General features: G+C 48.9%; 44 protein-coding genes and 1 tRNA gene (2 of these 45 running past the window's edge). 28 read left to right on the top strand and 17 right to left on the bottom strand.

Features of this window, described 5'->3' with window-relative positions:
* The 3 genes from VNQ80_RS12165 to VNQ80_RS12175 form a co-directional block, all read left to right on the top strand.
* Positions 1 to 1,979: the 3' end of a gliding motility-associated C-terminal domain-containing protein gene (locus tag VNQ80_RS12165; protein ID WP_325638930.1), read on the top strand. 7,876 nt of this gene lie to the left of the window's left edge; 1,979 of the gene's 9,855 nt are visible here — the last part of the coding sequence; its start codon lies beyond the left edge, outside the window; its stop codon occupies positions 1,977 to 1,979.
* A gap of 88 nt (positions 1,980 to 2,067) precedes the next feature.
* The gene (locus tag VNQ80_RS12170; RefSeq protein WP_325638932.1) at positions 2,068 to 3,030 is read left to right on the top strand and encodes a PorP/SprF family type IX secretion system membrane protein; all 963 of its coding nucleotides are present in this window, start codon (positions 2,068 to 2,070) and stop codon (positions 3,028 to 3,030) included.
* Positions 3,031 to 3,080: 50 nt separating this feature from the next.
* Positions 3,081 to 5,018, top strand: coding sequence for an OmpA family protein (locus VNQ80_RS12175; RefSeq protein ID WP_325638934.1), 1,938 nt, complete (start codon positions 3,081 to 3,083; stop codon positions 5,016 to 5,018).
* A 191-nt stretch (positions 5,019 to 5,209) separates the two neighbouring features.
* On the opposite strand, the gene VNQ80_RS12180 is transcribed toward VNQ80_RS12175, so the two are convergent.
* Positions 5,210 to 6,691 (bottom strand): hypothetical protein, encoded by a 1,482-nt coding sequence (locus tag VNQ80_RS12180; protein WP_325638937.1) that lies wholly within the window; start codon positions 6,689 to 6,691, stop codon positions 5,210 to 5,212.
* Positions 6,692 to 6,971: 280 nt separating this feature from the next.
* Between VNQ80_RS12180 and rbsK the strand changes: the two genes are divergently transcribed.
* From rbsK to VNQ80_RS12210, 6 genes are all read left to right on the top strand, one after another.
* Positions 6,972 to 7,889 (top strand): ribokinase, encoded by a 918-nt coding sequence (gene rbsK, locus VNQ80_RS12185; protein WP_325638939.1) that lies wholly within the window; start codon positions 6,972 to 6,974, stop codon positions 7,887 to 7,889.
* A 35-nt stretch (positions 7,890 to 7,924) separates the two neighbouring features.
* Positions 7,925 to 8,929: a GRP family sugar transporter gene (locus VNQ80_RS12190; RefSeq protein ID WP_325638941.1), complete on the top strand. Its 1,005-nt coding sequence runs from the start codon at positions 7,925 to 7,927 to the stop codon at positions 8,927 to 8,929.
* Positions 8,930 to 8,961: 32 nt separating this feature from the next.
* Positions 8,962 to 12,018, top strand: coding sequence for a TonB-dependent receptor (locus tag VNQ80_RS12195; protein ID WP_325638943.1), 3,057 nt, complete (start codon positions 8,962 to 8,964; stop codon positions 12,016 to 12,018).
* A gap of 23 nt (positions 12,019 to 12,041) precedes the next feature.
* Positions 12,042 to 13,778 (top strand): RagB/SusD family nutrient uptake outer membrane protein, encoded by a 1,737-nt coding sequence (locus tag VNQ80_RS12200; protein ID WP_325638945.1) that lies wholly within the window; start codon positions 12,042 to 12,044, stop codon positions 13,776 to 13,778.
* Between the two features lie 32 nt (positions 13,779 to 13,810).
* Positions 13,811 to 16,939: a nucleoside hydrolase gene (locus VNQ80_RS12205; RefSeq protein WP_325638947.1), complete on the top strand. Its 3,129-nt coding sequence runs from the start codon at positions 13,811 to 13,813 to the stop codon at positions 16,937 to 16,939.
* 188 nt (positions 16,940 to 17,127) lie between these two features.
* Complete coding sequence (locus VNQ80_RS12210) at positions 17,128 to 18,135, top strand: nucleoside hydrolase (protein ID WP_325638949.1); 1,008 nt, start codon at positions 17,128 to 17,130, stop codon at positions 18,133 to 18,135.
* A 36-nt stretch (positions 18,136 to 18,171) separates the two neighbouring features.
* Here VNQ80_RS12210 and VNQ80_RS12215 read toward each other — a convergent pair whose 3' ends face one another.
* Positions 18,172 to 19,020 (bottom strand): MBL fold metallo-hydrolase, encoded by an 849-nt coding sequence (locus tag VNQ80_RS12215; RefSeq protein ID WP_325638951.1) that lies wholly within the window; start codon positions 19,018 to 19,020, stop codon positions 18,172 to 18,174.
* 285 nt (positions 19,021 to 19,305) lie between these two features.
* Between VNQ80_RS12215 and pckA the strand changes: the two genes are divergently transcribed.
* From pckA to VNQ80_RS12260, 9 genes are all read left to right on the top strand, one after another.
* Positions 19,306 to 20,922: a phosphoenolpyruvate carboxykinase (ATP) gene (gene pckA / locus VNQ80_RS12220; RefSeq protein ID WP_325638953.1), complete on the top strand. Its 1,617-nt coding sequence runs from the start codon at positions 19,306 to 19,308 to the stop codon at positions 20,920 to 20,922.
* Positions 20,923 to 21,112: 190 nt separating this feature from the next.
* Positions 21,113 to 22,234 carry an aminoglycoside phosphotransferase family protein gene (locus VNQ80_RS12225; RefSeq protein ID WP_325638955.1) on the top strand — a complete coding sequence of 374 codons (1,122 nt, stop codon included), beginning with the start codon at positions 21,113 to 21,115 and terminating at the stop codon, positions 22,232 to 22,234.
* Positions 22,235 to 22,263: 29 nt separating this feature from the next.
* Positions 22,264 to 22,914, top strand: coding sequence for a carbohydrate-binding family 9-like protein (locus tag VNQ80_RS12230; RefSeq protein ID WP_325638957.1), 651 nt, complete (start codon positions 22,264 to 22,266; stop codon positions 22,912 to 22,914).
* A 102-nt stretch (positions 22,915 to 23,016) separates the two neighbouring features.
* Entirely contained in the window at positions 23,017 to 23,265 is a 249-nt protein-coding gene (locus tag VNQ80_RS12235; protein ID WP_325638959.1) for a type B 50S ribosomal protein L31, read from the top strand.
* 78 nt (positions 23,266 to 23,343) lie between these two features.
* Positions 23,344 to 24,534, top strand: coding sequence for a putative sugar nucleotidyl transferase (locus tag VNQ80_RS12240; RefSeq protein ID WP_325638961.1), 1,191 nt, complete (start codon positions 23,344 to 23,346; stop codon positions 24,532 to 24,534).
* 46 nt (positions 24,535 to 24,580) lie between these two features.
* Positions 24,581 to 25,348 carry a triose-phosphate isomerase gene (gene tpiA / locus VNQ80_RS12245; RefSeq protein WP_325639583.1) on the top strand — a complete coding sequence of 256 codons (768 nt, stop codon included), beginning with the start codon at positions 24,581 to 24,583 and terminating at the stop codon, positions 25,346 to 25,348.
* Between the two features lie 9 nt (positions 25,349 to 25,357).
* Entirely contained in the window at positions 25,358 to 26,200 is an 843-nt protein-coding gene (gene prmA / locus VNQ80_RS12250) for a 50S ribosomal protein L11 methyltransferase (RefSeq protein WP_325638963.1), read from the top strand.
* A gap of 5 nt (positions 26,201 to 26,205) precedes the next feature.
* A complete protein-coding gene (locus VNQ80_RS12255; protein ID WP_325638964.1) occupies positions 26,206 to 27,564 on the top strand; it encodes a UDP-N-acetylmuramate--L-alanine ligase in 1,359 nt (452 codons plus the stop codon).
* A gap of 80 nt (positions 27,565 to 27,644) precedes the next feature.
* Positions 27,645 to 27,983 carry a helix-turn-helix transcriptional regulator gene (locus tag VNQ80_RS12260; protein ID WP_325638966.1) on the top strand — a complete coding sequence of 113 codons (339 nt, stop codon included), beginning with the start codon at positions 27,645 to 27,647 and terminating at the stop codon, positions 27,981 to 27,983.
* A 140-nt stretch (positions 27,984 to 28,123) separates the two neighbouring features.
* Here VNQ80_RS12260 and VNQ80_RS12265 read toward each other — a convergent pair whose 3' ends face one another.
* From VNQ80_RS12265 to VNQ80_RS12280, 4 genes are all read right to left on the bottom strand, one after another.
* A complete protein-coding gene (locus VNQ80_RS12265) occupies positions 28,124 to 28,312 on the bottom strand; it encodes a hypothetical protein (protein WP_325638968.1) in 189 nt (62 codons plus the stop codon).
* A gap of 92 nt (positions 28,313 to 28,404) precedes the next feature.
* Positions 28,405 to 28,980 carry an SMC-Scp complex subunit ScpB gene (gene scpB / locus VNQ80_RS12270; RefSeq protein ID WP_325638971.1) on the bottom strand — a complete coding sequence of 192 codons (576 nt, stop codon included), beginning with the start codon at positions 28,978 to 28,980 and terminating at the stop codon, positions 28,405 to 28,407.
* Complete coding sequence (mqnC, locus tag VNQ80_RS12275) at positions 28,981 to 30,105, bottom strand: cyclic dehypoxanthinyl futalosine synthase (RefSeq protein WP_325638973.1); 1,125 nt, start codon at positions 30,103 to 30,105, stop codon at positions 28,981 to 28,983. It abuts the gene before it with no gap.
* Between the two features lie 161 nt (positions 30,106 to 30,266).
* Positions 30,267 to 31,424, bottom strand: coding sequence for a PQQ-dependent sugar dehydrogenase (locus tag VNQ80_RS12280; RefSeq protein WP_325638975.1), 1,158 nt, complete (start codon positions 31,422 to 31,424; stop codon positions 30,267 to 30,269).
* A gap of 173 nt (positions 31,425 to 31,597) precedes the next feature.
* On the opposite strand from VNQ80_RS12280, the gene VNQ80_RS12285 reads away from it, so the two are divergent.
* From VNQ80_RS12285 to VNQ80_RS12330, 10 genes are all read left to right on the top strand, one after another.
* Positions 31,598 to 32,164 (top strand): RNA polymerase sigma-70 factor, encoded by a 567-nt coding sequence (locus VNQ80_RS12285; RefSeq protein WP_325638977.1) that lies wholly within the window; start codon positions 31,598 to 31,600, stop codon positions 32,162 to 32,164.
* Positions 32,165 to 32,233: 69 nt separating this feature from the next.
* Positions 32,234 to 33,286, top strand: coding sequence for a FecR family protein (locus VNQ80_RS12290; RefSeq protein ID WP_325638979.1), 1,053 nt, complete (start codon positions 32,234 to 32,236; stop codon positions 33,284 to 33,286).
* A gap of 324 nt (positions 33,287 to 33,610) precedes the next feature.
* Positions 33,611 to 37,162 carry a TonB-dependent receptor gene (locus VNQ80_RS12295; protein WP_325638981.1) on the top strand — a complete coding sequence of 1,184 codons (3,552 nt, stop codon included), beginning with the start codon at positions 33,611 to 33,613 and terminating at the stop codon, positions 37,160 to 37,162.
* A 42-nt stretch (positions 37,163 to 37,204) separates the two neighbouring features.
* Positions 37,205 to 38,917 carry a RagB/SusD family nutrient uptake outer membrane protein gene (locus tag VNQ80_RS12300; protein ID WP_325638983.1) on the top strand — a complete coding sequence of 571 codons (1,713 nt, stop codon included), beginning with the start codon at positions 37,205 to 37,207 and terminating at the stop codon, positions 38,915 to 38,917.
* Between the two features lie 24 nt (positions 38,918 to 38,941).
* Positions 38,942 to 39,940, top strand: coding sequence for a sugar phosphate isomerase/epimerase family protein (locus tag VNQ80_RS12305; protein ID WP_325638985.1), 999 nt, complete (start codon positions 38,942 to 38,944; stop codon positions 39,938 to 39,940).
* Positions 39,941 to 40,151: 211 nt separating this feature from the next.
* Positions 40,152 to 41,456: an MFS transporter gene (locus tag VNQ80_RS12310; protein WP_325638987.1), complete on the top strand. Its 1,305-nt coding sequence runs from the start codon at positions 40,152 to 40,154 to the stop codon at positions 41,454 to 41,456.
* Positions 41,453 to 42,181, top strand: coding sequence for a (Fe-S)-binding protein (locus VNQ80_RS12315; RefSeq protein WP_325638989.1), 729 nt, complete (start codon positions 41,453 to 41,455; stop codon positions 42,179 to 42,181). The genes VNQ80_RS12310 and VNQ80_RS12315 overlap by 4 nt, the downstream gene beginning before the upstream one ends.
* Positions 42,182 to 42,207: 26 nt before the next feature.
* Complete coding sequence (locus VNQ80_RS12320; protein ID WP_325638991.1) at positions 42,208 to 43,110, top strand: sugar phosphate isomerase/epimerase family protein; 903 nt, start codon at positions 42,208 to 42,210, stop codon at positions 43,108 to 43,110.
* Positions 43,111 to 43,179: 69 nt separating this feature from the next.
* Positions 43,180 to 43,264: transfer RNA gene (locus VNQ80_RS12325), tRNA-Leu, on the top strand.
* Between the two features lie 142 nt (positions 43,265 to 43,406).
* Positions 43,407 to 44,654, top strand: a complete 1,248-nt coding sequence (locus VNQ80_RS12330; protein WP_325638993.1) for a site-specific integrase — start codon at positions 43,407 to 43,409, stop codon at positions 44,652 to 44,654.
* Positions 44,655 to 44,657: 3 nt separating this feature from the next.
* On the opposite strand, the gene VNQ80_RS12335 is transcribed toward VNQ80_RS12330, so the two are convergent.
* From VNQ80_RS12335 to VNQ80_RS12385, 11 genes are all read right to left on the bottom strand, one after another.
* Positions 44,658 to 47,144 carry a serine hydrolase gene (locus tag VNQ80_RS12335; RefSeq protein WP_325638995.1) on the bottom strand — a complete coding sequence of 829 codons (2,487 nt, stop codon included), beginning with the start codon at positions 47,142 to 47,144 and terminating at the stop codon, positions 44,658 to 44,660.
* 10 nt (positions 47,145 to 47,154) lie between these two features.
* Positions 47,155 to 48,204, bottom strand: a complete 1,050-nt coding sequence (locus VNQ80_RS12340) for a hypothetical protein (protein ID WP_325638997.1) — start codon at positions 48,202 to 48,204, stop codon at positions 47,155 to 47,157.
* Between the two features lie 12 nt (positions 48,205 to 48,216).
* Positions 48,217 to 48,903 carry a hypothetical protein gene (locus VNQ80_RS12345; protein ID WP_325638999.1) on the bottom strand — a complete coding sequence of 229 codons (687 nt, stop codon included), beginning with the start codon at positions 48,901 to 48,903 and terminating at the stop codon, positions 48,217 to 48,219.
* Positions 48,900 to 49,208: a hypothetical protein gene (locus tag VNQ80_RS12350; protein ID WP_325639001.1), complete on the bottom strand. Its 309-nt coding sequence runs from the start codon at positions 49,206 to 49,208 to the stop codon at positions 48,900 to 48,902. Before VNQ80_RS12350 ends, VNQ80_RS12345 begins: the two co-directional genes overlap by 4 nt.
* Positions 49,209 to 49,269: 61 nt before the next feature.
* Positions 49,270 to 51,186 carry a hypothetical protein gene (locus VNQ80_RS12355; RefSeq protein ID WP_325639003.1) on the bottom strand — a complete coding sequence of 639 codons (1,917 nt, stop codon included), beginning with the start codon at positions 51,184 to 51,186 and terminating at the stop codon, positions 49,270 to 49,272.
* 2 nt (positions 51,187 to 51,188) lie between these two features.
* Positions 51,189 to 55,439: a phage tail tape measure protein gene (locus VNQ80_RS12360; protein WP_325639005.1), complete on the bottom strand. Its 4,251-nt coding sequence runs from the start codon at positions 55,437 to 55,439 to the stop codon at positions 51,189 to 51,191.
* Positions 55,432 to 55,830 (bottom strand): hypothetical protein, encoded by a 399-nt coding sequence (locus tag VNQ80_RS12365; protein WP_325639007.1) that lies wholly within the window; start codon positions 55,828 to 55,830, stop codon positions 55,432 to 55,434. The genes VNQ80_RS12360 and VNQ80_RS12365 overlap by 8 nt, the downstream gene beginning before the upstream one ends.
* A gap of 363 nt (positions 55,831 to 56,193) precedes the next feature.
* On the bottom strand, positions 56,194 to 56,505 hold the full coding sequence (locus tag VNQ80_RS12370) for a hypothetical protein (RefSeq protein WP_325639009.1): 312 nt from the start codon (positions 56,503 to 56,505) through the stop codon (positions 56,194 to 56,196).
* Positions 56,505 to 57,209 carry a hypothetical protein gene (locus VNQ80_RS12375; protein ID WP_325639011.1) on the bottom strand — a complete coding sequence of 235 codons (705 nt, stop codon included), beginning with the start codon at positions 57,207 to 57,209 and terminating at the stop codon, positions 56,505 to 56,507. Before VNQ80_RS12375 ends, VNQ80_RS12370 begins: the two co-directional genes overlap by 1 nt.
* A gap of 16 nt (positions 57,210 to 57,225) precedes the next feature.
* Positions 57,226 to 57,624 carry a hypothetical protein gene (locus tag VNQ80_RS12380; RefSeq protein ID WP_325639013.1) on the bottom strand — a complete coding sequence of 133 codons (399 nt, stop codon included), beginning with the start codon at positions 57,622 to 57,624 and terminating at the stop codon, positions 57,226 to 57,228.
* A gap of 35 nt (positions 57,625 to 57,659) precedes the next feature.
* Positions 57,660 to 57,671: the end of a hypothetical protein gene (locus VNQ80_RS12385; RefSeq protein WP_325639015.1), read on the bottom strand. The gene runs 912 nt beyond the window's last position; 12 of the gene's 924 nt are visible here — the last part of the coding sequence; its start codon lies beyond the right edge, outside the window; the stop codon is at positions 57,660 to 57,662.

Here is a 57,671-nt window from a genome sequence, read left to right on the forward strand (position 1 = left end):
CGGATGCAGGCGAGACCATCACCAACGGTATCGACGTGTGGGGTCCGGATAAAGATCCGGAAACCGATCCCAAGGACGACGACGACGATACGCCGCCGATCCCGGTGGATCGCGAGTCTAACCTGAGCATCACGAAGGTGGCTGACCAAGCCCGCGTGAAGGCAGGCGAAAGCACCAGCTTCACGCTGACCATCACCAACGATGGGCCATCGGTCATCGAGGTAGGTAAGGATATTAACCTTACGGAACGTCCGGGCGAAGGGGTAACCATCACCGGCTACGAGGTCGCCAGCGGTGCGGCTACCGTGACGGGCAACAACAATACGGCGACGCTCACGACAACAGGGAAAATCGCCCTGGGTGGTACCATTGTGGTGAAAGTAACGGCTGACGTCGCGGCGAATGCGGGGGAGACCATCACCAATGGCATTACGGTTTGGGGACCGGATAAAGATCCGGAGACCGATCCGGAAGACGATGAAGACGATACACCTCCGATACCGGTAGATCATGACGCTACGTTGAGCATTACAAAAGTGGCTGACGAGGCACGCGTACGGGCAGGTGAGAGCACGAGCTTCACGCTGACCATCACCAACAACGGGCCGGCAGTGGTCGCCAGTGGTGAGGTCATCAGCCTCACCGAGCGTCCGGGCGCAGGTGTAACCATCACCGGGTACGAAGTAACCAGTGGCAACGGTACGGCAGAAGGCAGTGGCAACACGGCTACCGTAACCACCAGCGAAGCCGTCGCAGTAGGCGGCACCATCGTGGTGAAAGTAACGGCCGACGTGGCGGCGAATGCGGGTGAGACCATTACCAACGGCATCGACGTATGGGGTCCGGATAAAGATCCGGAAACCGATCCGAAGGATGACGAGGACGATACGCCACCGATTCCGGTGGATCATGTATCGGTGTTGAGTATCACGAAGGTGGCCGACGATGAACGCGTAATTGCGGGTGGTACCACCTCATTTACGGTGACGGTAACCAATAACGGGCCGGCAACCATTGCGGCGGGTGAAACCATCGCCGTGGAAGAACGTCCGAGCGACGGCCTAACCGTTACAGGCTACGAAGTAACGTCTGGCAATGCGACGGTGGGCGGAACCGGCAACAGTCCGCGGCTCACCACAACGGCAGCCATCAACGTAGGTGGTACGATTACGTTCACCGTCTCAGCCGATGTGACGGCACCGGCTGGGTCGACAATCGCTAACGGCATTGCCGTATGGGGTCCGGATAAAGACCCAGGTACCGACGATGAAGACGATGAGGCCGAAACCCCGGAAATCCCGGTTGACCGGCCGTACACCCTCAGTATTGAGAAGTTAGCGGACCAGTCGCTCGTAACGGCAGGTGAAGCTACGACGTTTACCATTACCGTGACTAATAATGGTCCGATGGATATTGAAGCTGGCGAAGCCATCGCCCTGCTTGAGCGCCCCGGAACAGGCGTTACCGTCACCGGATATGAGATTATTTCGGGCGCAGCAACCGTGAGCGGCTCGGGCAACGAAGCAACGCTGACGACGACAGGCGTGGTTGGCGTAGGGGCAACGATTTCCGTTCGCATCTCCGCGGATGTGTCGGTAACCGCTACGGGAACCATTACAAACGGTATCACCGTTTGGGGTCCCGACCGGAATCCTGATACTGACGATCCGGACGATGAGGACGACACCAATCCGATCCCGGTTGACGTGACGTTGCATATCCCGAACGTGTTCACCCCGAATGGTGATGGTTTGAACGACCGATTTGTTATCAAAAACCTATTGCAATACCAAGGCCGGGAGCTGACGGTGGTCAATAGGTGGGGTAACCAGGTGTACAAGAGCGACAATTATAACAACGATTGGGACGGTGGAAGTCTGGCCGAGGGAACCTACTACTACATCCTGCGCTACCGCAATGGAGGTGAGTGGAAAACGGCTAAGGGTCCTGTAGCAATTATCCGCGTAACCAACCGATGAACGGATAAGCCTGCCGGAGCGGCGTGCCCCGGCAGGCATTACCATTAGGAAGCAGAAATGATTACCCCCTCAATAAAGGAAAATTAAAATGAAAAAGATATTCTTTATCGTGCTGACTACCATATTCGCCGCACCAGCCGCAGGTCAACAGGTGGCACAGTACAGCCAGTACATGTTCAATGCGTTATACATCAACCCTGCCTATGCGGGGTACCGTGGGCCCATTAACCTACATACGTATTACCGTTCGCAGTGGACAGGAATGCCCGATGGTCCGCGTACGTTGGCATTATCGGCCGATATGCGTACGGCAAGTGATAACGTTGGGCTTGGATTTAACCTGATGAGTGACCGCGTGGGATTGGAAAAACGCATTTATGCATATGCAAACTACGCTTACCGCTTGCGGGTAGGATGGGATCCGGAAGATCGGCTGGCATTCGGAATTGGGATTGGTGTCATCCACTCGGCCTTCGACAACGCCGCGTGGAACCCAACTGATGCGGAGCCGATTAACCTCGAAAATTCGTTCCTGCCGGATGCGCGGTTCGGTATCCATTATTCAAACAATACTTTTTTTGCCGGTGTCGGGGTGGATAACCTTATTTCACAGTTCTTCTTCAACGAAGATGCCAGTTCGGCGAAGATGCCGCCAATAACTCAATATTACCTCAATGTAGGCGGAATCGTTCCGATGACCACAGATATGCTGTTTAAACCTTCGGTATTGGTGAAGAATGCCAATCATGCAGGAAATAGAGGATGGACGACCGACCTGAATGCAGCGGTCATCTTTGCCGAGCAATTCACATTCGGCGTATCATATCGTACAGCCCTGTCGAGTGGAAAGAAGTTGGCCAGCGACCTGTCCCGGCCCAATTCCGTTATTGCCTTAGCGGAATTTGTCGCTGGAGGGCAGTTCAGGATTGGCTATTCATTTGACTATGCATTGAGCAAGCTGCATAACCAAGTAGGAAGTACGCATGAGATATCACTAGGGTATACCATCAACAAAGGAACTCAGCGGGTGCGTACGCCGCGATACTTCTAATAGGGGAATTCATTTATTCTATGCTGATACGTACAAAACCATACCGACCCATGAAATTATTCTTCAACGATAAAGTTAACTTGATCCTGACGCTCTGCCTGCTAGCTGTGCTGCCATTACAGGCACAGTACTCGCTGCTTAAGTCGGCTGACCGTGAATTCGATGCATTTAATTTTATTAACGCCATCGAGCTATACCAGCGCGCTTATGAAGTGAAACCCGATATCCGTACGGCCACACGGCTAGCGGAATCCTATTACCACATCCGCAACTACCGAGAGGCGGAGACATGGTATGCCCGCTTGGCGAACCAAGATGAGGCGAAGATAGATCACATCCTCCAGTATGGTCACATCCTGCGTAATAACTCGAAATTCCGCGAAGCCAAAGCGCAGTACCAACGGGTGGCGTTGAAGGCCGAAGGCATTATCACCCGAGAGGAACTTGACGTATTGTATGCGTCATGCGACTCGGCTGTGGTGTGGCTGGAGAACCCGATAAAGGCAGTGGAAATCAAGAACCAAAAGAAATGGAATTCTGAGCAGGCTGAATTTGGTGCGACCAAAGGACCTGGGGGGGTGTACTTTGCATCCGATAGATCTGATGGCGCATCGCGCCCCGACGTGATTTATGGCTGGACCGGTAATCCTTACCTAGCTATGTATGTAGCCAATAACGAATCCGTTAGCAAGGTAGACGCGAAATGGAGCGACGGGGCCAATCACTTCGGGCCAGCAACGTTTTCGGCGGCAACGAATGAAGTTTATTTCGCAGTGACGCGTAACCTGACCCGCGACGAGAAACGCAAAGCCGGAAAGGATGTAACTGTAAATATCGAGATTTTCTCCAATTCCTTGGATGCGTCAAACTGGGGTGAGAATGCGATACCTTTCCGCTACAACAACATTACGCAATGGTCGGTCGGCGACCCGTTTTTGAGTGTTACCGGCGATACGTTGTATTTTACATCGGATATGGACGGCGGACTCGGTGGCACAGACATCTATTATGTGGTACGCCAGTCTGATGGTAGCTGGGGCGATGCCATCACCATGGGGCCTAACGTGAACACATCGGGTGATGAGCGTTTCCCCGGCATTGATGAACAGGGCGATTTCTATTTTTCTTCCAACGGTCACTTGGGTATGGGCGGATTGGATGTGTACAGGTTGGAACGGAAGGGCGGCACTGCCAAAGCGGTGAATCTGGGCTTTCCATTCAATTCGCCATATGATGATTTTTCCGTCCGTTTTGATAAGGAATTGGAAGGTTACGTGGCTTCCAACAGAAGCGGCGGCGCCGGTGCGGATGATATTTATTGGTTTAACCTGAATAAGATTATACAGATTGACCTGGAAGGTGGGGTGTATAACGCCAAGACCAAACTGCCGGTAACCGGTGCCAAAGTAACACTTTCACCTGCCGGCGACGAGGCTAATGCAGTGGTTGTAAGTTCGGGTACAGATGGTAAATTCAAGTTTAACCTGGCTGAGGATATGGATTATACCCTCACGGCGGAACAGACCGGTTTCCGGCCATTCACACCGTTGGCTTTCACGACATCGGGCATTGATTCAAGCACCACCCTGACGAAGGATATTTTCCTTGATCCGGTGGAGGAGAAAGAAGTGGTGGTGCTACGCAATATCTATTTTGATTTTGATAGAGCAGATATCCGGCCGGATGCGGCATTGGAGCTCGATAAGATTGCTGCATTCTTGAACAGCGATCCCAGTGTGCGGATTGAGTTGAGTGCACATGCTGATTCGCGGGGTACACATGCATACAACATGAAGCTCACACAACGCCGGGCGGACTCGTCCGTTGCGTACTTGGTGAGTAAGGGAATTGCTGCCGATCGGTTGGTGGCTAAGGGGTATGGATTTACGAAGCTCGCCAACCATTGTGCTAAAGGAGTGGAATGTACCGAAGAAGAGCATCAATGGAACCGGCGGGTGGAGTTTTTCGTAATTGGAAGTGGCGATTGATTTTCTTCTACGTATTTTTTTCGCCCATTCTTTTCCTTTTGTTCTGCCTTTGTTCTGCCGTAATGCATGCCGGACGCATGCTGTATGCGGGCTGTATGTTGCTTTTTCACGCATACGGCCCGTATCCACGCCGCATACCGCATGGGAGATGGAAGGAGAGAGGGGGGAGTTAGCAGGTAGCCAAACTGGGGTTAACGGTATCTATCAACGACCCAACTGCCAAAATCGAAGTATTTCAATAGTTGCATTTCGCGTTTTTCCGCTTTTACCGCGAGTAGTTTTCCCACAATCTTTTTTTTGGTCGTTTCTTTCCATACATTGCCCCGGCGTTTGGGATCTGATGCGATGGTGTTGAATACCAATTTCTCCGTTTTGTAGGACTTCCCGAATTTACCGAAGGCCCGTTTATAAGAACGTATTTCGTAGTCAAGGTATTCCAACTCATCCTGCTCATAGCTAATCAGAATGTGCAATAGTCGGGCTGCTCGGAATACTGGAAGCTGCGTATGCTGCTTTTCTACGGTGAAAATCTGATTGATACATTTGTTGGCCTTGTTCCATTGCCGGGCATGAAAATAACTAAGCCCCTTGAAATAATCATATTCCAATTGTTTTTCATGCCCTTCAATTGCCGGTGCAGTCTGCTGTTCACCACGATGCCCATCCAACAACTGTAAAGCCTCCGGGATGTCTGCTGTGCCGAGGAGCATGTTCAAGCGATATACCTTCGCGGTGAGCATCGCCAGATTACTGAAATGATCGGGGTATGAGCGGTTGGCAAGGGATGCTGCCTTATCGATAAATGAGGCCATCTCCCGGTAATAGCCAATACTCCGCAGGCTGTCTAGAATGCCGTCCAATGCCGACAGGTAATCGTAAGGAGGGTAGTCCCACATGAGTTCGTTGGATTCGATGAGTTTGTTGAGCTCGTTGAAAATCCGTAACGCCGCTCGATACTCACCCGTGTGGATGAAGAAGAACGATTGAAATAACAGATGGAGTTTTTGTGGTTCGAATTGATGCTGGCTACCTCGCGTGGTCAAGCTAAGTTCGCTCAAGATGAGGTCGTTGATTTTCTTGTCGCTCTTTCCATTAATGGCCAGTGCCCCTTTCGTCAGGCGGTGGCTTAGCAATTCGTACAGCGAATAATGTTCATGCAACTGCCGAAGCGATTGCAACGTATGTTTGGCTTTCATCTGCTTATCTACCAACTGCTGTTCATTGGTCATCGGAAAGCCTACATCCGCCAGTGCGGTGAGTTCCATCCGCGAAACTTGGTAGGCAACTGCATGGTTTTGGCTTGCGGAAGCCAACTTGAACGCCTTCTTGAGGGCTTTCTGCGCCCTGTTGGGCATGGAGCGCTCAAAGCACAATCGTGCCTTCATTAAATAGTGGTGCTGTGCATACCAAGTATCCTGATCAATGCGTATTTGTACGAGTACATCGGTGAGCACTTTATACAAATAGTTCGCAGTATTGTCAAAAGACTTGGAAGGGTAAGCGTCGCGAAATTGCTGCTCCCAGGATTTTCCGTTACCATTGTGGGCGACAGCCAGCTCATATAACAATAGGTAGTCTTTTGGGCCTTTGAGCTTCGTGCAATGCAGCTGGAAATGTTTTTTTTCGGCAGCGGAAAGCGACAAGATGAGTTTCTCTAATTCGAATATGAGCATGTTTTTGCGTTGTTCGGTATTCGATGCTTGATGACCGGAGTCCTGTCAAGTCCATCATTATGTGAGCCACTCGGGACCGTTAGAATGATTTTACAAGCAATTGTTATTGATATAATTTTTGATTATAATATGTTGATTATCAAATATAATATTAATTTTTCGAATTAATATAACATATTTATAATTCATAAAATTATAAAAAAATGGTTAATTTCTAAAAGATTTCACTAATACTTTTGTTATCGTAATAGGCCAGTTAATAGTTTTTGTAACCAGTTATATGAGTAAAAAAATCATCGTAGTAGGAAGTATGAACATGGATATGGTGGTGAAGACCAGCCATATTCCCCAACCGGGCGAGACGGTATTGGGTGGGTCATTTTTTATGAACCCCGGAGGGAAAGGGGCCAACCAAGCCGTCGCGGTGGCGCGGCTAGGAGGGGACGTCGCATTTGTGGGAAAGATAGGCGACGATATTTTTGGAAAACAATCGGCTCAGCTCTTCGATGAAGAGGGAGTAGACACGAACGGTATATTATCCGACCACGATAGTCCATCGGGCATTGCGCTTATTACGGTCGATGAGCAAGGCGAAAACAGCATTGTGGTAGCGCCGGGAGCCAATGCGCACCTCGAACCCGCAGACGTGGAACGCGTGTTGGAAAAATATCCGGACAGTAAGCTATTATTGATGCAACTGGAAGTCCCGATGCGCACCGTGGAATTTGCTGCACAGCACGCCCGCAAGAAAGGTATGCAGGTCATCTTAAACCCAGCTCCGGCAAATGCACTTGTACCCAGTGTATTCCATTTAGTGGATATCCTGACGCCAAACGTGAACGAAGCCGAAATGTTATCGGGCGTACGCATTACAGACATTCCGAGTGCCCGTCAAGCGGCCGAAAGCATACGTGAACGAGGAGTGAAGCATGTGATTGTGACGTTGGGTAAAGATGGCGCCGCATTGTTGGAGGGAGGTGTGTTTTATCATATTCCGGCCCCCGTAGTGGAAACGGTGGATACCACGGCGGCCGGTGACGTATTCAATGGCGCATTGGCGGTAGCGTTGGCTGAAGGCAAAGGGTTGACGGATGCGACATCCTTTGCGTGCCGCGCGGCATCGATCGCAGTTACCAAAATGGGCGCACAGTCATCGATACCATTTCGTAATGAGGTGTTATTGAGTAGTATGAAATAATAGTTAGTTAGAACCGATTTTAAGACTATTGAATTATGTTTATTGTAGAAAGCTATGGGTTAGCAATCCTGTTTTGCATCATTACGATGCTGTGCTGGGGCTCGTGGGCCAACACCCAGAAATTGGTGCAGCGTGAATGGCGTTTTGAGCTGTTTTACTGGGATTACGTATGGGGAATCTTTTTCTTGGCACTTGTCGGGGCATTTACTTTGGGCAGTATGGGCGACTCAGGTCGGTCATTTCTGGTCGACATCAGCCAAGCTGATGGAGGGAATATACGCAGTGCTTTGATTGGCGGCGTGGTGTTCAATTTAGCGAACATCCTGTTGACGGCTGCCATTGCAGGTGCCGGCATGGCAGTGGCCTTCCCTGTTGGCATTGGATTGGCGTTGGTCATCGGCGTGCTGATCAACTACCTCATGCTCAGTAAAGGCGACCCCGTCTTGCTTTTCCTGGGCGTGGCACTAGTTACACTGGCCATCATCCTCAATGCTATAGCATATGGAAAACAGGCAGGCAGCACAGGCAAAAAGGGCGTTGGTAAATGGATCGCAGTGTCTGTCATAGCCGGTATCCTGATGTCTACCTTCTACCCCTTTATTGCAGCCGGTATGGATCTTGAAAACTTCGTAAACCCCGCAGCCGGCAAAATGACACCTTACACTGCATTTGTGGTGTTTGCCGCGGGTATTGTGGTGAGTAATCTGGTGTTCAATACCGTTTTAATGCGTAGGCCACTTGAAGGAGCGCCCATCAACTACCGCGAATACTTCCGTGGTCGGTTCACTATCCATCTGGTAGGTATCCTCGGTGGAGGCGTTTGGGGCTTGGGTAATCTGTTCAACCTCATTGCCGCCGGCAAGGCTGGTCCTGCCATTTCGTATGGGCTGGGACAAGGTGCTACCTTGGTTGCCGCACTGTGGGGCGTATTGATCTGGAAAGAATTTAAAGGGGGGACGAAATCCGTAAATGCACTTGTGGCTGCCATGTTCGTGCTATTTGTAGTAGGACTGGGGTTGGTAATTGCGGCGGGAGAATAAACTAAATGTATAAGAATCTTAAGTGGATATTTATGAGCAAACAGCTAATATTAAAAAGCTTTTGGATGATCTGTTTAGCGGCAACTAATTTGCTAGCTTTTTCACAAACTACCATAAGCATACAGGGTAGAGTTGCGGCGAGCGGTTCGGAGCTACCGCTGGAGGGAGCTACGGTGAGTGTTCAAGGCGGGGGCGGCAGTGTTACAACGGACGAAGATGGCGAGTTTACTATATCAGTTGATAATCGAGGGGTTACGTTAGTGGCGACCTACGTTGGCTATCAACGGCAGGAGGTTGTCCTGAATGGCCAAACATATATCAACTTTCTGTTGCAGCCGGATGATTCCTCACTTGAAGAGGTGGTGGTTGTGGCTTACGGAACTCAGAAAAAAGAGACCGTGACAGGTGCAATTGCGTCTATTCAAACAAAGGAAATAAAACAGAGCCCAGCGGCTAATTTGGCGGTAAGTCTTGCTGGGCGGCTACCGGGATTGACGGCCATTCAACGAAGTGGGCAGCCTGGTCGGGATATTACCCAGCTATTTATCAGGGGTCAAGGAACCGTGAATGCGCAGAGCCCTATCGTACTCGTAGATGGTATAGAGCGGGACTTAACCTACATTGACCCCAATGAGGTGGAGTCTGTGACGATTTTAAAAGATGCGTCGTCTACGGCAATATTTGGTGTTCGGGGGGCAAACGGAGTAATATTGGTGACTACAAAGAGAGGTACTTCGGAAACGCCGGAAATTAATTTTACCACCGAAGTAGGGGCCCAAGACTTTCCGCGGTTTATTACACCTGTAAACGCGTATGATTATGCAATGTTGAGAAATCTTGCATTATCAAATGATGGGTTGCCCGAGGAATACTCGGCTGAGGCGCTTGAATTATATAAAAGTCAGGAAGATCCGCTCCGTTATGCAAATACAGATTGGAGGGATATTCTTATAAAGGACTTCTCTACGCAGCAACGCTACAACCTTAACGTATCTGGCGTCGGAAAGACATTTAAGTATTTTGTAAATGCCGGTTACCTTAACCAAGGTGGGCAGTTTAATACCGAACAGGATTTGAATTATGATCCAAGCTTCAAACTTGATCGATATAATTTCAGATCGAATATCGATATTAAGCTTAATAAGAACTTAAATGCATTTCTGAATGTAGCCGGTTATCTCGAACAGCGAAATAGCCCATACGCGTTGGGAGGGGATAATCCAACGGATTGGATCATCTACTTCATGAATCGGATGCCCGCAGCGGTGCCTGGGCCACTAACACCTGAAGGTGAAGTGATTACATTTGGAGATATCGATCACCCCGCATACGGTTTAGTGAATCGATCTGGCTATACGCAGCAAAAGAGAAGTAATGTGCTTGCGACTTACGGGATGGAGCAAAAGCTTGATTTCATAACCGAAGGGCTATCGGCAAGGGCGGTGGTCTCTTTTGATGCACGAACGGTCAACAATTTGGAGGCGGTACGTGACTATGAGAAATATATTCAGATTATCAATCCGAATCTGCAAGGAAGTGACGGCAAAGATAGCGTATACTACAGGCCGTATAACAACGACCAGAACACACCGCTTGCTATCGGCGGAGGCCGGGGGTTTACAACCTTATCAAATGTTCAGGGGTTCTTAAACTATGCGAGGCGCTTCGACAAGCATAATGTCACCGGCATGATGCTGTATCAACAACAAAGTAATGTGATCGACAATCAACTGCCATTTAAGCTTATGGGGGTGGCTTCACGGTTAACCTACGGCTATGATTCACGGTACTTCATGGAATTTAACGCCGGTTATAACGGTTCCGAGCAGTTTGCCGAGGGGCATAGGTTCGGTTTTTTTCCGGCGGTATCCGCGAGTTGGCTGATATCAAATGAGCGTTTCCTTAACGGAGTGAACGCTATTAACCTGCTGAAGCTACGGGGTTCGTATGGCGAGGTAGGTAATGATAGGATTGGTAGTCGGAGGTTTTTATATATTGATGACATTCAGGTTGTTGGTGGGGGGCTTTCCGGGAGTTTAGGGAACGGGCAAACCATCAATTATAATCTTTTGAAGAATATCGATTTACAATGGGAAGTGGCAAAAAAGTATAATGTGGGTTTCGAGGTAGGATTATTCAACGAGTTCAACTTGAGTGCAGATGTGTTTTTCGAAAAGCGCGACAACATTCTGCGTAACAGGGGAGTCATTCCCGAGTTAAATGGTTTGCCATCAGGTGTGTTGCCGCCGGTTAATATCGGCGTGGTAGAAAATAAAGGATACGAAATAGAACTGGATTATCGCAAATCCTTTACTTCCGACCTTTCGATTTTGGCACGTGTAAACCTGAATTACGCAACAAATAGACAAGTCTATGCCGATGAACCGGTCCTTCCGGCCGACTACGCATATAGGTATCGGGAAACCAACCAGCGAATAGGCCAACATTTCGGCTACATCGTTGACGGATATTTCCGGGACCAGGAAGAAATCAACAATTCACCAGAGCAGCATGTAGGCGGGCATGAATCACGGCCCGGAGATTTCAAGTATCGAGATTTAAATGGAGACGACATCATCAATGAACGGGATATTGCTCCTATCGGTTATTCCACGATTCCGGAGTATCAATTTGGGTTGGCTTTCAATATCACGTACAAGGGTGTTGATTTCAGCGCGCTTTTTCAAGGCATTTCCAACGTGTCAAATTATTACAGTGACCAAGGGGTTTTTGCCACTCAAAATTTCATAACGAGACACAAGCAGAGTTGGACGGAGGATCGCGCTGCGAATGGTGCACAAATTAGGTATCCGAGGATTTCGACACAGGCAGACCCCAACGAAAGGCCCAATACGTTTTTCATTTTGGATGCAAGTTACATTCGTCTGAAAAATATGGAAATCGGTTATTCCCTTCCTTCGAATTGGTCGGATCGAATTGGCGCCAAACGCCTAAGGATATATGCGAATGGGCTCAATCTTATCACTTGGGACAGGCTCCCGACCAAAGAATTCGACCCTGAGCTTACCAACAGCAGGGATTATCCGATTACTAGGCTTTATAATTTCGGCGTAAACTTCACATTTTAAATATGTTATAAACAAGGATGGTGATGAAAAAGTTTATTATTAAATACATTGCATTGGCCGTATTGATTTTTTCGGGGTGTGCCAAGAATTACCTCGATATTACACCGGACGGCCGAACCACATTGGAAGATATATTCCAAGACGAGAAGCGAACAGAAGCTTATTTGAATAGAGTTTATGGATATATACCGAGCTATTTTTGGAAATACGGTTTCTTTGACTTTCTAGCCCCGTTTTCTGACGAAGCTTATGCTTATTCGGGTGCTGTAATGTCTTGGTCTTCAGGGAGCTTGAATCCTGGTGGAAGTGCGCTGCATACTACGCAAGAGCGGGGGAAAGGCGTCTATCATTATGGAACCTTTTGGGCGGGTATCCGAGACGCTAATGTGTTTTTAAGCCAGGTTCAAACCGCAAATATTCCTAGTGCTACAAACCGCGTGCGATTCCGAGGTGAGGCCCAGCTTTTACGCGCATTCTATTTTTGGGAATTGATCAAAGAGTATGGGGCAATGCCAGTTGTAACGGCCCCATTTACGAATGATTTTGATTACACGACACTTACGCGCCCGACTTTCCAAGCGTGTATCGATTTTATTGTGAAGGAGTGTGATGAAGTCATTGCAAATGATGCTATGCCTATGCGGATTACCACCGAAGCTGAACGTGGGCGTGTAACCAAAGCAATGGCTTACGCGGTGAAGTCGCAAGCACTATTATTTAACGCAAGCCCGCTTTGGAACCCGGGAAACGACCGGGCAAAATGGGAAGCTGCTAGTTTAGCTAGTCAGCATGCTATTGAAATCCTCACCACACAAGGATATGCGCTGGCAGAAAATTACGGGGATTATTTCTTGAGTAAAACGGATATTAGTTCTTCACCACGAGATAGGGAGACTATTTATGAAGTGCATGAGGGTCAGATCGACCCCGTTTTCAGCATCATTAATAGTATACCCAGTAAACCGGGAATGTTCAAGGTAGGGGCTACCCCGACGCAAGAATTGGTAGACAGCTACGACATGCAGGGTACCGGTGAACCAGCGATTTTAGGATATACGGATGAAAACCATACACAGCCCATTATCAATACAGATTCAGGGTATGATCCTGCAAACCCCTATGCCGGCAGAGACCCGCGCTTCTACGCTACGGTATGGCATAACGGGGCCGCCTACGATAATATTGGAGGAGAAATCCATATCATGGAAACCTATGTGGGGGGTGCGGACCAATTATTGAAAGCACCCATCGGCTGGGCCTTTACTAGAACAGGGTACTACCTCAGAAAATTCATTGACCCGCGGTTACAGTCGGGTCAACCGGAAGATACTCGGTGGAAAAAGTATCGACTGGCTGAACTATACCTCAATCTTGCGGAAGCGGAGAATGAAGCAAATGGGCCAACTGAAATAGCTAGGCAGGCTATCAATACTGTTCGAGGCCGAGTGAATATGCCTGAATTACCTACAAATCTTACCAAAGAAGAATTCAGAGAAAGGGTACGAAGGGAAAGGCGGGTCGAACTGGCATTTGAAGAACATCGTTTTTGGGACGTACGGAGATGGAAAATACTTGACCAAACCGATAAACTTGTCACGGGGATGGAAATAACGAAACACGCTGATGATTCGTTCACGTACTCGAGGTTCGTTACCGAACAAAGAAATGCATGGAGTGAGAAATTCCTCATTATGCCGATTCCAATCAAGGAAACTTCTATCATACCGGATTTCGATCTCAATCAGAACCCGGGGTGGTAATAAAAATGGGTCTGATAAGCAAGAATAGCCAAATGAAGAAAAACTGGAAGAAACCATGTTTGTTTTACGCTGTGTTGTTGTGTGCTGTACTTGGCATCAGTTTGCCAGCAATAGCCCAGCAGGCACCGATACCGGTTATCTTCGAAACCGACATGGGTAACGATATCGATGATGCACTGGCTTTGGCGATGTTGTATCGCTATCAACAGGAGGGAAAGATTGAACTTTTGGGAGTTAGCAATAACAAATCGAGTTTAAATTCGGTGCGTTACCTCGATGTAATCAACAATTGGTATGGTTATCCGGATGTGCCGATCGCGACCGTTCGGGGCGGAGAAGAAGGGGAGGCCGAAGCAAACAGCTTTGCTCGGAAGACTATGGAGCTTCGACTAAACGGGCGTCAGGCGTTCTACAGCAAAATCGATCGATATGAGGACGTACAACCCGCAGTGTCCATGTATCGTGAATTGCTATCGAAGCGCCCTGATAGCTCGGTGACCATAATTTCTGTTGGTTTTCTGACGAACTTGAAGGCACTTTTGCAATCAGGTCCCGACCGGTTTTCTGTGCTTGATGGCAACGCACTGGTGGCAAAGAAAGTAAGTCGGTTGGTGGTAATGGGCGGGAATTTAAAACAGCCTACGGAGAAGGAGTTTAATATCAGAACGGATGTGGCTGCCTCTCAATATGTGTTTGACCAGTGGCCAACACCAGTGTTCATCAGCCCGTTTGAAGTAGGGGAACATCTCCTATTTCCGGCGGCACCTATTGAGAGAAATTTGGGATACGCCGATGTTAATCCCTTGGTAGAGGGATATAAACTTTATATCCCCATGCCTTATGACAGACCAACATGGGATCTCACAGCCGTCTTATTCGCAATAGAAGAGGACTATTTCCAACTGAGCAGACCTGGGAAAATGGTGGTAAATGCCGATGCTACTACACGGTTTGAATTTTCCGGTACCGGCAGTCATCGTTATCTCCAAGTGCCGACATTGGATGAAGCCAGTAACATCACGGAAAAATATGTGGAGCTTATCTATCATTCACGTAAAAGAGATGAAAAGCCTGATCCAAAAGTGTTCAAAGACCCGCCGGTAGATTTCCGACCACTCAGGATTCTTCATAGTGTTCCGGATACTGCAACCGTTACGGAGTTGAAGTGGTTAGGATATGGTGGGCTTGTTACTAATGTGTCTTATAACGGGTATCTTAACGATGATGAGCAATGGAGCGCGTTTAGGGCACTTGTCAGTAAGACGATAGACTCGCTTAATCTCCGGGTCTGGATATATGACGAAGAGGGATATCCAAGTGGCTCGGCGGGCGGCGAAGTGCTCAAACGCAACCCGGGATTGGAGGCATTGGGGGTGTCGGTTATTATGGAAGAGTCCCGAGACGGACAGGAGGTGGTGATCAATTTGCCGCATGGCCATTCGCAAGTTCTGACAGCGACAGCTGTGTGTAAAGCGGAGAACGTGCAAGCCGTGGATTTACGCCCGTGGATTGATCGCAATGGCACGTTGAGATGGCAACCTTCTTCTGATGAATGGCAGGTTTATTATTTTGCCGTTAAGCCTTTCTATGAGCAGACCCATGCCACTAATAACTGGTATGCCCGTCGCCGGATGGTCAACTTGCTTGAACCTCAAATAGGTGATGCTTTCGTGACTAGTACCCACGAAAAATACCGTACGCATGTTGGAGATTACTTCGGCAAGGGTATTGAAGTGCTGTTTACCGACGAGCCGGCAATGGTTGGCACCCATTTTTTGGAAAACCCGCCCCCGGTGTCTCCCCGGACCGTAGATCCAATCGACTCATTGGTGCCTATCCATCCAACGCTCAACTGGAGTAGGGGTTTGCTTTCCGAATTCCGGAACAGAAGAGGTTATGACTTGCTCCCAGAGATTTATCGGCTTGTAGGCGTATGGACATCCCGCTCAGCCAAAGTTCGGGTCGATTATTATAAAACACTGAATGAATTAGTAACGGAATACTACTTCAAACCTTTAGAACAATTTGGAGCGAAGAATAACATCGCGTCTTCAGGCCATTTGTTGCTGGAAGAGGACCTATTTTATCACCCCATTTTCCAAGGAAATATTCAACAGGTTTATCGGCATATGCAGCATCCCGGTATCGATTTATTGACAGCACATCCTGATGTAGCAAAAAACTGGGGTGTTACAACGGCTAAACTTGCGTCGTCGGTTGCCAATCAATGCAATCGCCCGCATGTTATGAGTGAAATATCCAATGCTTTCGACAGCGAATATCCAGGCATCGTTGATATCGAAGGGGTGGTGGCAGCCGTCGGTGTCCAGTATGCATTCGGTGTTGACCAGTTCGCTTCATATTATGGGCACAAAAACTTCAGTGAGTCGGAAAATCGAGTGTTTACCGATTACATAGGCCGGGTGGGTTATATGCTCTCGAATGGTAGGCGTCGTCCGCTCGTGGACGTTTTTTATCCGATTGAGAGCATGTATTCGTTGACGGAAGTGCCGTTATCGTTATCAGGCGCCTATTTTAATGATGAAGCGCTTGCGATAAGCAATAATTTCAAAGCAATTGGTTTACGCCTTGTCGAAAACCACCTTGATTTCGACTATGTGGATATGGCACGGGTAATGCAGGTCGGTGCTTCGGCCCGTCCCCTTATTATTCCGTTTCTTAAGGTGCTGGATAATGACTTGCTTGCCAAGATTGCATGGCTAGTTAAACAGGGCGTGCCGGTCGCTTTCCAACAGAAAAAAGTTTGGGCAATTGGCAAGGATTCGCCGGAAGCTGTCGAGATGGATCTAGCGGCCTATTTCGAAAAAGAAAGAGATGTCTTGTTTGCCGATGACCCGGAACAACTGATTGAATGGATTGGTAATCATATTGAGCCACCTTATTGTTTGGATGGCCAAGCCGGGGATATTGTTTCATTGTATAAAACGGGAGTAGAACAGGATACCTACCTTTTTGTTAATACCAGTTCCGAAGTACGGGAATTCCGGGTGGATGTTGGACTTGGAGGTACTGCTAGGTTGTGGGACCCCGTTAACGGGTTCGTTAAGACGGTTCGCATGCGAGAGCGCGGTGGTAGAAGATCGCTTTCACTACAGCTCAAAGGAAAACAGTCTATGATTTTAACAGCAGATACTAATTAATTCTAATTGCCGTAAAGCATGTAGATAACCGGATCATGCATTTGATTTAGAATTCGTTCAGAAAAAAGTGAGTATATCAATTAACTTATTTTATTATTGCCTTTGAAACCGTCATGGTTTTCAAAAACCACATAGGGGAATGATTAAACCATGACAGCTTCATCACCACTAAAGAAAAATTTAAATAGATGAAAACTAACGCGATTTTCCTTTTGAGCACTATTCTTTTGTGCGCCGCTTGTTCTACGCAATCAAATGAACAGGTTAGGCTATCAGTCACTCAGACCCCCAAAATAATCTTCGACACCGATATGGGTCCCGACTATGACGATGTCGGTGCGATTGCGGTGCTGCATGCACTGGCCGACAGCGGTGAATGCGAAATTCTGGCTACCGTTGCCAGTGATGCGCATCCATCCATTGCTCCCACGATTGAAGTGCTTAATCGGTATTTTGGTCGCGATAGCCTACCAGTGGGTGTCGCCGCACAAGGTGCCCCCGATTTTACCGCGAAAAACGGTTGGAACGATACGCTCATCAATACGTATGCCCGAGACCTGCAGGATAAAACCTACCCCAATGCTGTAAAGGTGTACCGGCAAGTGTTGGCAGCTCAGCCTGACCAAAGTGTGACGATTGTGACTGTTGGATTTCTTTCCAACCTCAGTGCGCTTCTGGATTCTCAGCCGGATGAACATTCCGAGCTTAAGGGCGTAGATCTTGTAAAAGCTAAAGTGAAGCAGCTGGTTTCGATGGCTGGCGTGTTTCCAGAGGGGATTGAATTTAACGTAGTTGAACACGCTTCGGCATCCGCGAATACATTTAATAATTGGCCGACGCCGATACTGTTCAGTGGCTTTGAAATCGGTGTGAAAATTTTGACGGGTGGTAAAGTAGGAGCGCGCAGTGACGATGGCCCGGTGACCAAAGCTTATGAATTTAATCTGCGGACGTATGCCGATGGCGGCGAATCAAATCGGCCCTCGTGGGACCAGACGGCTGTATTGATCGCGATCCGCAATCCATCGGATTATTTTTATGTAAATGGACCCGGAAAGTTTTCCGTCGACGAAAATGGTGCCAATAGATGGGATCCGACAACGGACGCAGGCCATTATTTTATTGTGCATAAATATCCCTATCAATATGTGTCGGATGCTATTGAGGGGCTGATGTCGCATATCCCAAAGCCATAGCTGTAGCGAATTGGATTGGAAATGGATAGAAAATGATTACAAGGCCAACCATTCCTTTAGCGAAAAAGTCTCTTTTAATCGATAACCCTTATCCGTAAGTTGGATGGTGCAGCACTCGTTTATGGGGTCGTGTTCCAAAAATAACGCGTAATCGTTGTCTATGGATTCCTGCCAATAATTTTTACGCTCTTCCATGGTGATGAGGGGCTGTACGTCGTAGCTCATCACATAAGGAAGCGGGATGTGCCCTGCAGAAGGCAGGAGATCGGCCATGTATAGCAGCGTTCTTCCATTATAGTTGATTTGTGGAAGCATCATCGCGTCGGTGTGGCCAAATGCGAAACGAACGGTGATGTTGTCGGAAAACCGGATACCGTCTTCTACATCGATGAAGCGTAGCTGCCCACTCTCGTAGAGCGGTATGATATTCTCCTGTAAGAATGAAGGTTTTTCGCGGTGGTTGGGGAAGAGTGCCCAATCCCAATGCTGTTTGTTGCTCCAATAGGTAGCATTCTTGAATGCCGGTACTAAACGATTCGCTTCGCGCATAATCGCGCCTCCAACATGGTCGAAATGGAGGTGCGTAAGGAATACGTCGGTGATATCATCCCTGTGGAAGCCGTGCTTGGCCAGCGATCCATCCAGGGTGTCGTCGCCATGGCGGTAGTAATGGCTGAAAAATTTCTCGTTCTGTTTGTCGCCCAACCCAGTATCAACCAAGGTAAGCCGCTCACCTTCGCTGATGAGCAATAGTCGGGCAGCCCAGGTACACATATTCCGGTCGTCGGCAGGGTTGGTACGCTGCCAGATCGATTTGGGAACAACACCAAACATGGCGCCGCCGTCGAGCTTAAATAATCCAGTGTCAATGGGATACAGTTTCATACGTAGTCTATTGCTGTTGTGGTCAACCGTTAAAGGTAAAAAATACTGGCCAAATACGGAGCTTTAATACACAAAAAAGCAAGCTCCCCAATGGTATATTGACTCGAAAAATTGTCCCTATTTTTTACAAAAGTACGCTAAATCGATAAACACTTCTGATGCATAGTTAGTTAACTTAGTGTATTTTTTACAAAAAGCTGATTTTCAGCTATTTTTGTTTTATTTAATGAAATTTAAATCTATATATTTGCCGCATTAATTCATGAAAATGCTTAAATATTTGCTATGAATGCTTCAAAAAGAGCTATTCCAAAGTTAGATTACCTTTTTATCAAGAACTGTGAAGGGGTACACTATCAACAAGGTGTGGCGGAATTAGTGGAGTATGCCGTTTTGCATGGCGAGGGAAGTCTTTCCGAATCCGGCGCCTTGACGGCCGACACTGGCCGTTTTACCGGCCGTACACCTTACGATCGCTTCATTGTTTCCGATGCGTTGACCGAAAACACCGTTTGGTGGGGTCCTATCAACCAACCGATATCCGCAGCGTCATTTGATTACCTCTTTGGAGAGGTGGGGGCATACTTGAGCGGTAGGAATATCTTCGTTCGGGATGCTGTTGCGGGTGCTGACGCGGCATACGGTATCGGGGTTCGCGCGGTGACTGAGACCGCTTACCAGAATGTGTTCGTCAATAACCTATTTATCCGACCAGCGTCGCCCGATCCGGAATCCCGGCCGGAATGGTCGATTCTTGCCGCGCCGGGATACATGTGCGCCCATCCGGAACAGTATGGGCTGCACCACTCCAATTTCGTGATCATCAATTTTACACGTAAAGTGGTGCTGATTGCCGGAACCGGCTATACGGGCGAAATAAAAAAAGGCATTTTTTCTGTTATGAATTTCATACTGCCGCTGCGGCGGCGGGTACTTTCCATGCATTGTGCGGCTAATACAGATACCAAAGGACATACAGCGTTGTTTTTCGGGCTCTCCGGTACGGGTAAAACAACGCTATCGGCCGATAGAAACCGGATGCTGGTAGGCGACGACGAGCACGGTTGGAGCGATAATGGTATTTTTAATTTCGAAGGTGGTTGCTATGCCAAATGCGTTGGGCTGGACCAAAGCAAGGAGCCCGAAATTTTCAATGCGGTACGCTTCGGTGCCCTCGTAGAAAATATCCAGTATGTCCCCGGCACACGCTTACCGAATTATGACGACGTCTCCAAAACGGAAAATACCCGGGTGGCGTACCCCATAAACCACATTATGGGCAGCGTATCGCTTGGCTTGGCGTCCGCACCCAAAGATATCTTCTTCCTTACGGCCGATGCTTTCGGGGTGCTGCCGCCGGTGTCGTTGCTATCCACCACACAGGCCATGTATCACTTTATGTCGGGCTATACGGCTAAAGTGGCGGGAACTGAGGAGGGGGTTCGGGAGCCAAAAGCCGTATTTTCCGCCTGTTTTGGCGAGGCCTTCCTGCCGTTGCACCCCGCCCAATATGCCGAACTGCTACGGGAACGTTTGGCAGGCAGCGCCATCAACGTATGGCTGGTCAATACGGGTTGGATTGCCGGCCCGTACGGGGTTGGGCGCCGGATTAAGCTGGATTACACACGGTCTATCATCAAAGCTGCGTTATCGGGCACACTAAAGGAGGCAACTTTCCACACCCATCCGGTGTTTGGCCTCCGTTACCCGACAAGCTGCCCCGACGTGCCTGATGCAGTGCTCGATCCGGTTCGGTTGTGGCCTGACGAAAATGCGTATTATGCGAAAGCCAATCAACTGGCCGGGCGTTTTATCGATAACTTCAAACGGTATGGGAAAGCTGTTAATAAAGATGTGCTGGACGCGTCGCCAACCGTGATTGAGTCTGCATCAATGGTTTAATTATCGTTTAATTGTTCAATAAATCGTATGGAAGTCCCGTGGAACAACCGTTTCATGGGACTTTTTTATGGGTTGCTCAACACCAATTCGGAAATAACGCAAACGATTGTTTGGCGAAATGATATGGTTATTCGTGGGCTAATTTGCATATTGCACGGCAGTAAAGAAAATATTCTGGTTTTCCTGTTTTATGAATGATTTTAATCCGGAGCAATTAGCCACGCTGGCGAGTGAATTTGAAATAGAAGGTCGGGTGGTAAGCGTCTCAGCGTTCGGGTCGGGACATATAAACGATACCTTCCGGGTGGTAACCGACGAGGGAGCAACACATTATTTGCTTCAGCGGGTGAATCATCATGTATTTAAAGATATAGCGGCGATAATGGATAATATCCAGCGGGTAACCAATCACCTGAAAACACGCTACGCCATCGAATTCAAAGACAATGATCAGATTGATCGGCGTGTTTTGACCTTAATACCAACCATCGGAGGCGAATCGTGCCATCGCGATGAACTAAACAATTTCTGGCGGATGTTTATATTGCTGGAAGGCACGCGAAGCTATGATATCGTAGAAACGCCACAGCAGGCGAGGGAAGGTGGACGCGCGTTCGGACAGTTTCAACGGCTGTTGGCTGATTTGGATGTTGGCCTCATTCATGAAGTGTTGCCTGATTTTCACCATATCGGGAATCGCTTGGCACAGCTAAACAGCGCAATTCGGGCGAACCCCGCAGATCGTGTTAAGCGGGTGCCGGAAGAATTGGCGTTCATTAAAGCGCGCGAGCGGCGTATGCACGCCATTTTGGATTTGGCGGCCCAGGGCCGGTTACCCATACGGATTACACATAACGATACCAAATTCAACAACGTATTGCTGGATGCCGATGACCGCGCGCAGTGCGTGATTGACCTGGATACGGTAATGCCGGGATATGTGGCGTACGACTTCGGTGATGCGATACGCACCATCATCAACTGTGCTGCGGAAGACGAAGCCGATCTGGATAAAGTCCGGCTGAATGTGCCGCTGTTTGAAGCGTACGCTGATGGGTATTTTGAAGAAGCTCATTATTTCTTGACCGCTGATGAAGTGGCTTCCTTGATGGAGGGGGTGTTGCTGTTTCCTTATATGCAGGCGGTACGGTTTCTTACTGACTTTTTGGAAGGAGACCATTATTATAAGGTGCACCACGCCGACCATAATTTGCAGCGTACGCGGGCGCAACTCAAGCTGGTAAGTGAACTCGAAGCCCGGGAGCCGGCGCTGCGGGCTATCGTGGCTCGTGTGGCCGCTGGTTACCAATGAACATAGTGAGCGATCGGAAACGAGATGGCATGAATACGATAGTTATTCCTTTTCTTGGGGGAATCAATGAGCATACAACGGCAGCGGAGCTGTTGGCCGCCCTAGCTCCCGTGGCGCCCACGGAGCTAAAAGAGATGCCCTGGCAAGCGTTCCCGTATCGTCCCTCGGTCCACGTTAAGATTGCTTACACAACAGTCGGTATCCTGCTGCTGTACGAGGTGCGAGAGAAGCATGTGCGGGCGGTTTACCGCAATACGAACGACCCGGTATATAAAGATAGCTGCGTGGAGTTCTTTATCTCGTTTGATGGTTTGGGTTATTACAATTTGGAGTTTAATTGCATAGGAACCAGATTGATTGGCTATGGCCCAGCGCAGCGGTCGGAGCGGAGGCGATTGTCGCGGGAAACGATTGAACAAGTGAGAACACACAGCCATATTTCCCCTGAAGTGTTGGAAAACGGCGATAGGGAATGGCGTCTGTTGCTCCATATCCCACTAATCGTTTTTGAAGCCGATGCGGTCCGCTCGCTAGCCGGCATGCGGTGTACGGGTAATTTCTATAAGTGCGGGGATGACCTGCCAGAACCACATTATGTGGTCTGGAATCCCATCAAATACCCAACACCTAATTTTCACCTGCCCCAATATTTCGGTGAATTGGTGTTCCAGCAGGCATGAAGCTACAAAATAGCTGATGATTAAATGAAGTATTGTTGGAATTTAAATTCTAATAACCTATCTTTGCACGCTCATTCAGGAATATAGTAACACGAAGATAAAATGAAAAAAGACTTGCATCCAGCGAATTACAGATTGGTGGTTTTCAAGGATATGTCAAATGACTACTCGTTTGTAACGAAGTCATGCATCGAGGCCAAAGAAACCATTCAATGGGAGGATGGAAATGAATACCCATTAGTGAAGCTTGAGATTTCGCACACGTCCCACCCTTTCTACACCGGAAAAATGAAATTGGTTGATACCGCAGGCCGTATCGACAAATTCCGTAGCCGTTACAGCAAAAAGTAACCCTGCAACAGGTAAAAAAATATTAGTCCCGATATTTTATCGGGACTTTTTTATTTTAGCCGTTCTAAATGGAAACCTATGCATATCGTTTTATTTGACAAGGCGGAATGGCGGATAGGACTTTATCCATTGGCGCTGACGCGTCCTGTTGCGGACCTGCGGGTGGGTATCCTTACCATCGCCGAGAAATGGGCAAAGTGGTTGGATGCTTCTTATTCATTCCTTACGGAAGATTACCTGCAGGAGAAGTACCCCTTGGGCCACTTGAGCGGAGATATTCTCCTCGTGCGGGGCAATTGCTGCCCCGACAACCGCTTGGTCGATGCAGCGTTGGCGTTGCGCACCGGCGAAGCGCTATGGTACGGGGAAGTACTGATCGCCTCGCGCGTGGTAGCCGAAACTTTGCAACACGGTAAGCTGCCCTCGTTGGCTGGCTATTCCCCCATATATTACCACCATCCGGTGGTAATGATCAACCATCCCGAAGATATTTTCTTGCAGAACGGCGAACAAATCGGACAGGATTTTAATCGGCTCACTAAAGGGCGGCAGTCGGCAATATTATCCGAAAGCAACCGTTTCATTGGTGATCGGTTTTTTGCCGAGGAAGGTGCCCAAGCGGAGTGTGCTACCTTCAACAGCACTAGAGGCCCCATCTACCTGGGCAAAGGCAGTGAAGTTTGGGAAGGCAGCCTCATCAGGGGTGCATTTGCGCTGGGCCAAAACTCCCAGGTGAAAATGGGAACCCGGATTTACAGCAACGTATCGATAGGGCCCTACTCGCGGGTGGGCGGAGAGCTCAATACCTGTGTTATATGGGGGCGCTCTGCCAAAGGGCACGACGGATACCTCGGGAGTTCGGTGCTGGGTGAGGGGTGCAACTGGGGAGCCGACACAAATAATTCGAATTTAAAGAACAATTATAAATCCGTACGTTTATATGATTATAGCCAAGCCGGATACCGGGATACCGGCTTGCAATTTTGCGGTATGGTGATGGCCGACCATGTGCGGTGTGCCATCAATACGGCTTTCAATACGGGTACTGTGGTGGGGGTAGGTGCAAGTGTCTATTGCACCGGCATGCCACCTACGTTTATCCCTGATTTCTCCTGGGGAAGTGCCGAAGGGTTTTCGGCCTACCGGCTGGAGAAATTTTTTGAAACGATGGAATCCGTATATGAACGGCGAAACCTTCGCTTTGATGATGTGGAAAAACGGTTGCTGGCAGCTGTGTTTGAGCGCACGCGGGAATACAGACGTTTTTAGAATAACATATTAAATACTTTTATACGATAATAATAATACAACTATGATGCGAAAGAAAATTGTTGCTGGAAACTGGAAGATGAACCTGGACTATCAGCAGGGCATCAGTCTTTTCTCTGAGATTGTGAATATGGCCAACGATGAGGTGATCGGTGAGCAGGGCATTGTGATCTGTGCCCCATTCATCCATCTCCATGGACTTGCCCAACTCGCAGGTAGTAGGTCGCGCGTTGCCGTTGGCGGGCAAAACATCTATTTCCAGGAAACGGGCGCGTATACCGGCGAGATATCGGCATCACAGCTGAAATCTACTGGGGCAACATACGTCATTTTGGGTCATTCAGAACGGCGTGCGTATTTCCACGAGGATGATAATCAGTTAAGCAGAAAAGTGGATGCAGCACTAAAGCATGGCCTCATCCCTATTTTCTGTATTGGCGAAACGCAGGATGAGCGGGAATCCGATCGCTATTTTGATGTGATCCGCACCCAGTTGGAAGAGGGGATTTTCCATTTGGCAGATGGTGATTTCGGCGACGTTGTGTTAGCCTACGAGCCGGTATGGGCCATTGGTACTGGACTTACTGCTACGCCGGAGCAGGCACAGGAAGTGCATGCATTTATTCGCAATGAAGTGGCCAACCACTATAACCAAAACGTGGCCAATAGCACAACCATCCTCTATGGCGGGAGTTGCAACCCCAAAAATGCGCCGGAGCTGTTTGCACAGCCAGACATTGACGGCGGGCTTATCGGCGGAGCATCGCTGAAGTCACGAGACTTCATTGATATCGCCAAAGTATTCAATCGGTGAAGCAGACCCATGATGAGGTACAGTGAAGTCGTTTTCTCCTGCACGGGAGGCGAAGATTGGCATCAGGACATCCTGATAAGTGATCTCGGTGATATGGGCTTCGATACGTTCGAGGTCCAGGACCGTGGGTTTGCGGCTTATATCGCATCGGAGCAGCTCGACCGCTCCGCATTGGAATCGTTGCTGATCCACCAGCCGGTCGGCTTCGAGGTATCTTATGTAGTCAATGAAATTGAACCGCAGAATTGGAACAGCGTGTGGGAGCGAAATTTCGAGCCGGTTGTCGTAGCCGATCAGTGTTATGTGAGGGCTACTTTTCATGCTGCCGCACCCGAATATCCCTATGAAATTGTCATCGATCCGAAAATGGCATTTGGCACCGGGCACCACCAAACCACCTCGCTGATGATGCGCCAAATGTTGGCGGAAACGTTTGAGGGAAAGACGGTGTTGGATATGGGATGCGGCACGGGCATCTTGGCTATATTGGCGGCTAAGCTGGGGGCGGCGCAGGTTTTGGCGATCGATAATGATCCCGTGTGCGCGGCCAGTGTCGAAGAGAATAAAATACGGAACGAGGCAGCCCATATTGTAACGGAATGTGGTTCCGTGGAATTGATAAGGGGACACCGGTTTGACGTGATTTTGGCAAATATCAACCGCAACATCCTGCTGCACCAATTGGAAGCGTATACGCAGTCGCTGGAGGCAAACGGTATTTTATATATGAGCGGTTTTTACGAAGGGCATGATTTGGACGTATTGAGTGATGCCGCACAGCTCCAAGGGTTGAGGTATGAAAGTCACGAAGTCTTGGATGGGTGGGTAGCCGCACGGTTTATAAAGGAATAACAGGTATGCGAGTACATTTCATAGCCATCGGGGGTAGCATCATGCACAACCTCGCGATAGCGCTGGCGAAAAAGGGATTCCTCGTTAGTGGTTCTGATGACCATATCTACGAGCCGTCGCGCACCAATCTCGAGAAAGAGGGCCTGCTGCCTGAACCGGGTTGGGACCCTGCACGCATTACGGAAGACATCGATGCGGTGGTTTTGGGGATGCATGCGAAGGAAGACAATCCGGAGTTGAAGAAAGCCCAGGAGATGGGCATACGTATCTATTCGTATCCGGAATTTATCTATGAGCAGGCCGCAGAGAAAACCCGGGTAGTGGTTGGGGGCAGCCATGGGAAGACGACGATTACGAGCATGATCATGTATGTGCTTAAATCAATCGGTCGCGACTTCGATTTTCTGGTAGGTGCAAAGCTCGACGATTTCGAACAGATGGTGCGGCTAACGAAAGACGCGCCCCTCATTATCATCGAAGGAGATGAATACCTCGCTTCGCCCATTGACCAGCGGCCTAAGTTCCACTTGTATAAACCGCATATTGCGCTTATAAGTGGTGTAGCGTGGGACCATGTGAATGCGTTCCCCACATTCGAAAATTACGTGAACCAATTCAGGTTATTTATCAAGAGTATTGAACCGAAAGGTACATTGGTCTATAACAAAGAAGACAAGACGTTGCAGGAGTTGGTGTTGGAAGACCAATCCAAAATAAACAAACACGGCTACCGGACGCCTGAGTATACCATCAACAAGGGGATCACGTATATGCATACGCACATCGGCGATGTGCCGTTGCAGGTATTCGGCAAACACAACCTTTCCAATATAGCCGCGGCGTTTACCGTTTGCGAATGGTTGGGTGTTGAACGCGATGAATTTTATGCTGCTATCCGGCAGTTCAAGGGAGCGACGCGCCGATTGGAATATGTAGCCAGCGATAACGACAGCGTAGTCTACCAAGATTTCGCGCATACCCCAGTGAAGTTGCGCGCCAGCATACATGCGCTTAAAGAACAGTTCCCCGACAAAGCATTGGTAGCGATCATCGAACTGCATACCTATAGTAGCCTGAACGAAGCCTATCTGAACGAATACCGCGATACGATGCAGGAGGCGGAATATCCTGCGGTATTCATCAATCAAGAGGCATTGAAGCAGCGGAACGCCGAATCAATTTCTGAAGCCACGCTGAAGCAAGCGTTCAATCAGCCCAACCTTGTTTATTTGAATGGTATCGATCGGATGACACAATACCTGGATGACTTATCGCCCATCGGAAAGAACCTACTATTTATGAGTTCGGGGAATTACGGAGGTATAAATCTTGTTAATTTTGCAGATAAGTTTTTATACAAATAATAAATTTGTCTATATTCGACTCCCTTAGGGAACGGTCGTGGTTACGTTGGCGCTGCGATTTTCTTTATATCATCTTACCAATGAATACATTAGGAAAAAAAATCAGACTTTTGCGACACCAGAGAGGGTGGAGCCAAGAGGATGTCGCTAAGCGGTTGGATATTTCCATCCCGGCATTTTCGAAGATCGAGACTGGGATTACGGACGTTAACCTGTCACGTTTGGATCAAATATCCCGTCTTTTCGATCTTTCCATTGTTCAGTTGCTATCAGAAACCGATTCGGAAGAGGAAAAAAAGCACACTGCGGAATTGTCGGCACTTAAGCGGAAACTTGCGGAACGCGAGGCGGAGGTTATCGAGCTGCAGAAGAAGGTCATCGACCTATATGAAGTACTGCACAAAAACACGATGGCATAGTGGCATAAAAAGCCCGTCCATGTCGTGGCATAAACCTATCGATATGAAGCGGGCTTGGTTATAGTTATACGATTGCCGTTTAGCTATCCAGCTGGTTGCGTTGTTGGGTATTGGTTTTCTTCAAATATGAGGGTTTTAAATCAGTAATCGTCATCGTCAAAATCGTCGTCAAACTCTTCCAACGAGTCAAACTCATCCAATTCGAAATCATCCTCGTCATCGAAAAGGTCCTCCGAATCTTCGTCGTCATCGGGACCCCTGTCAAGCGCGACCAGCATGTCGTCCTCCAACATCGCTAAATCAGTGTCATGCATCATTGGCGTTTCCATAATCATGTGAATAGATACTATGTTATTTTATAGGATAAAAATAGCAAGATTTTAATTCAAAGCATATTTTTTAAAAAAAATATATCGGCATGTTAATCGCCCGTATCGCCGATTGCATTGTCTTCCTGTATAATGTCTTTCAATTTCGGTAGGTCGGACGTTGTGGCTATGCCGAAATGATCCATAAACAGGTCGCTTGTGGCATATAATAGGGGTTTTCCTAACGTATCAGCCTTCCCCGCAATCTTAATCAATTCCTTTTCGAGCAAACGGTGCACCGAGTAATCGCAATTGACTCCGCGAATCTGCTCGATTTCCAGTTTGGTAATGGGTTGCCGATAGGCGATGATAGCCAATGTTTCTAGTGCCGCCGGGCTAAGTTTCTTCTTCGAACGGTGGGCCTGCAGTTGATTGATGGTGTCGTAATATGCCGGTTTGGTAAGGAACTGATATCCGTTGTTGATGGATCGCAATTCAAGTATCCGGTCGTCTTGCTGGTAGCGGGTTTCGATGGTGTTGATTGCATCGATGATGGCCTGCTCAGCAATTTCCATATCGTACAGTGTAGTGAGAACCTGCTGGATTTCAGTGATGCCGATACCTAATTCCGAAGCATAGATGAGCGCTTCAACGTGCCTGCTCAGTTGTTCGCTATTTTCCGCTCCCATTTAATAATCGATGACCTGTTCTTCCATCGCTTGGGGTATTTCCCTAAATTCATACTTCTGTGTACGCAATTGCGGTTCAAACCCGGCGGCCCGGATGGCATCCTGTATGGATTTTGATGTAAACCGATGCGGCGCCCCGGCGGCTGATACCACGTTCTCCTCGATCATGATCGACCCGAAGTCGTTGGCACCCGCATGTAGGCATAGCTGTGCAACACTTTTCCCCACGGTAAGCCATGAAGCCTGTATGTTTTTAACATTCGGCAGCATAATCCGGCTCAGCGCAATCATGCGGATGTATTCCTCACCGGTTACGTTGTTGGTTATGCCCCGGAGGCGCTTGAGCAATGTGCCATCGTCTTGGAACGGCCAGGGGATAAAAGCAATGAAGCCGTACGCGCCATCCGGCCGTTCAGACTGAACTTCGCGTATCCATACGAGATGTTCGAATCGTTCTTCGATCGTCTCAATGTGCCCGAACATCATGGTTGCCGAGGTCGGGAGATTCACCTGGTGGGCAGCCCGCATCACGTCTAGCCATTCCTTCCCACCGCATTTCCCTTTTGAGATGAGGCGCCGTACGCGATCATTCAGTATTTCCGCCCCGGCGCCGGGTAGCGAGTCGAGGCCAGCCTCCTTAAGCGTGCGCAGCACCTCAAGGTGAGGTATGCCTTCTAGTTTCGCAACATGCGCAATTTCGGGTGGCCCGAGAGCGTGGAGCTTTAGCTGCGGGTACAATGTTTTCAGCTCCCGGAATAGGTCGGCATAGAATGCCAGGCCCAGCTCGGGGTGATGCCCGCCTTGTAGCAACAGTTGGTCGCCGCCATAGCGGAACGTCTCCTCGATTTTACGCTTGTAGGTATCGATATCGGTGATATAACTCTCTTCATGGCCAGGCCTGCGGAAAAAATTGCAGAACTTACAGTTGGCTATGCACACATTGGTGGTATTGACATTCCGATCGATCTGCCAGGTCACCTTACCGTGGGGCACTTGTATTTTCCGCAGCGTGTTGGCCACGTATGATAGATCAGCGATAGGGGCGTGGTGGTATAGGTATACGCCTTCGTCGATTGAGAGAAACTCAAAATCTAAGGCCCGGCTAAGCAATTTGTCCACGTTCATGATAGCAAACTTAGACAAAGTTGCTTTTATATGCAATTATAATCGTGCTGAATAAAAAAGCGACTTTGGCGATCTCTCTTCTGCCATAGCGGAGCGACTTAAATAGAAGGAATATACGCCGTTTTTGATAACTGCAGCAGGTATCGGAAATGCGCTGGGTTTTATTCCGTCGGAATCAGTTTGAGGAGCATGCCAGGGCCTTCCGTGAGCACATAAATGTATCCGTTGTTGCTTTGCGCGATATGCCTTACCCGACCGATGTTTTGGAGCAGTTTTTCCTCGTGGGTATAATTACCGTTTTTGAGCTCCACTCGGGCTACATGCATCAGAGCCAACGCACCCGTAAACAGATTGCCCCGCCAATCGGGGAATTGGTCGCCTGTATAGAACAGCAATCCACAGGTGGCGATAGACGGCGTCCAATAATGGATAGGCTGTTCCATGCCTTGCTTTTCAGTGAGCTCAGAGATAATGGCGCCGCTGTAATCGATTCCATAGGTAATGACTGGCCAGCCATAGTTTTTCCCCTTTTCGATGAGGTTAAGTTCGTCGCCTCCGCGCGGCCCATGCTCGGTGGCGTAGATCATGTTATCTGCGCTGTCGTATGCTAGGCCCTGTACATTGCGGTGCCCATATGACCAAATACTCGCCTTGGCATCGGGAGTGTCTATAAACGGATTGTCGGCAGGTATGCGCCCATCGTCGTGCAGCCGGTGAATTTTGCCCATATCATTTGCCAGATTCTGAGCGTTTTCCTTTATACCGCGTTCGCCGGTGCTAAAATAGAGGTAACCCGCGTTATCGAAAACAATTCGGCTGCCGAAATGTACGCGTGCGTCAGATAGCGGCGTGGTCTGGTATAAGGTTTCCAATTCGGCGATTTTTGCGTCCGCCAAGCGGAACCGGATCAAGGCCGTGCTGCCGCCACTTGGCCCCGGTTTAGCATAAGTTGCATAAATCCACCCGTTTGTTGCGTAGTCCGGATGAGCTTGGATGTCGAGCAGCCCGCCTTGACCGTGTTCATAGATCGCGGGCAACCCTTCCAGTTTCTCGCCTGTGTACCGGTCGTTTTTGAATACCAATATTTCCCCTTTCCGTTCGGTAACCAACATTGTACCATCCGAAAGCCAAGCCATGCCCCATGGATTGTCGAGACCCGAATGCAGGGTGTCGATGTAAAAGGTACCCTTTTCTGAAGACACAGACTGCCCAGTTTGGGATGCGGCATTTCTGCCATCCTGGTCATTGCCTGTACAGCGTAAAAATATGGTGCCGATGGCGAGTGTGCTACATAGCAGGAGTGTTTTCTTGCCTTTCATTTCGTTGTAATGCCTTTGCGCCTCAAAGATAGGAAATGTCCGAGCTTTCGCCGAAAAGTAGTTTCACGGCAGCAATTACAGGCAAATATTCGAAAAATGCTTGTATTAGTGTAACCGAATCATTACGTTTGTATTAACCAATTAACGAAGGGACCCTGTTGAACAAAGCCACGATGGATACAGACACGGAGTTGCTTAGTCGGATGCGCAACGACGACCAGATCGCTTTTGAGGAATTGTACCGGCGGTATTGGCGACGTTGTTATGTGCAGGTTGTGCGTCGTTCGGGAGATGAGACGTTGGCCGAAGACATTACGCAAAATGTATTCGTGTCGCTATGGGAGAAGCGGAAATCACTCGATGTGCAACATGTAGGTGCATACTTGTTTTCCGCAGTACGTTTCCGGTTTATTACCTATCTGAAGTCGCAGCTTCACGCGCAGACGTATGCGCTCCATCTACTCCAAGACGAACAGGAGTCGCCAAATCCGGTCGACGCATCTATGCGAATAAAGGAGCTCAACGAGGCTATTGAAAAAGGCGTTGCAATGATGCCGCCCAAAACCAAAACCATTTATACATTGAGCCGCGCTGAGTATTATTCGGTCAAAGAAATCGCCAATAAGCTAAATTTATCTGAAAAAGCTGTTGAATATCATATTACACAGTCACTGAAGACATTACGAATTGCCTTAAAAGACTTTCTTGCCCTCCTTTTTCTTTTCCAGGAACTTTTTTAAGTGAATTTTTAGGGATTGTACCAGTTCGACAGACTACCTTATTGAACGGACTATAAACGCCTGCGTAATATGGGGAGGGAAAGTTTTCATCAATTGTTGCAACGTTACATTGACGGCCGGTGTACTCCCGCCGAAGAACGGTTGGTAGACCATTGGTATCACCTATTGGAAAGGGATGATAAGTATGAAATCAGCACCTCGAATTTAGATGCACTGGAAGATGCGATGTGGCAAAAGATCCATGGACAGGTCAACAATAGCGCAGAGGCGACCTTGAATGGTCAGCGGTTCTTGAAGTCGCGGTATGTTCGGTACCTAATGGTAGCAGCATCCGTTGCGCTGTTAATCACTGTGGGTACAATCGCCTATTTCCGTGTAGTTTGCTATCCGATAGCGCCTTCGTTTACTGCCGATGTTGCAGCGGATGGCAATATTGTGGTGGTAAAAAACGATACCGATCGCCGTATGAACATTATTCTAGCCGACGAATCGCTGGTAGAGCTATATCCGGGAGGGCAGCTTCAATACCCGAAACGCTTCAGCGAACATGGCCGTGAAGTCCGGCTGATCGGGGATGCATTTTTCGCGGTAGCGGCCAACAGCGAAAACCCGTTCTGGGTGTTCCACGAAGGGATGATTACCAAAGTGTTGGGTACTAAATTCAAGATTAAGGCCCCCAAGGGAAATGCCAAAGGCGAGGTAATCGTGTATTCCGGAAAGGTAGATGTGTTTTATAATGTCGGTCGGCGCAATATGGTGAGGCGAATACTATCCGCCCCCCAAAAGGCATCCCTCACGACGAACCAACGGGCGGTATTATTGGCCAAGGATTTGGAAGAGACGGTTTCCGAAAATCCGTTGCCGGTACGGGACCGTGTGGATGCGATACGGAATGAAACATTTCGGGATATTCCAATGACCTCATTGGCAGAGACATTGAGCGAGCTGTATGCGCTGGATGTGGTGGCAGACAATGGGTTGGCGCATATCACATTTACCGGCGACATCAGTGGGATTGGACTTTTTAAACAACTGGATATCATCTGCACGGTTACCGACACGCGTTACGAGGTAGTTGGAACCACCATTTTTCTGAAACATAAACACACTGACTATGATTGAACCCGATTGATAACCAAACACATTAAACACACATTTATGCATAAAGCCCCAACGTGACTTTTTTGCAAGCAACCCTACGTGTTGCCCACAGCTACCAATAAGTTGAACCCAATAAACGACCATGAAAATCACACGGCGAAACGATTAACTCTGCATAGCCTCGTCGTTACAGGAGAAAAAAATTAAAAGCGATGAAAAAATTAAACACTTAACAAAAAAAACCGGCAATATGGGGGTATTGCCGGCAGTAGCCCGGATCACATGTGGTCCGGAGTTATTTACAGTCCAAAAAAACGTTTAACGAACTATAAATTTTTCAAAAGTATGAAAAAAGATCGAATTATTGCGTTAACCAAAACTGCGATGAGACTTACCTTTTTATATGCCGTTATTACTTCGATTATTGTATTTACGAGCCATGCTACTGAGGTGGATGCGCAAGGTGCGCTTGATAACAAAATTGAATTATCTGGCAAACGTACCACCATTAAAGAGCTGATAACAATACTAGAGAAACAGTCCGGCGCGCATTTCATCTACAGCTCTTCGGCCATCAAGACCAGCCGCAAAATCAAGGTGACGCCGCTGTACGGTGACCTGTCGATGGTGCTCAATGAGGTTTTCAAGCCGATAGGCATCGATTATAAAATGAAACATGATAAGATACTCCTTTTCAGTGTTTTTCAGGAGCTCACCATTACCGGTAAGGTTACAGACGCAAGCAATGGCAGACCGATATTAGGTGCAGCAGTAAAGGTAAAAGGCACCACCCGAGGTACCAGCACGGATGACAATGGCCAGTTTTCGATGGCGGTGATGCCAAATGAGACGGTAGAAGTTAGCTACATTGGGTTTGCGGCCCAAGAGTTTGTGGTAGATAGTAACCGCCGTGTTTATGAGCTCGCCCTGCAGGCATCGCTTAGTACGCTGGACGAGGTCGTGGTAGTGGGGTATGGCACTCAACTTCGAAAAGATGTGACGGGTTCGGTTGCTGTGGTGGATGTAAAAGACCTTAAACAGCAGCCAGCAGCCAGCCCCATTGAGGCCCTGCAGGGGAAAGCAACCGGGGTACAAATCATCAATAATGGCGCGCCTGGTGCCACGCCACAGATACGCATTAGGGGGTTCAGTACCATTAACAATAACGATCCATTGTATATCATCGATGGGATGCCCTATGAGGGTAAGTTGGGCTGGCTGAACGCCAACGATATTGAAAGTATGCAGGTGTTGAAAGACGCTTCGGCAGCTTCTATTTATGGCGCCCGTGCCAATAATGGTGTGGTGATCATCAGTACCCGGAAAGGCGTCCAAGGCGCACCAAAGATTACCTTCGATATCTATTACGGCACGCAGCAACCCAACCGCAGCCGTTTTCCCGAGTTTTTGAATCCACAGCAGTTTGGTGAGTATGTTTATGAACGTTTTAAGAATACCGGAGATCCGGCTAAAGCGCCTGGTACCAGTGAAACCACCGGTACGAATTATGGGTCTGACCCGGACCGTCCCACGTTGCCGGAGTACCTCTTAGCGGGCTCTGCCACCGGGCATGAGGTTACTGCCGCCGATGCCGATCCTACCAAGTACAACTATGCTATGGATGCCGCTCAATTTTACCAGATTACCAAGGCCAACCATGCCGGTACGAACTGGTTCGATGCCATCACCCGAAATGCACCGATGCAAAATTACCAGCTGAGCATATTGGGCGGTAGTGAGAACGCGACGTATGCGATAAGTGGGGGCGCATTTAAACAGGATGGGACATTCAAGCACACCGGCTTTGAGCGGTTTACCATCCGTAGCAACACTCAGTTTTCCTTTTTTGACGACCGGGTTACGTTGGGTGAAAACATGCAATATTCATTTACCAGCGGCCATGGGTTTGGCGTAAATGAAAATAGATCGGGCGACTACCAAGGAGAAGGATCGCCCATCGGGTGGGCCTACCGGATACAAACCATTATCCCGGTGTACGATATCATGGGCAATTTTGCCGGTACCCGTGGCAATAAAATGGGTAACGCCGATAACCCGTTGGCGGTATTATACCGTGCCAAAGACAACGTAAACAAAAGCGGCCAGTTTTTTGGAAGTGCTTTTGCCGACATCGAGTTGGTAAAAGGGCTCAATTTCCGAAGCACATTCGGTTTGCGTTATGAAAACTATAACGGCGTTTCGATCGGCTACCCCAATCCGGAGCGCTCTGAGGGTAGCTTCACCAATAACACGCTCGGTGAGTACCAAGGATATAACTCCGAATGGACGTGGTCTAATACGGCCACCTATAAAAATAAGTTCAATGATTTACACGATCTCACCGTACTGCTGGGCACGGAAGCAGTGGAATCGACATGGCACCAGTTGAATGGTGATGGAAATGAATTTTTCATTGCGGGCGACCTGAATTATTATTATTTGAATACGGCGGCGACCACTAGTGCAGGAAGCACGGGGTCCGAAGGGTCGCTATTCTCTATTTTCGGCCGGGTTGACTATTCGTTTGCCGATCGATACTTAATATCAGCAACGGTACGTCGCGATGGATCTTCCAATTTCGGACCGGAAAACCGCTATGGCACTTTCCCCGCGGCCAGTGTGGCGTGGCGGGTCTCCAACGAAAATTTTATGAATACTGTTACTTGGTTGGATGATTTGAAATTCAGGGCAGGCTATGGTGTTACCGGTAACCAGCGCATCCCAACCTTTCAATACCTGAGAAGATACGCATCGGGAATTAACGACTCTTTTTACCCCATCGGTGGAGGTAATGAACTGTCAAGCGGATTGTGGACAAGCAATTACGACAATCCGGGCGTCAAATGGGAAGAGGCCAGGTCCGTGAATGTTGGCATTGATTTCACGCTGTTCAATAATCGGATAGACGGCGCGATCGACTGGTTCGATCGGCAGACAGAAGGGGTGCTTTACCCCGTTCCGCAGCCTTCGGCGGCCGTAGGTACTGGTGCTTCGCCGTTTATCAATTCCGGCGATATCCAGAATTCCGGTTTCGAGATTTCTTTGAATTACCATTATACAGCGGGTACGGACGAAGAAGCATTCCAGTTTGATGTGGGGGCTTTCTTTTCCAAATATTCCAACGATATCATCCAACTGGCACCATCCGTTACCGAGCAGCCCTACTTGACGCTCCGCGGGGTGACCACCTCGGTATTGAAGGCGGGCGCCCCATTCGGTGCATTTTACGGCTACCGGGTAGCGGGTATTTACCAGAACGACGACGACATTGCTAATAGTGCGTCGTATGACGGTGCTAGGGTGGGGGGCTTTAAATTTGCCGATGTATCGGGCCCGGATGGCACGCCCGATGGTGTCATCGATGGGGCCGACCGGACGGTCATCGGTAATCCGCATCCTGATTTCATCTATTCGCTTAATTTAAACGCAGCTTATAAGCGGTTTGACATCAGTATGTTTTTCAATGGCTCGCAGGGCAATGATCTGTTTGATCTTACCCGCCAATATACAGACTTTTATGCATTTCCCGGTGCCGTGAGTACGCGTGTGCTTGATGCGTGGAGCCCGAGTAACCCAACTAGCATGATGCCATCGCCGAATGCCGACGCACCAACGATCGAATACCAATCGTCCAGTTACTACGTGCAAGACGGCAGTTTTTTCCGGATGAGGAACCTGCAGGTTGGCTATACACTCCCTACCGAGCGGATGTTCAGCGGAAAGGTATCCAACCTACGCCTGTACGCCAGCGTGACCAACTTATTTACTATCACCGGCTACAGTGGTATGGATCCCGAAGTGAGCCAATATACATCTGATTTCACTGCTCCGGGGGTGGATATGGGGGTATACCCTGTGCCACGGCAGTATCTCCTGGGGTTAAGTGTTACTTTTTAGCGAACGGTATTAGCATATTTCAAACCATAAAATTTTTCAACGATGAGCATATATTATAAGATATCCGCATTAATCGTGGTGTTAGGTATCGGCGGCTGTAACGAAGGCTTTTTGGAGCGAAGTCCACAAGGCCAATTGGCGGATGAGCAGGTTCAAAATACCAAGGCGGTTGAATGGCTGCTTACGGGAGCGTACGGCCTGATGAACGGCAACCGGAACGGAACATGGGGCAACTACGCTTCGGCGCCCAGCCAATGGCTTTTTGGCGAGGTGGCCGCCGATAATGCACATAAAGGCAGCGAATTGGCAGACCAAGCCGTGCTGTTCGATATTGAAATGCATACAGCAATCAGCGTGAATGAGCATTTATCTGCCATGTGGAACAATTACTATGAAGGGATAACCCGTTGCAACACGACGCTCCGGCAGCTCCAGGCGGTGCAGGAAACCGCCACGGATAAATTTACGGACCAACGGGCCAAAGAAGTTGAAGCAGAGGCCAAGATGCTCAGGGGGCACTATTACTTTTTCCTTTGGCGTGTGTTCAAAAATATCCCCTACATAGACGAGACCGTCTCTACTGCGGATGCGGCGCACGTTGCTAACGATGTAGACGTTTTACCAATGATCGAGGCCGATTTCCAGTTTGCTGTGGAAAACCTACCGTTGGATGGCAAGCCGTTGGGCGATGTTGGCCGCGTAGACCAAGTTGCCGCAAAAGCGTATCTCGGTAAGGTGTACCTGTACCAACAGCAATACGCCGAAGCATTGGTGTTGTTTAAAGAAGTTATCGCTGCGCGGCCCGACTTGGAAGGCATACCATTCCTGAATAATTTCGATGTGAACACAGAAAACGGACCGGAATCCATTTTAGCCGTTCAACACGCCATCAATCCCGATGGCGGTGGCGACAATGCCAACGTGGGCGATATGTTAGGTGGCTTGTATGGGTCGGCCCCGGCAAACTGCTGCGGTTTTTTCAATCCTAGTTTTGACCTGGTCAATGCTTTCCGGGTCACTTCGCAGGGTTTACCCATGCTTGATGGTTCTTTCCGCACAAATGCATATACATCAGATTTTGGCCTTGCGGGCGATGCTAAGACCAATTATATGGTAGATAATGCGCTTGCTGTAGATCCGCGGCTTGATTATACGGTAGGGCGCAGGGGTGTGCCTTACCACGATTGGGGTGTTATGCCCGGTGATGCGTGGTTGCGCGACCCCGCGTTTTCGGGACCCTTTGTTGGTTATAAACACATGATTGACCAAGCTGATTTTCCCGGTAATACGCAGTCCGGTGGTGTTAACTACGTCACTTCGCTAAATGTAAATATCATCCGACTAGCCGATGTTTACTTGATGGCAGCCGAATGTGCGGCTGAAACAGGTGATTTGGCTTATGCATTGGCTCGGGTAAACAATGTGCGGGCGCGGGCGGCCAAACTTCCTGGCAAGTCGGTTGGCGGTGATCCTGTGGCTGCTTACGATGTAAAGCCTTATCCGGCATTCGCCAGTAAGGAGTACGCAATGGATGCCATCCGTTTCGAACGCCGCCTAGAACTCGCGCTTGAAGGGCACCGCTTCTTCGATTTGGTGCGTTGGGGTATTGCTGAGCAGGTGCTGGAAAGTTACTCCGACTTTGAAGGGAGTCTGATTGGCTCGTACGGTGGACTCGATTTTACCGAGAAGAATCACCATTTCCCCATTCCGCAAGATCAGATTGATCGGAGCGCGGGCGCGTTGAAGCAAAACTAGGTGCGGAATTAAACGAATAATACCATGAATTCGAGAAGGAGATTCGTTAGGAAATTGGGTATGGGCGTTGCTGCGGCAACGGCGTATCCGCTCCTGTCGCCCTTACTTTCGTGTAATGGCAGCGCCACGGGAACGCGGGAGGAGACGACGGGCGCCGATGCGCTGTTTTTTAAGATATCACTTGCCGAATGGTCGTTGAACCGCGTGCTTTTCAGCGGACAGCTCGACCACCTCGACTTTCCGCTGTATGCCAAGGAAAATTTCGGCATCGACGCCGTTGAGTACGTCAACCAGTTTTTTATGGACAAGGCTACCGATCAGGCATACCTTGGTGAACTTAAAACCCGGTGCAACGACTATGGCATCACCAGCGTGCTTATCATGTGTGATCGTGAAGGAGACCTTGGTGATACCGTGGCGGCTCAGCGGAAGGCAGCGGTGGAAAACCATTACAAGTGGGTGGAAGCGGCTGAGTTTTTGGGATGCCATGCCATCCGTGTAAATGCAGCAGGGGAGGGCACGGCCGGTGAGGTGGCCCGGTGTGCTGCCGAAAGCCTTACCGCGCTCGCCACGTTTGCCAGCGACTACGGCATTTCCGTCATTGTAGAAAACCATGGCGGCTACTCGTCTGACGGCAAGTGGCTGAAGGGGGTGATGGAAACCGTAGGGCTTTCCAACTGCGGCACACTGCCGGATACCGGCAATTTCTGCATCAAGCGCACCGAACCACTGGAACAGACCATTGAAGCCTATCTGGCAACGGAATGCTTGGAGGAATATGACCGCTACCAAGGTACGGCAGAACTATTGCCCTTCGCTAAAGGGGTAAGTGCCAAGACGTATGATTTTGATGCCGACGGTGATGAGACCAGTATCGATTATGGGCGTATTCTGCGCATGGTGAAAGATACAGGGTTTACCGGTTACGTGGGTATCGAGTACGAGGGACACAGCCTTACGGCTAATGAAGGGATAACGAAAACCAAGGCGATGCTTGAGCGCATCGGTAATGGGTTGGTATAGCCTTATTAGAACAATGTCAACTACCTATTAGAACAATGCCATAGATGCGATGGCAGGGTGTCTGGGAGTTTCGCTCTTAGGCACCCTTTTTATGCCGTCATGTTTCCCCTCTGCGAATAAAATTTGGATTCAAACCGTCCAAATGCCGGATAGGTTTGTTTGGCACCATAATTTATCAACTATTTCCTATCTTAGCCTGCTCAACGTAAGAATGACAATACTTAAAAACGATAAACCCACGATACGCGCGTGGGCTATGTTTGATTGGGCCAACTCGGCATATAACCTGGTCATCACATCGACCATATTCCCGGCATATTATACTGCCATTACCTTTACCGAAGCTCATGGCGATCGTGTTACTTTTTTCGGTATAGAGGTGGTCAATACCGCACTCTCCAGCTTTGCGCTGTCGGTTGCTTACCTCATCATGGCCCTGTTGCTGCCGATATTGTCGTCGGTGGCCGACTTCAAAGGCAACAAAAAGACGTTTATGATGGCATTCACTTACCTTGGGGGGATAGCCTGCATGGGGTTGTTTTTCTTCACGCTGGAAACGCTCGAATGGGGAATCATCTGCTTTACCTTGGCAGCTATGGGGTATGTAGGGGGAGTGTTGTTCAACAACTCGTACCTTCCACAGATTGCCACGGTAGACCAACAGGACCGCGTAAGCGCACAAGGATTTGCCTATGGCTATGTAGGGTGTGTTACCATTCAGATCATCTGCTTCGTGTTTATCCTCAAACCGGAATGGTTTGGCATTACTGACCCCAGTTTTCCGCCACGGCTATCGTTTTTGCTGGTTGGCCTGTGGTGGATCGGCTTTGCGCAGATACCTTTCTTGAAGCTGCCGAAAGACGCTCGGAATAACGGGCGTGTAACGGGACACGTGTTGCGGAAAGGATTTGCCGAGCTCCGGGATGTGTGGGTACGGCTACGGGAAATACCGGAAATCAAGCGTTTTCTGCCGGCTTTTTTCTGCTATGCCATGGGGGTGCAAACCGTCATGATCGTGGCGGCGGCCTTTGGTGAGAAAGTTTTGCATCTGGGTGCCCCCAAGTTGATTGCAACGATATTGCTGATTCAACTGGTGGCAATAGGCGGTGCCTACCTCATGTCGTTGCTGGCCCGCTTTATCGGCAACGTGCGCGTGCTCATGTTGGTGGTCTGTGTATGGATCGGGATATGCATTTCAGCATATTACATCCAACATGAAGTCCAGTTTTACGTGTTGGCGGCGCTGGTGGGGCTCGTGATGGGGGGCATACAGTCGCTTTCGCGCTCCACCTATTCGAAGCTGCTGCCTGCTAACGAGACCGATACGGCCTCCTTTTTCAGTTTTTATGATGTTACTGAGAAGGTCGCCATCGTCATTGGGCTATTTTCCTTTGCACTTATCGAACAAATTACCCGTAATATTCGCTATTCGGCATTGAGTTTAGGCCTGTTTTTTGTGTTGGGGTTGGTGTTATTATCTAGGATGTTGATGTTAAAAAAAGCCGCCGCAGCATGACCGTTGAGTTGTTCATTCCCTGTTTCATCGATCAGCTATTTCCCGAAACGGCATTCCACACCGTAAAGGTGCTGGAGAAAGCGGGCTGTAAGGTCGTTTATAATCCACAGCAGACGTGTTGCGGGCAGCCAGCGTATAACGCGGGCTTTTGGGATGAAGCCAAGCAGATCGGCACCAAATTTTTACATGATTTTTCGGATGACCGCGTAATCGTGTCGCCATCGGCTTCGTGTACAGGCATGGTGAAAAATGCATATAATGATCTGTTTACGAATACCATGGTGCACAATCGATGCCGGTCTATCCAGGGGAATATCCACGAGCTATCCGATTTCCTTGTGAATGTATTGAAAAAGGACTACTTTGGAGCTGAATTAGAAGGGCGTGCGGTTTATCACGATTCCTGTTCGGGATTGCGTGAATGCCGCATAAAGGATGAGCCCAGGCAGCTACTCAGTAACGTTGCGGGACTGGATTTGGTTGAAATGCGACATACCGACACCTGCTGTGGGTTCGGTGGCACATTCGCCGTTAAATTCGATGCGATATCGAGTGCCATGGCCGAGCAGAAGGTGTACCATGCACTAGAAATGGAAGCAGACTTCATCATTTCCACGGACTCCTCTTGTCTGTTGCACCTGCAAGCATATATCGATAAGCACAATTTGGCCATTAAGACTGTGCACTTGGTAGATGTGTTAGCTAGCGGGTGGGCAAACATTTAAAAGCGTGTATCACTAACTTTAACGATATGACTGATAGAAGATCATTTTTGAAACATCTGGGGGTAGGAGCTTTGGGCCTATCTGTACTGCCTGCATTGGGCACATCGTTGGCAAACGTAACGAACAAGAAGTTATTCTTCGATATTTCATTGGCGGAGTGGTCCTTGCACAAAACACTGTTTGATGGGAAGCTGGACAACCTCGATTTTCCGAAAACCGCCGCAGAAACGTTCGGTATCCATGCGGTGGAATATGTCAACCAATTTTTTAAGGATAAGGCGAAGGATAAAGCTTATTTGGGCGACCTGAACCAACGGGCCAAGGACTATGGTGTTACCAATGTGCTCATTATGATCGACGGTGAAGGACCATTGGGATCGACCGACGACAAAGAACGCATCCAAGCGGTGGAGAACCACTACAAATGGGTGGAGGCATCGAAGTTTTTAGGGTGTCACGCCATACGGGTGAATGCCGCCGGAAAAGGAACACCAGAAGAGGTGAAAGCTGCGGCCATCGATGGTCTGGGACGATTGAGCGAATTTGCTGCGCAACACGACATCAACGTAATCGTGGAAAACCATGGTGGCATATCATCACATGGTGACTGGCTGAGCGCTGTATTGAAGGGTGTGGGTAAGCGTAACTGCGGTAGCTTGCCGGATTTCGGGAACTTCTACGAGTACGACCGCTACCAAGGGGTGAAGGACCTAATGCCATTTGCCAAGGGTGTAAGCGCAAAAGCGAATGTATTTGATGAGCAAGGTAACGAAGTGAATATCGACTACCGGAAAATGCTCCAGCTCGTTAAGGATGCGGGTTATCGTGGGTATATCGGTATCGAATATGAGGGAAGCGAGTTGAGCGAGGAAGAAGGTATCAAGGCGACCAAACGGTTGCTGGAGCGAGTAGGAGCGGAGTTGAGTTAGTTATAAATTATAATTGCATATAAAAGCGAATTTATCTAAGTTTGCGGTCTGAAAAAACGAAGCCATGTTGCCTGGATGGTGGAACTGGTAGACACGCAGGACTTAAAATCCTGTTCCCGTTAAGGGAGTGCGGGTTCGATTCCCGCTCCAGGTACGAAAATTGATTCCCGGAGATTTAGCGTCTCCGGGGATTTTTCAAAAACAGCTGTAACATACCGTACAGCACCTTTCTACACACGTCGGAGTAACTGTCTCGGCAATAAGTTAATCTAACTTTTATCTAACTTTTTGCTGGCATGTTTGACGTTGTTGATTCCCAAATGTTCAATTTCTCGACGCGCTTGTTTTTTAACAAGCATGCAATCTCAAAAAAGGATGGCTACGTTTCGCTGTACATCGAGGTGTATATCGCGGTGGACAGGCGCTATGAGCAGGGCCGGTTCCCCTTGTCTCTACGGTGGCCGGCCGATAGGGTGGACCGCGATGCCGGGTTGCTGTTGCCCCGACATCGAAGCGACCCGGACGCAAATGATTATAACATGATCATCATGGATAGGAGGGGGCAATACAATGAAGTTGCCAAAATGTTCCGGCTGGCCAATCGTGTGCTCGACTTGAAATCGTTCCGGCGTGAACTCAAATACAACGACAGTAGGGTATCGCTGGCGAAGTTTATGCAGGAACGGAATAATGAACGGTATGCGCAAGGCGAAATCCAAAAGCAAACGTGGAAGAACACCAAATGTACGATAAAGGCATTGATCGAGTTTCAGGAATTGATACGGTTTGATGAGATTGACGAGGCGTGGATGAAACGGTTTCGGCAGCATTTAAAAAAGACCGGCTTACGGATGAGCTCGATATGGACGCGGATAAAGGACTTGAAAGCATACCTACGGCTTGCAGACCAAGAAGCAACGATATCCGTGAATCCTAAAGCCATCAATTTCTCAAACCAAAAGGTAGATTCGTTAACTGTTTATTGCAATCGTGACGAAATAAAGCGGTTGATGATATTGCTTCGAGCGGGCAATCTGACAGGCACCCAAACACAGGTTCTTCGTGCGTTTTTGTTTACTTGCTTTACGAGCTTGCGGGTAAGCGATCTGTACCGGGCTAACGCGGAATGGTTGGTTACTGATAACATGCTGGTGTTTACCCAACATAAGAATCGGGAACGGAAGCCCAAGGCCGTGAAGATACCGTTGAACTCAATTGCAAAATCTTTGATTAAAGAGGCTAGGCAAACTTTTTTTGAGTTGCCTACTGAACAGGAGTATAACCGGACGTTGAAAGAACTGGCGGCGAAGGCGGAAATACGTAAGAATCTAACGAGCCACGTCGGTCGGCATACGTTCGGGTTTCTGTATATGACGACGGTCGGCAATATTGAGGGGTTGAAGCGGATAATGGGTCATTCGAAGTTGACGACCACGGAACGTTATGCTCACCTGGATGATGATTATAATCTCACCCAGGTGATGAAGTTGGAGGAAGGATTTGAGGATGTGTCCGGTAGGGGGAGAGTAAGGAAAATAGGGTAAGCTTTATCCGAGATATGAGTCTGTAATCAGGCGAGAATCAATATATCTTTCGGTAGATGGGTTGGATCTTAAAACCACCGTCGCGTTCATACCCGATTCAGATGACCATACGAACGCAAAAGACCCCCTATTGTCAACAGTTCCTGTCTTACCGCCAAGAAATTCCGGCAGCAGGCCACGGGTATTAGGCCCAACGGCATTATTAATCATGTATGTCCTTGCATTGGCGCCCGTCACCACCATTTCGTAATCTATAAGTCCCCACCTAGAAGTTATTGAAGGGATGATTGCCTGGATATGTGCGAGCAAATGCAGTTGGTCATTTGCCGTCGACATTCCATTTGTCCATGGGAGAGTGTACGCAGTATTATCCATGCCTAGGGCGGTGGCCTTATCATTCATCGCTGAGATGAAAGCTTCTTTGGCTACATCGTCGTCCGTAGCCGACGGGTTGATAATGTAACCTATCTCACGCGCGATGGCTATCGGCGCGTTATTATCGCTGACGATCAGTGCAGAGGCAAATAGATCCCCGAAGGTGACCACGTCACCCTCCTGCACAAAGTCATCGATTCCCGGGCTGGTCACATCGGATTCCTGAACCGTTACTTGACCAGCGTAATCCGCGATGTATCCCGATGCCACAGTGAGAGTCATCAGTTTGGTAATCGACGCGATGTTGTAGACCGTGCTGCCGTTGTGGCCTGAAACCGATTTATCGGAGAGCCTCATTGTGGAATAGGCGTCCGCCGATATCGTCCGAGCGCCACGCGCAACGCCATAATAATCCGACAGCACGCGGTTCATCCTGTGTATTTTATCGGCGGTGATAGCGCCTTCATAAACAAGGAGCACCGCCAGCTTTCCTTTCCATCCCCGCGAACCCTGATAGTCCGCTCCGAACCTACCGAACGTGAATTCGGTCTTTGAAAGGTGCGTATCGGCAAAGACCGAATCATGGTATATCCGTCCCGACACGGATCCGTTCATTTCAAATCCCGTTATGTGCGGTAGATTATCAAGTGGCGCCACTATTGTATCCGACGCGCTGAATACACGTAGATTTCCATTTGTCGCATGAATGGCAGCGCGTTCGTTGGCTGTCCTGCCGTCAAATAGGAACGATGCCTCCGAACCGGTCAATGCCTCATCGTAGCTGTAAACCGCCACAATATATAAAGGCGCGTTCCTCGATGAAACTGATGCCGATAGCAGCTTTTCCGTTCCCGTGAATTCGGCAGACAATGGCCCGTCATTGATGAATGTAACCAACCCAGGAGCTGCCGTTTCATACGCCGCATCAGGAAATGTGTCTAGCCCGTCTTCTATCGTCTGCACATCAGAATCCGCCGCTATCACCCTGTATGGGTTGTCAACCCCGAAGACCGCCTTCCAACCGTCCTGCTGTGCAAGGCCAAGCACGTGGTTCCAGCTGAATTCTACTGGCTGGTTATCACGGTACCACCGCCACACTTTTCCATCGCTCCACGCCGCTCCTTTGTTGAATACAGGGATAATCGCGCTTCTTCCGTATACAGGTGCTGGTAATTGTGGTACGTCCGGCACCACCGCTATCGATCCGGGAACAATATCTGCCAGCTCCTGCTCGATAACGTCCAATCTGGTTGTGGTTTCGTCAAAAAGGTCAAACCGGATCTGAATATCCCGATCACTATATACGAATTGAAGCGTCACTTCGTCGAGACTACCGGTGGCCTGCGGGCTGCCAAACAATCCACTTGCTTCCGTGGAGGTGATTCCACTATAGCAGAAGAAGCCAATATACTGGCCTTCTTGCACAGCGATGCTGACTTCATGGCTGTTCAATCCAGAAACAGGCGTGATATGGGTATCATCTCCATCCTGCTCGAATGTTGCTCCAGGGCCGGGGGTACCGACAGACGTTTTGTTGAAAATCTTAATCGATAAGGTGTTGGTGCTGCCGGATGAATAATTGAAAGATACCTTCTTTATTGTGCCGTCGTTATCGACCGGTGTAAGCATTATCCTCGTGTAGTTTGGCGACAAAGGAGTGCCGCCATCCGGCGAATCGGCGCCTATGGTCTGAACCAACGGGATTAGTTGATCTTGAATTCCGACCACGTCTTCCTTCGTAGCATACCCAGCCAAGTCAATAGGACTTATCACCGTTTTAAAACCACTCTGCGTGTTACCCGTAATCGTCACAAAACCATCGGTCAAATCTACTTCCAATGGATCGCTGTTATTATCCAAAAAATTGGTATATGTACCACTGTCCGTCGGCTGGTAAGTTCTTGTCACATCATCCGCCGCCACAGGTGAATCACCAGGCGCAATGTCTACGATCTGAAACTGTGCAAGTCTTTCTGGCAGAAACTCGACGATAAAGTTTATCAGTTCTTTGACCGTGGTGCCTCGAAACCCATTTTCAAATGCTTGCTGGGTCAAAAGAATCAAGCTATTCCAATCAGTCGGTTTCGGGTATTTATTGAATTGTGGTTGTAACATGGCGATATAATTATTCGGGTAATTCTAATAATTGCGGGGGTATAGCGATTTCGGGATAGGCTACTTTAAAGTCACTGTATCCGAATGAAAATGTATAACTGTTCAATTCGCGTTGGATATATTCTGGTGCGGGTGATTCGCTGAAGTATATGCCGGTGATGTATCCGAGGTACAAATGGTGTTTGCGGATTGCCCGGAAGAAATCGAGGGCGTGGTTAAGCTGCGAACGAGTGGCCAGTGCGCCGGTGTTTTTTTGTAGCGTTCCGATCGGTTCCGAGAAATAGTCAGTCGTGTATTCGTCGAATCGGGCGTTTGCCGTTGAAGTGCCGGCAACTGATCGCATGGTGCCGGTAAAACGGATGGTATCAATCCCGCCGAGACGGTTCTCAAAAACAAAGAGATCGTCGTATTGGTCGCAAACCTCACCGTAGCGGTAGGTCTGTACGTATTGCCGGGACTGGCCATTGGCTTCGGTATACACTTCCCACTTAATAGGCTCGGCACTGAACTGGCCGATGATCATGCCGGGATTGAGGTTGATGGATTGAACTTTACCAGCCTCGAGCGTGGCGTAGGTAATGGTCTGGGTAGTTGCGTCTGAAAACGTGGCACGGATGCGAACGTCTATGGCTTCGATTGGATAGCAGGTAAGCCACTCGGGGTCGTGGAACTTGACGGCCTTACTGGTGGGCTGCGTGGTGAGCCAGTTGAACCGAAAAAATTGCTCGACATCAAAATCGGCACGTTGGAGAAATCCCTTAACGACGGTGAACACGATAGGGTCTTCGTCGTCTATGTTGACGGTGAACTCGCCATAAGCATGCTGCTGGTGGAAGATGGTCTGCGAATAGTCGGGCACCTTGGCGTATAGCAATTGATGTATGAGGTCGGCAACTTTTACACGAACTCCGCCGTCAACATCGGGGTAATAGAGTTCATCCAACATCAACGTGCTTCCCTGGTATAGCTTGAACGTAACGGAAACAGCCACATCTTCGAGGATGAAGTCGGGCACATTGCCGGATAGGTTCAACGCATGTGGCTGTTGGGAGATGGTCATCGTCTCGGTCGATTAAAATTCTTTAATGCGGTATCCAAATCCGGCACCTACGCCGTAGGTAAGGCCGTAGGGTGTCATCACGGCACCGCCGAAGAGGTCGATGCCGAAACGGCTAGGTAGCGTGATTTTATTTACCTGTCGGACGTTGCTAATCTGTATGCGCGGGTCGTTAGCCACGATGGTGGAGAGTACTTGCCGCCGCTTGAATAGCCCTGGCTTTTGTTCGTGCGCAATGACATCAAGATTAAGCGATACTTGCGGATAGAACATGTTGGACGTACGGTTGTACCGGATGTTGAATGTGTTGTCGGCCATCGTAGCCCACTGGGTACCGTTTGCATCAGTTGATAGTATGCCGGCGATGGAATCTTGCAATGTAATGGTGAACCGTTCGAGACGCGTGATCTTATTGACGGCGATATTCAGCGCTTGGCGTAACGTATCCGCATATCCACGCGACACATACAACGATAGGTCGGTGGTTTCTATGGGTGCTACCGTAGCGGCCGACTGCTTATAAACGGTATCGGTAATCGTTTTGATGATTTCGAGCGGCTGGTTCGCGTTTTTCTCTACCTGGGCGGTAAATGCATCGGATAGCGTTTCGTTTTCGCGAAGCTCCGTTAAGTAGGCCCTGCTGACGATGAATAGTGCTACAGTCATGGCTACCATGACGGCGGCAATGATGAATGTTTTCATTGTTTCAATATTTTCTTGACGTTCGATTGCGTTTCTTTTTTGATGGTTGAATCGGACTCGCCGCGACCTTCGCGATACATGCGTATCTGGAACGCGTAATCGAGCAGCTGCTCATTGGTCTGCCTTACCTGTTCGTGCGCCGCGGACAATTCGACATCCTTACGTTTCAGCTCCGACTGGCAGTTGCGGTAATCTTCGCGGTTCTCTGACGCCTCATGGATATACATGCCGATAAATACCAGCGCGATGAAGGGTATCGGGTATTTTTTGAACTTGTCTAAATTCTGCAATACAAATTCTTTCATGGGCCTTTTAGTCTGCCGCTAATATCCGAGTGGGTGGGCGCGAACGAAAGGACAAGGGGGTTTACGCCTCCACAAGGTCTATATGAGCGGGATCGATGCGATTGGCCCGGATGTTTACCTGGATGCGCTCGATGTAAAAATTGCGGCCTTGCAGATGTACCTTTGAAGTGATGTCGAGATTGTGCAGGTCGAGCGGCGTGAGCAGAAAGCTGCCGGATACACGGGCGCGGTCGCGCTCAATCCAGTTCTTGAACCCTGCGTGGAAGTTGGCAAGCAATCCATCGTCACCCGTCCATTTCAACGATAAATCCCCGACGGGGTAATTTGATGGTGTGACCCGATACGGCGATAGTAGTGGATACTGGTGACTAACAAAATCGCTCAATACGTCTGTCATACCCCGATGGAACATGATGTTGGCCCCTTCGGGCCTCGCGCCCCTATCGCCCTGGTAATACGGCACGGCCCACCAATATAGCTCGGGCGGGATATCTACGGCGTTCTCGGCGGTTACCCAGTATTGTTTAGGAACGAGTGGCAAAGGCTTTAAAGATGCTACGGCATCGAATGTGTCTTGTGTGGTGTCGGGCGCCTTGCCATAGCCACCATCCAGTAGTTTAAACGTCATGTATTTGTTCGGCTTGGGCGACGGCGCTGGCTCCAACTGTTCGATGATGCATTCGTAGTAGGCGCCAAGCGATGTTACATTATATACGCGCGTTACTTGGTCGCCCGGATCAAGTACCTGTGCGTCGGCGTCGGTAAACATCGCCCGGAGAGAAGTGACGGAAACCGCGTCGTTTTCGGGTATGTACGGGTCTTCACCTTCGTAGCCGTACTTGTATATGTGTTTTTTTTCGGTCGATATCGTTGGCTTGCCGATAAGTTTTTCATCCCACTTCGTGGCGACGGGTTCCGCGATGATGTCTTTGTTCAACCTGATATCGAAACGACCGTTTTTGATGACCATGGATGCGCAAAAGAGTTTGAGCAGCTCTTTGAGTAGATCGGGGCCGGGATAGGCAGGCAGGAAATCGTTGAGCCGGAAGAAAGGATCAGTCGGGTAACCAGGTGGAAATATTGGGCTGGAACCGAACGGCGGTTTGTTTAGGAACATCATCCCGCCCGGGCCGTTAAATTGTACGCGGGCGCTGGCGTTGTTTTTCCAGTTTTGGAAGTAGGTGGATGGCACGACGAGGTCTTCCAGCTCAGGGGCGTCGAATATGTTGGAGGCTAATGCCGAACCGAATATGGATGATAAGATGTAGTGGACGCGCGTGAAGGGAAATATCGGAGCATGAACAATAGCATAAGGTTCGCCGCGCACGGCTGGCGTGTCTGATCGTAGGGCAAATTCTTCTTCTTCCGGATTGTAATAGTTGATGTATTCGGTGTCCATCATCCGTTGGGGATATCGTAGTGAGGTTACAAACTCACCGCGCACCTGGCGTTGGTAGCTGAACTGCAGTGGCATGTTGTCTGTCTCTACCTTTACCGGTGCTACGACCATGCGCGGGTCGAGACCGTTAGCGGCATCGATGGCCATCTGCCGGTACCGGCCGGCGTAGTTGTGCGGGTCGTCGAAGTCGATATCGGTCCAGTCTGGCGTGTCAAATTCATAGAACTCCATCGGCATTTCGTAGATGTAGGATCGCATGGTTTCAGTCAGATCGGCGCCTTTGAAAGCTGCTTTGATGGTTTGCTCGAAGTTAGTGATGGTGACGATGCCGGTGGCGATGGTGACGGACTGGAAAAGGATGCGGCACGACCGAGTAACGGTGGCGTTGCTCTTGTGAGACGCTATACGGTTGGGGAAGTTGAATGTTTTGAGATTTCGCGCCGTGGCCGGCAACTCGAAGGTGAGGCTATACGGCGTGGGCACCCGGTCTTGCAGCATGAACGGGTTCTCGATAGTGAGTGCTATTTGGATATCGATAGACAAGTCTACCTTTTGGTTGGATATAAATATTTCGAGCATGGTTATAGATTTGCACTGTTTTGAATCTCTCTATATTCCGCATCTTTCTCGTAGAAGCCACTTTTGCCCAAAAGCGAAACGTTTGCTGTGATTGGCTTTTCGAGATTCTTGTTTAATTTCCGAACGGCATCCACGTTTTCGGTGAGTAAGTCTTCTAACTTCGACTCGTTAGTAGCCTTTTTTGGTGGAGCAACCCGGCGACTAATACGGTCCATATAGCCGCCCCTGGCGAAGCCATCCAATCGTCTGGAAATAGTCTGCCCCATAATATTTTCCAAGTTCAATGTAGAAATGGTGCCGTTGCGTTGGGCCGTGTCTATCACGTCAAGAACAGGCTTTACGGATGGATTATCTACAGCTTGCTTGCTAGCGACGAATTCGGAGCCATCTTCGCCTGTAATGACCGTGGGGCCATGAACGTAGCCGCGCCGCGTTGGATCATAGGTCGCGTTGAACTTTCTGCGGTCCTGCTCCCTTTCTACTAAGAAGCCGCCATCGGCGTATCCGGACAACGAAGGCAGGGGCTGTTTGAGAATAGTCGCCAGTTGTAGCGCACCCATAAAACTAACAATGCCGGCCAATACGATCCCTGCAATGCCGCCTTGAGCAAGTACTTTTGTCACAGCAACCGCCGTATTGGCAATAGCGTTGGATATGGCGATGTTCCGTTCGCGTTTGGCTTGATCGTATTCCATTCGCGCCCGTTTCTTCGCTAGATTCTTGTCCAGTTTTTCGATTTCCCGGTTGTATGCTTCTTGACTAATCGTTTCGGCTTCCAGTCGCTTTTTGAGCGATTCTTTTTTACGGTTGTTGGCGTCTTCGAACTCCTGTAGTTTTCGCTTTTCCCCGGCAGCAACAAACGCGTTGTATTGCGCCCATATCTGGTTCATGGCCAAAAGGGCATTCGCCATATCCTGAACGCCGAGCTTCCCGGCCTCGAGGTTGGCAAATAACATTTCCCAATCAGATACGCTCATGCCGAGCACGTCTACTTTGGTGGCCTTATCTTCAGCGATGTCGGTCTGATCTGGGTTGCGGAGCTTTGCCAGCTGCTCACGGACCTTGCGAAGGTATTCTTCGAGTATGGCTTTCTCTTCCGGGGAAAGGATTTTATCGGCAAGGTCGATGCCATCCCATTCGCCGGAATCCAATACGGATTGCATCAACGCTCTAAGCTCTTCGAGGTGCTTCCGGGTAAGGTTCGCCTCTTCCTGCTGATATTGGCTTTGAAGAATTCGTTTTGCCTGGTTGAGCGTTTTGATTTGGCGGAGTGCTTCTTGACTGAGCGCGGAAGAAAGTTTTTGTTTCGCCTGTTCCAGTGTGCGAACGCTGGACAGCTCTTCGTTGTTGCGGATTCGTAGGTCCGTAAGCTCGTCTTGATAGGCCTTCTGTCGATCTTCGACGCCTTTTTTTATGGCTTCGGCATCTATCTTGCCGATGTTGGCTGCATGTATCGCCTCGAGACGCTCCAATGCCTTCAACTGCTCTGCAGTCAGTTCTTCACGTTTTTTACCGTAAACGCCTGCCAACTTGAGGCGCTCTTCGTGTTGCTCCTGTTCCTGTACATACTTAGGATCACGTGGGTCTAGCAGCTTGTCTCTATACTTCTTTTCAGCTAATTCACGCTTGAGCAATTCGGTTTCGGCTACCTTCGTGGTATTACTGGCTGAATGCTGGTATTTTCGGTTTATTTCGTCAGTTTTCTCCTGATAGGTGTTCTCAATGGTTAACAGTTTTTCCAGTTCCGCCGTTGTCATCTCACGACGATCTTTCCGGAACAGGCCTTCGACTTCTAATTGAGACTGATATGCCTTTTTTGCCTCTTCCAGCTCGGCTAAACGCGCGCGGTTGGCGGCGGCACGGGCTTTGGCTGCATCCGCGTCGTTTAAGCCAGGTGTCACAGTGCCACCTTCAAATTCCTTTATTTCTGGATTGGATGAATACAGCTTGTTTAGTTCGCCTTGTGCATCTAGAATGCCTTCTGTTAGTTCGTTTATCGCGTTGTCAATGTTATGAATGGCTGTCACGGTTATTTTCGCAGCGGTTGTCGCCGCATTCCTTGTGCCGAACAATCCTGCAGCACCTACGCGCATCATGTCGAAGAAGCCAAGATCACCGGCATCCATTCGTTGCTTTTCCAGCTCCTGTATTTTATCCTGCCGGGCTCGAATCTTTGCTTGAAGGATGATTGCCTTCGTTTGCGCTTCAATTGCTTTCGTGGCTTTACCTGCCAATATCTGTTCGTCTGTGTACTGATCTAGCACGCCGGGCATAATGTCCCGCAGGTTCTTAACAGCGATCAGCTTTTCGTCTCGCGTTCGGGTCTCGTCACGCAGTAACTTGGTCAGACGCTCTATTTCAGACTTTTGGGAATGGCTAATCCGTTCTGCCTCTTTCTCGGCTTCGTTCAATGCCTTCTGGGCGAATTCGGCTTCGTTGAGCCGCTTACTGAACGTAACCAACGCTGTGGCGAGCCCCAGTACCAAGGCGGCTGCGGCCGCATAAGGGTTGAGGGCTACTTGTATATTTAGCAAGCGCTGGGCGGCAGCAGCACGGGCTAGGTTACCCGTAAGCAATGCATACAATCCGTTGAGCGTAATTAGTACCGTACGTTTAGCTGCCATCAAAGCAGTGGTAATCGCCTCCCATTTGGCTACCAATTGGACTGTTGCATAATAGCTAACGAGGGCAACGGTCAACGGAGCGATGACCTTCCAATATTTTGTTGTGAAAGATATGAGTGTAATAAGCGTTTGTAGGAAAATGACCAATAGGTTGTTTCCGGAAGTGATGACCGGCCATAACTTTTCGCCGAGCTCGCGCCAGAACTTGGTGACTTCTTTCCGTGCCTTATCCAGTTCCGCCGCGGCGGTAGCATTCTTGATGTTGTATTCTTCGGTAAGCGATGTGCCACGGGCAAACGCATCGTTGGCCAAATTGATCTGATTGGTCAGAATACCGGTGTTATTGGCCAAAGAGCCGAGTACGCCGATGACGCGCCCACCGTCCAAACCTAGATCACCCAGTGTCGCGGCCAGTTCGTTGATACCATTGGCATTGTCCTTCACCCCGTGGAGCACGGCCGTGAATGCGGCCATGAAATCTTTTTCCAATAAATCTTTAAAGGCGTTTACCTCCATGCCTGCGTACTTGGCAAACGACGCGGCATCGCTGGATAGCTTGAGGAATAATTTGCTCAGGGCGGTGGAGCTCACTTCTGACGTCTGGCCCAGCTGATCGAGTGTAGCTCCCAATCCAAGTATCTGCTGAACCGTAATGCCCGCCAGCGGTGCAACGCCTGCCATGCGCCGGGCAAATTCGACCATATAGCCTTCGTTGGCCGTTGAAGCCATACCGAGCTCGTTGATGGCGGAACCGACCTTTAGCAAGCCTTGCTCCATGCCGAAGGTATCACTAACGCCGAAGATATCGACCAACTTGCCGACGGCGGCGACGGTTTGTTCCACATTTCCACCCAAATCTTCATTCAGGGCTACCACGAGCTGGTTAGTGGAATCAATGAACCCGCGCAACTCATCCATATCGGTGATGCCGAGCTTGCCACCAATCCGACCTAAACCAAGAAGATCTTCCTGCGATGTACGGGTATCGAGTTTCTCCAACTCGGCGTTGAGCCCCATAACCGCTTCTTTCTCGGCATTCGTCGTCTTCATCACGTCCGCAATCTTGTCATCGAATCGTGAAAACTCATCGGTGGCTTTCCGTACACCGGTGATAACAGCTGTCATGGTGGCAAGTCCACCCAATGCGGAACTAAAAAAGTTTTTGATACCGTTGCCCATCCGGGTAAGCACGCTGGCAGTGCGCTGACCTTGGGCGCGCAAATCATTAAGCCGAGCCGTCACCGCATCTATTTCTCGGCTGTATGCCTTGTATGCGTCGCTATCGGGTACGGATTGTTTCCGTAGCTTGATCAGATTGCGTAACGACCGTTCTAACGTATCAATCGATTGGTCTTCCAGCTTTAGGCTTTGATTGAGCCTATCGAGCTGTTTTCTGTTTTCGGCGATTTCTTTATTGTGTTTATCCAGCTCCGCGGTTAGCTCCCTGTATCGTTTGGTGTTTGTCAGTCCACGTTTCTCTAGCAGCTTCATTTCATCTTCAGCAGCGGCGGCAGCACTCTTTGCATCTCGCAAGGCGCGGGACACCTTGCCGATATCCGACTGTGCCTTATTCCCATTGACGATGATGTTAAGGACAAGGTCTTCCTGTTTTAGTTTCGTCTTAGCCATTACCAGCCCCTCCTTTCAGCCATTGCCGTTTGATGTTCAGCCGCACTTCGTCTGTCAAATCATTTTGCACACGGAAAGCGATGGCATAATAATGACCCATTACGAATCGGTTGTGGATGCGGTAACCCTTCCGGCTTTTCCGTCGGCCCGCACCCTTGCGTTTACGAACCGTATCACGACGGATATCCAGAAACCGTTGATAACTGGGGTGAGTGATTTCCAATGTGGCCGACATCCCGCCATTCTCGTTGACTTGGAATGTTCTCTCGTTGATCAGTCGTTTTGTGTGGAAGACCAGTTGCTTGCGTATTTCACGGCCCTGGTTACGCAAGAAGCGCGCACCCTCTTCTTTGAGCACGTGTTGGATGAACTTCCTTTCGATTATGGACATAGCCTGAATGTTTCAAGCTAAGGTATTGTGGGGTGCTGGGGGTGGAAAGGACACGCCTACCGGCGCATGGGGGGTGGTATAGATGCTATTTTTTTTAGTCATATATCACCAAATGCGACCGGATTGCAATTGCAACTAAAAGGCAGGGCGGGCCGGGCTATCGAGTTTGTGAGCGCGAAAGTGATTTCTGGTCAGCTCCTGTTAAGATTTGAAAATCAAAAATTTAGCGAAAAACAACAGGACAAATAAGGCCCTATTTCGAGGTTTTTGTGGCGGTTTTCGGCCTTTTTTGAGGTGTTTTTACGGGGATGGCCACAAAAAAAGCCCGGATGTCGGGCTTATTCTATGGGTTGGACGTGAAATTCAGGACACTGCTACGTAACCGTTTTTAACGTCGTACTGGCCGATAAGGGAATTGTCTTCTATATCACGGATATAGAGCGGTTGTCCCTTTTTCACAAGAGCGGTGGTTCGGGCGTATGTATATAGGTTTTTGATGATGTTTTCGGGGGTAGGCCCGATGATTAACTCGCGGAATAGATAGAACGCGCCTTGGTCAGTGGTGCGGAGCATGCCCTTCTTTTTCATGTCGTCGACCAATAGCATCAGCTTGGTCCAGTTGCCCACTGTTGATGGTTTTGCCTTTGGTGAGCGGGATTTGCGGAGTAGTTTCATTATTGCTTACTTTTTTTGAATGTTCGTTTTCCATGTTCACCTACTATTTTTATTAAAGTCAAATATTGGACTACCTTCTTGACTTCGTTCTCAGTTAACATGTCAGAATATGGCATTTCGATATTCTGTATTGTAATTGGTGCTCGATTCTTAATAATATGTCTAAAATCACTATTTCTTATTTTCAGCAAGTTACCTAAAAACACAGGGTCCAAATAATTGTGAAAATAAATGATGCTTTCTGTTAACTTATCAAGCCGTTCACCACACTGGAGCATTAAATCAGAATAATGTAATATTCGTTTTTCCTCTGTATCATACGAATCGGATAACTTCGAAAAATTTATTTTTTTTCTGTTTTTTCCAAGTTCTGCGCACCACCCTTCGAAATCCGATATATCCTTAATATTCATAGCCTCAGTGAAGTAGTGTCGGATCATTATTCCATTCGCAAGCATACTATCAGTCATCTGCCTTAATGATCCCCCCACATTATTTTTCCACGAATTGTTATGCCGAATTGTTATTAAATAGTAGAAAATGTAAGCCGAACAATATGCAAGTAAGAAGTCGGTCGATATTTGTCCAATTTTATGCCCATACTCCAATATTTCTGGATAATTAACCCACCAAAAGTTGATACAAATAACAAGCGAAACACTTGAGATAAATAAAGTGGTTAGTAAGGTTGATATATTCTTCATACTACAAATATAAGCATTAGTAGCTCAATGTCATAGACCAGCCGTTGAAGCCGCCAAACTCGCGGTATTCGGGGTCTATTTCTATGGATGACGGGTCGAAGTCGTTCCAGGGTGAGCATCCCTCGGCTTGCTGTTCACCAATGTAGTCGATGATGGCGGCAAGTACGTCCTGCAGACGCTGGTATTGTTGCAGCTCACTGGCGCGGGCCTGGTCGTCGATGTCTTTTTCGAGCACGAATAACATCATGGTGTCGTGGGGCTGGTAGGAATCGGGTTGGCCGCTGTAAGTGGTGCTGGGCATCACGACGACCAGCCAGATGCCTTGCTTGTCTTTGAGCTGGATGGTGGCATGGCCATCGTGGGCGACAACGAGATGGCCTTGTACGTCGTGGCCCTCGGTTTTCAAGTGGGTCACGATGTCGGTGAAGCTGTCGTTTAGTTCGGTGATCGTCATTTTTTGCG

The organism is Parapedobacter sp., assembly GCF_035556095.1.
GTDB lineage: Bacteria > Bacteroidota > Bacteroidia > Sphingobacteriales > Sphingobacteriaceae > Parapedobacter.

What these genes read in the sequence shown, in the direction of transcription:
- VNQ80_RS12170 (WP_325638932.1), top strand. Translation starts at nt 2,068, where the DNA reads ATGAAAAAGATATTCTTTATCGTGCTGACTACCATATTCGCCGCACCA.
- VNQ80_RS12175 (WP_325638934.1), top strand. Translation starts at nt 3,081, where the DNA reads ATGAAATTATTCTTCAACGATAAAGTTAACTTGATCCTGACGCTCTGC.
- VNQ80_RS12180 (WP_325638937.1), bottom strand. Translation starts at nt 6,691, where the DNA reads ATGCTCATATTCGAATTAGAGAAACTCATCTTGTCGCTTTCCGCTGCC.
- rbsK (WP_325638939.1), top strand. Translation starts at nt 6,972, where the DNA reads ATGAGTAAAAAAATCATCGTAGTAGGAAGTATGAACATGGATATGGTG.
- VNQ80_RS12190 (WP_325638941.1), top strand. Translation starts at nt 7,925, where the DNA reads ATGTTTATTGTAGAAAGCTATGGGTTAGCAATCCTGTTTTGCATCATT.
- VNQ80_RS12195 (WP_325638943.1), top strand. Translation starts at nt 8,962, where the DNA reads ATGAGCAAACAGCTAATATTAAAAAGCTTTTGGATGATCTGTTTAGCG.
- VNQ80_RS12200 (WP_325638945.1), top strand. Translation starts at nt 12,042, where the DNA reads ATGAAAAAGTTTATTATTAAATACATTGCATTGGCCGTATTGATTTTT.
- VNQ80_RS12205 (WP_325638947.1), top strand. Translation starts at nt 13,811, where the DNA reads ATGAAGAAAAACTGGAAGAAACCATGTTTGTTTTACGCTGTGTTGTTG.
- VNQ80_RS12210 (WP_325638949.1), top strand. Translation starts at nt 17,128, where the DNA reads ATGAAAACTAACGCGATTTTCCTTTTGAGCACTATTCTTTTGTGCGCC.
- VNQ80_RS12215 (WP_325638951.1), bottom strand. Translation starts at nt 19,020, where the DNA reads ATGAAACTGTATCCCATTGACACTGGATTATTTAAGCTCGACGGCGGC.
- pckA (WP_325638953.1), top strand. Translation starts at nt 19,306, where the DNA reads ATGAATGCTTCAAAAAGAGCTATTCCAAAGTTAGATTACCTTTTTATC.
- VNQ80_RS12225 (WP_325638955.1), top strand. Translation starts at nt 21,113, where the DNA reads ATGAATGATTTTAATCCGGAGCAATTAGCCACGCTGGCGAGTGAATTT.
- VNQ80_RS12230 (WP_325638957.1), top strand. Translation starts at nt 22,264, where the DNA reads ATGAATACGATAGTTATTCCTTTTCTTGGGGGAATCAATGAGCATACA.
- VNQ80_RS12235 (WP_325638959.1), top strand. Translation starts at nt 23,017, where the DNA reads ATGAAAAAAGACTTGCATCCAGCGAATTACAGATTGGTGGTTTTCAAG.
- VNQ80_RS12240 (WP_325638961.1), top strand. Translation starts at nt 23,344, where the DNA reads ATGCATATCGTTTTATTTGACAAGGCGGAATGGCGGATAGGACTTTAT.
- tpiA (WP_325639583.1), top strand. Translation starts at nt 24,581, where the DNA reads ATGCGAAAGAAAATTGTTGCTGGAAACTGGAAGATGAACCTGGACTAT.
- prmA (WP_325638963.1), top strand. Translation starts at nt 25,358, where the DNA reads ATGATGAGGTACAGTGAAGTCGTTTTCTCCTGCACGGGAGGCGAAGAT.
- VNQ80_RS12255 (WP_325638964.1), top strand. Translation starts at nt 26,206, where the DNA reads ATGCGAGTACATTTCATAGCCATCGGGGGTAGCATCATGCACAACCTC.
- VNQ80_RS12260 (WP_325638966.1), top strand. Translation starts at nt 27,645, where the DNA reads ATGAATACATTAGGAAAAAAAATCAGACTTTTGCGACACCAGAGAGGG.
- VNQ80_RS12265 (WP_325638968.1), bottom strand. Translation starts at nt 28,312, where the DNA reads ATGGAAACGCCAATGATGCATGACACTGATTTAGCGATGTTGGAGGAC.
- scpB (WP_325638971.1), bottom strand. Translation starts at nt 28,980, where the DNA reads ATGGGAGCGGAAAATAGCGAACAACTGAGCAGGCACGTTGAAGCGCTC.
- mqnC (WP_325638973.1), bottom strand. Translation starts at nt 30,105, where the DNA reads ATGAACGTGGACAAATTGCTTAGCCGGGCCTTAGATTTTGAGTTTCTC.
- VNQ80_RS12280 (WP_325638975.1), bottom strand. Translation starts at nt 31,424, where the DNA reads ATGAAAGGCAAGAAAACACTCCTGCTATGTAGCACACTCGCCATCGGC.
- VNQ80_RS12285 (WP_325638977.1), top strand. Translation starts at nt 31,598, where the DNA reads ATGGATACAGACACGGAGTTGCTTAGTCGGATGCGCAACGACGACCAG.
- VNQ80_RS12290 (WP_325638979.1), top strand. Translation starts at nt 32,234, where the DNA reads ATGGGGAGGGAAAGTTTTCATCAATTGTTGCAACGTTACATTGACGGC.
- VNQ80_RS12295 (WP_325638981.1), top strand. Translation starts at nt 33,611, where the DNA reads ATGAAAAAAGATCGAATTATTGCGTTAACCAAAACTGCGATGAGACTT.
- VNQ80_RS12300 (WP_325638983.1), top strand. Translation starts at nt 37,205, where the DNA reads ATGAGCATATATTATAAGATATCCGCATTAATCGTGGTGTTAGGTATC.
- VNQ80_RS12305 (WP_325638985.1), top strand. Translation starts at nt 38,942, where the DNA reads ATGAATTCGAGAAGGAGATTCGTTAGGAAATTGGGTATGGGCGTTGCT.
- VNQ80_RS12310 (WP_325638987.1), top strand. Translation starts at nt 40,152, where the DNA reads ATGACAATACTTAAAAACGATAAACCCACGATACGCGCGTGGGCTATG.
- VNQ80_RS12315 (WP_325638989.1), top strand. Translation starts at nt 41,453, where the DNA reads ATGACCGTTGAGTTGTTCATTCCCTGTTTCATCGATCAGCTATTTCCC.
- VNQ80_RS12320 (WP_325638991.1), top strand. Translation starts at nt 42,208, where the DNA reads ATGACTGATAGAAGATCATTTTTGAAACATCTGGGGGTAGGAGCTTTG.
- VNQ80_RS12330 (WP_325638993.1), top strand. Translation starts at nt 43,407, where the DNA reads ATGTTTGACGTTGTTGATTCCCAAATGTTCAATTTCTCGACGCGCTTG.
- VNQ80_RS12335 (WP_325638995.1), bottom strand. Translation starts at nt 47,144, where the DNA reads ATGTTACAACCACAATTCAATAAATACCCGAAACCGACTGATTGGAAT.
- VNQ80_RS12340 (WP_325638997.1), bottom strand. Translation starts at nt 48,204, where the DNA reads ATGACCATCTCCCAACAGCCACATGCGTTGAACCTATCCGGCAATGTG.
- VNQ80_RS12345 (WP_325638999.1), bottom strand. Translation starts at nt 48,903, where the DNA reads ATGAAAACATTCATCATTGCCGCCGTCATGGTAGCCATGACTGTAGCA.
- VNQ80_RS12350 (WP_325639001.1), bottom strand. Translation starts at nt 49,208, where the DNA reads ATGAAAGAATTTGTATTGCAGAATTTAGACAAGTTCAAAAAATACCCG.
- VNQ80_RS12355 (WP_325639003.1), bottom strand. Translation starts at nt 51,186, where the DNA reads ATGCTCGAAATATTTATATCCAACCAAAAGGTAGACTTGTCTATCGAT.
- VNQ80_RS12360 (WP_325639005.1), bottom strand. Translation starts at nt 55,439, where the DNA reads ATGGCTAAGACGAAACTAAAACAGGAAGACCTTGTCCTTAACATCATC.
- VNQ80_RS12365 (WP_325639007.1), bottom strand. Translation starts at nt 55,830, where the DNA reads ATGTCCATAATCGAAAGGAAGTTCATCCAACACGTGCTCAAAGAAGAG.
- VNQ80_RS12370 (WP_325639009.1), bottom strand. Translation starts at nt 56,505, where the DNA reads ATGAAACTACTCCGCAAATCCCGCTCACCAAAGGCAAAACCATCAACA.
- VNQ80_RS12375 (WP_325639011.1), bottom strand. Translation starts at nt 57,209, where the DNA reads ATGAAGAATATATCAACCTTACTAACCACTTTATTTATCTCAAGTGTT.